Origin of the sequence: Lactococcus lactis (genome assembly GCF_029023865.1) — a bacterium.
Lineage (GTDB): Bacteria > Bacillota > Bacilli > Lactobacillales > Streptococcaceae > Lactococcus > Lactococcus lactis.
This window is the reverse complement of the sequence record NZ_CP118969.1, coordinates 922,558-980,228: the sequence shown is the minus strand read 5'-3', so window position 1 is coordinate 980,228 and position 57,671 is coordinate 922,558. Positions and strand designations below refer to the sequence as shown.

The following is a 57,671-nucleotide window of genomic DNA, read 5'->3' as shown; positions in this document are numbered from 1 at the left end:
CTAATTCACGAAGTCGTTTATCTTTTGTTTTTAGCATCACTGCTCCAACAGCTCCAGTTTGCGCAAACGCTGCAACACTTGCGGCAATTAAAAGCGCGGTTGGTTCTCCTTTTGCTAATGCGATAATTGCAAATGGAACAATTGCCCAATGTAGTCCAAACATGACTAAGACTTGCCAAGCAAATCCTAGCACTAAACCAAAGATAATAGGATTAAATCCTTGTAATGCTAGTAAACCTTTACCTAAAGCATCTGAAGCAAGATTCATTACTGGTCCAATAACTAGGAAGCCTAGAGGAATTGAGATGATTGCCGTAAAGAATGGTGTCAAGAAAAGCTTTACTACATCAGGAATAATTTTCTTTAACTGGTGTTCTAAAAATGCTGCAAATGCTGTAATGGCAATAATTGGCATTACAGAAGACCCGTAGCCAGCAGTTGGTACTGAAAAAGGAATTCCAAAGAGGCTTAATCCACCACTTTCTGCAAATGTTTTTGCAACTGTTCCGTCTACGAAACCTGGGTAAACAAGTGCTGCCGCAATCATCATTCCAACAAATGGTGAGCCATTAAATTTTTTCATTGAAGTATATCCAATGAAAATTGGTAGGAAGAGAAATAGACCATCACCCATTGCATTAAAAACAGCATAGGTTGCAGATGCTTGAAAACTTTGTCCCAAGGCAAAGGATAAAATTGCATTAACCCCTTTAATCATACCCGCTGCTGCTAATGGAGCTAATATTGGTTGGAAAATTCCTGAGATCAATTCCACAAATTGATCGAAAAGGTTTCCTTTTTGTGCAGAGTCTGCTGGTGAGGTATCAAGTACCCCAAGGACAGCATCTACATCTGCACGCACTTCTGGTACATGATTCCCAATAACGACTTGGTATTGGCCGCCAGATTGCATTACTGTAACTACACCATCCATATTTTTCAGGACATCGGTATTTGCTTTTTTCTCATCTCTGAGTTTAAAACGTAACCGTGTAATACAGTTAATCACTGAGATGACATTTTCTTTGCCACCTACATTTGCTACAATGTCTTTTGCAAGAGCTTCATATTTGCCCATTACAAACCTCCAAAATAATATATTTTTTAGAGGTTTCGCCAACTTAATGTCACGATCCAATTGTTACCATAGTTGATGATGACTAAAGTCATCTTAAAAATTAATCTTGTATTTTTTCTAAAATACGTGCTAGATGAACGGTCATATATATTTGTTCATTTTGAGAAACTTCGTACGACCTTGTCTGTTTAAGAAACTCACTGACTTTTTTTGTTCCTATGTATGCTCTTGGGTATTTTCTGGTTATTAGAAGGAATAAGTCTTCATCGGTGCTTTCATCACTTTTTGTATTAGAAAGTATTCTTTCGGTGAAAAATTTAAGGTGAGTAATGAACCTTTGAAAATAAATATCTTGCTCATTAAAGTTTACTTGTAAAGTATACTTTAGAGTTGTTAATATTTCTTCCATTAATTTTGTTAATTCCGTTGCATATTCATGACCACTTCCCAGGGTTCCATTAACAATGTGCATGGCCAGAAAACCTGCTTCATCTTCTGGAAGTGAGATATTAAGTTTTTCTTGAACTTTTTGAAGTGTTTCAAGACAAAGTGCAAATTCTTCTGGAAAAAATCTCTTAATATCCCACAAAAGAAAATTTTTAATAGTTATATTGTCTTTTTCACGAATAATTGCTGCATTTAAATGGTCAGCGAAAGCAACCAATACGGTATCAGAAATTGTTTTATCAAATTTTGTTTTTGCTTTTGCTAAAGTTAAAATCGAAAGTTCTACGATTCCACTTGGAATTTCCGAAAGTAATTCTGAAAAATTCTGTTGCTCAGAAGTTACTTTCAATGCAAAAATTTTTTCAATTTTTTTGTCTTCAACAACTTCACCTGCTTTTTTCCCAAATCCTAAGCCTAAACCCATAAGAATGGTTTCTTCATTATCATTTTGAGCAATGACTACATTATTGTTCAGAACTTTTTTGATTTTCACATTCTTCTCCATTTCACAAAAATAGACCTTATCCCCCTATGACTATAGGTTTGATAAGGTCTAGCTTAACTTAATAATCACTATCCAATTTTTTGTAACCGTTTTATTTAATAAAAGTATACCATTTGTAAAGTGGACTGTCAAGGATATATGGTTTTATTAATTTTTCAATTATCTTAAAAATTGATTGCGTTTTCAATAAATTTAATAACTTCGTTTTCTTTACCTTCATGTAAATCACGAACAATTTTTGAACCAACAATAACTCCTGAGGACACTTTATTAAAACGGTCCACATCAGATAATGTAGAAATTCCAAATCCTGTCAAAACAGGAATATCCGTTAATGAAGACAACGCTTTTAAATGTTGGTCAAGCTGGTTACTATAAGCATTTTCTTTCCCAGTTACTCCATTTATTGCAACGGCATAGATAAATCCTTCAGCATCGGCTACAAGTTCTTTTTGCCGAGAAAGTGGCGTGGTTAATGAGACCAGAGGAACTAAACAGATATCTTTATCATTGATAAAGGGTTTGATATAGTCCTCATGCTCTTTAGGCAAATCAGGAATGATAAGGCCTTTAACTGGTGTTTCTTCAAGAGCTGCAACAAACTTTTCAATTCCAAACTGATAAACGGGATTGAAATAGGTCATAATTACTAGAGGAACTTTTGTATCAATTGTTTTTAAGGTTTCAAGAATACTTGAAAGTGATACATTTCTTGCTAAAGCACGCAAACCTGCTTGTTCGATGACTGGACCATCAGCAACCGGATCTGAAAATGGAACGCCAATTTCAATAGCGGAGCTCCCGGCTTGTTCAAGCAGTTGAATGGTTTCTTTAAGACCTTCTAAGCCTTTTTCATGGTCGCCAGCCATCATATAAGGAATAAAATTATTTTTTTTATTGCTTAAAGTCATTTGTAAAGTTTTCATTTTTTCACCTCTTTTTCTGCTTCAAGTCGTTCTTTAACTTGAACCACATCCTTATCTCCACGTCCTGAAAGACAAACAATCATTGATTTATCTGCTCCTAATTCTTTTGCTAATTTGACTGCATAGGCGATAGCATGAGAACTTTCTAGTGCTGGGATAATTCCTTCAGTTCTAGATAAGATTTTAAAACCTTCAAGTGCTTCTTCATCTGTAATATCAACATATTTTGCTCGTCCAACAGCATTGAAATAAGAGTGTTCTGGTCCGATTCCTGGATAGTCTAAACCGGCTGAAATACTAAAGGCTTCTAAGATTTGACCATTTTCATCTTGAAGGACATCCATGAGTGTTCCGTGAAGAACACCGGGGCGGCCTTTAGTAATTGTTGCCGCATGATGTGGCGTATCAATACCAAGACCAGCAGCTTCGACACCATACATTGCAACTGATTCATCATTAACGAAGGGATAAAAAAGTCCCATCGAATTTGAACCTCCACCGACACAAGCTACTAAAGCATCTGGAAGTTTATTTTCTTTTTCTAAAAATTGGGCACGCGCTTCTTGTCCAATAACAGCTTGATAATCACGCACAATTTGTGGAAATGGATGTGGTCCAAGAACTGAGCCCATTACATAATGCGTATCTTCAACTTGAGCAACCCATGCTCTAAGTGCTGCATTAACCGCATCTTTAAGTACGCGTGAACCATCAGTTACTGAATGAACTTTTGCCCCGAGTAATTCCATGCGAAAGACATTGAGAGATTGTCTTTTAACGTCTTCTTCACCCATATAAATCGTACATTCCATGCCAAAGAGGGCAGCAGCGGTTGCGGTTGCGACACCGTGTTGGCCTGCCCCTGTTTCAGCAATGACTTTATTTTTTCCCATTTTTTTGGCAAGGAGGACTTGTCCGAGGGCATTGTTAATTTTGTGTGCTCCTGTATGGTTTAGGTCTTCTCTTTTAAGATAAATTTTTGCTCCGCCCGCATATTCTGTTAAGCGTTTTGCATAATAGAGTGGGTTTTCTCGTCCAACATAGTCTTTAAGTAATTCTTTAAGTTCTGCTTGAAAGAGAGGGTCTTTTTTACTATCTACGTAGGCTTCTTCTAATTGTTTTACTGCTGTCATTAGTGTCTCAGGTACGAATTGGCCCCCGAATTGGCCGTAAAATCCTTTGTTGTTAGGTTGGTTGTAGGTCATGTTGTTGCTCCTTTGATTTTTTTTATTTATTTTTTTAGTTCTTCTCTTAAAATTCCATATTTTATTGAATCATACCAAGTTTCTTGCCAATATCTAACTTTTCTGATTTGCCCTTCAAGTTTTAGACCACTTTTTTCTCCTAGTCTCATCATTCCTTGATTTCCTGACCAAGTTGTAAATCCTATGTGCTGAATCTTCGGATAAGTTTCAAAAAGGTGCTTCAACCAAAAAGATAAGGCATCCTGTCCAATTCCACGTCCCCACAATTTACTATCATAAATCACTATACCAAACTCAAGCCATTTTTGTAATTTACCGTCTTCCCAATAAGCTGACAGCATTCCAATGATTCGATTTTGAAAGATAATAAGTGCAACATTTGGTTGATTTATTTTAAGAGATATTTTTCTTGAAAATTCTTCCCAACTCAGGATTGGCTCCTCAAAATAGGGAGCGTTGAAAGACATCCAATGTAAATCAGATTTAGGTCCATAACTAATTTGCCAAAGCTCTAATATATCTTCTTTTTGAATTGACTTAATAATGAGACCATTTCGAATCTCTACACCCTCTTCAATAAGATTATCATTCATTGTCATTCCTCTTCTGTTCCTTTATTAACTTATCTAAAATAAAGGAATCTTTTTGCTTCCCTCCTCGCCACTCATCTCGTTTTGCTGCCTGATAGATTTTAAGGGATTGTTCAACATTTGGAAGATGATATTTTTCGCCATTTTCCATTCTTTCTTGTTGAATGGTCAAATAGTCAACCCCGGCATAGTTTTTAAGGGTCTCCACACTTGCAAAGCCAACATTAATGCTAGCTTTTTCAAATTTATGCTCATGTAAGTCAATGAGCTGATAACCTAATTCTTCCATTAAACTTGTTAATTGCTCAAAATTTTCAAAATCAGGCTTTTTGAGTTGAATATCAATGTCATCAGGATTTGTTGGAAAATTGATTATTTGCTCAACTGCTAAACTTCCCATTAAATAAGGGATAATCTTATTTTCATTTAGCTTTTTTGTGATTCTTAAAAATTCTATAAATAATTGCTTTGATGAGGCAAGGCTTGCATTTTGAACAAAGTTTTTTATTTTTGTAAGGTTTTTAATTCCGTCAGTTTCTACTCCAGAAGAAACATCCACACCGTAGGCATTTGGAAAATGTTGAATAGCAGCTGCTACATTTTCTGGATTAAGTCCACCAGCGATGAAAAATTTATTTTTCAGACCGCTGGTCACCAAAGAGTCCCAATCAAATGCTTGACCACTTCCAGCTTGTGGACTATCAAATAATAAAATTACATCTTCGTATTCTTTAAATTCTTGGTCTGGCCTTATTGCTTTAATAACCGAAACATCTAGTTGATTAATGTAATTCATATCTTCATTTCCGTGAAGCTGAACCAGATCAAGTTGAGCAACTTGAATAGCTTTTTTTACAAAATTAATAGGTTCATCAACAAAAACTCCTACTTTTTTGACTGTTTTTGGGACATCGTTTGTGATTTGAAGAATTTTTTCTGGTGCAACTTGGCGTTTTGAGGGACTAAGAATAAAACCGAGATGTGTGACACCAGATTCTACGGCTGTATCAACAGCTTCTTTTGTAGATAAGCCACAGATTTTAATTTTCATTCGTTTTCCTCTTGACTTTTAAATCTTTCAAAGATTTTTCTAGATTTTCTGATTGCATGAGTGCTGTTCCAACCAATATTCCATTGAAAGTATCGGAAACTTTTTGGGCTTCGTTTGCGCTAAAAATGCCTGATTCGGAAATGTAGTTACTGTCTTCTTTAAAGTAGGGTGTCAAATCTACTGAATTTTGTAAGCTCACTTCAAAGGTTTTTAAATTACGATTATTAACTCCAATAATTTTAGCTCCAAGCTGATGAGCAATCTCAAGTTCTGCTTTATTATGTGTTTCAACAAGAACTTCAAGTCCTAGTGAAATTGCGTAGTTGTAGAGGTTTTGGAGTTTGGGGTATTGATTTTCAAAAACTGCGACAATGAGTAAAATAACTGTTGCTCCCGCATTAACTGCCCGATTGATTTGTTTTTTATCGATGATAAAATCCTTGTTCAAGGTGGGGATTTGGACATTTTCTGAAATTTCACGGAGATATTCAATATTTCCTTTAAAAAATACAGGGTCAGTTAAGACGGAAATCATAGCGGCACCGGCTTGTTCGTAATTTTTGGCTTGGTCAACGATATCCACTTCTAAGTTAATATCACCTAGACTGGGCGAAGCTTTTTTGACTTCGGCAATCACTTGAAGCTGGTCGGAATGTTCTTTTAAGTAATCATAAAAATTGTATGTTTGACGAACTTTTCCTACTTGTTCTTCTGGCATTTTAGCAATTTCAAGTCGTTTTTCTGCTAGGATTGTTTCTAGAAATTTTCCTTTTTTTATGTTCATATTTTTCTCTCATTTTCTGCTATTTCAAAATTTGCCATCAAGATTTTTAACCAATTTGTTCTGCTTGTAATTCATGCAACTTGGTAAGAGCTGCTCCTGTACTAATTACTTCTCTTGCAAGGTCAACTCCGGATTTAATGGAATCAACTTTTCCATTGGCATAAAATCCAAGTCCGGCATTTAAAACGGTCGTTTCTAAAAAGGCTGACGGTTGATTTTCAAGGACATTTTTTAAAATTTCAGCATTTTCTGGGGCTTCACCTCCACGAATATCATTGAGTTGAACTTCTGAAATACCAACGTCTGAGGCTCTAAATTCATGCAAAGTCACTTTGTCATTTTCTAAAAGTGCGTAATGATTAAGTCCAAAGGGAGTTGCTTCGTCCATTCCGCCTTCACCTGTGATGACTAATGCTCGCTTACGGCCCAAGCCTTTCAAAACATTTGCTGTTAATTCAAGCAAATCAGGACGTGAAGTCCCGAGCAACTGTGTTTCAAGTGAAATTGGATTGATTAGTGGCCCAGTCAAGTTCATAATTGTTGGAATTTCGAGTTGTCTGCGGACTGGCGTGAAGTATTTCATCGCTGGGTGGAGATTTTGAGCAAAAAGGAAAACTAAACCAACTTTGTCAAAAACTTGAGCTAACTTTTCTGCTGGTAAATAAAGATTGATTCCTAAGGTCTCAAGAACGTCTGCCGAGCCAGATTTACTGGTAATGGAGCGATTTCCGTGTTTTGCCATATTGACTCCACCAGCTGCTAAAACAAAAGCGGCTGTGGTTGAAATATTAAAACTGAATGAGCGGTCGCCTCCTGTTCCACAATTGTCCATCGCATTTGTCAAATTTGTTGGAATGGGAATCGCTGCTTTTTGTAAAGCTCGAGCCAAACCAGTCAATTCGCTTGCTGCTTCACCTTTCATTTTTAATGCTACTAAAAAGCTGGCAATTTGGACCTCGCTTAATTCACCTTGGATAATTGAATTAGCAAGCATATTCATTTCATTTTCGGTCATGTCACGACCTGACATCACTTTTTCAAGTTCATTTTTCATTTGATGACTCCTTGTTTTCATTTACTTGGTTGACAAAATTTTCAATCATGGTCATACCATCCAATGTGCCAATGGATTCTGGGTGAAATTGTAATCCATAAATCTGTTCTTTTTCATTTTCAATAGCCATAATTTCACCATCATCTGTCGCGACTGCTGTGATTGCAAAATCTGGTAAAGCGACTGCCTCATCCATGACAATTGAATGATAGCGCATAACTAGAAATTTTGAGGGAAGATGATTGAAAAGTAAATTTCCTGAGGTCTGACGGACTTGTGAATTCTTGCCATGCATGACTTGATGTGCCAATCGAAGTTTGCCACCAAAAACTTCAACGATAGCTTGAAAACCTAGACATATTCCTAAAATTGGTTTTTGACCTGCAAATTGCTGAATAAGTGTTTCCATTTTTCCAGCATCCGCAGGCCAACCAGGACCTGGTGAGAATATTAAGGCATCTGCTTTTTCTGCCATATTTTCCAAAGAATCATCGTCATTTTTCACAACTGCTACATCAGTCAAAGCACCTACATACTGCACTAAGTTGTAAGTGAAACTATCGTAATTATCTATTATTAAAATCAATTTTGTCTCCTATTTTTAACGACAAGGCCTGTCAGTAATTTTTTATTTTCTGTCAGTAAAAAATTACTGACAAAATTATCTGATGATGTTAAATTTTTTATCTCTACATCTTTTTGGGTCTATTTATTGACCAACTTTCAATAAGCCTTGGGCTTTGTTTAAGGTTTCTTGATATTCATGTTCGCGTACTGAATCGTAAACAATTCCGGCTCCTGCTTGAACATGTGCTTTCTTGTCTTTCAAGACCATTGTCCGAATGGCAATTGCAAAATCACAATTTCCATTTTTCGTTAGATAACCGATAGCTCCTCCATAAATTCCTCGTTTTTGCGTTTCAAATTCATAAATTCTTTGGTAGGCTCGATGCTTCGGTGCTCCTGATAGCGTCCCCGCTGGTAATGTGGCGCGTAAGGCATCCATAGCTGTAAATTCAGGACGAAGCTCGCCGGTCACTTCACTTGTAATATGCATGACGTAGCGATATTTCTCAACTTTCATGAAAACAGGAACTTCGATTGAACCATATTTGGAAATTTTACCAATATCATTTCGTCCTAAATCAACAAGCATTTTGTGTTCAGCGACTTCTTTGGGATCACTTTCTAAATCTTCAATAAGAGCTTGGTCTTCAAATTCATTTTGCCCGCGTTTTCTTGTTCCAGCAATTGGATTGGTTGAAACTTGATTTCCATGAACAGCAACCAAACGCTCTGGTGAGCTGCCAATGACATGAAAATTATCGAATTCCATAAAGTACATATACGATGAAGGATTTTCAACCCGAAGCTTTCTGTAATAATTAAAGGGGTTGTCAGTAAAATCGGCTGTTAAACGTTGTGATAAAACAACTTGGAACATGTCACCATTTCTGATAAGTTCCTTTGCTTTAGTAACTTTTTCTTCAAAAAGTTCTTGAGACATATTGCTGACGAAATTCAGTTTACTTAATTCTGTCAGTTCATTTTCTGCTTCTGTCAGTAAAGATAATGACTCAATATTTGCTGACAGCGCGTTTTGTAACTCTTTTTCTGAACGCTGACTGTAAGTATTGTCTTCAATAAAAATCAGTTTTTCTCGTTTGTGGTCAAAAATTAGAGCTGATTCGTATAACATAAAATACATATCTGGGGTTCCAATCGAATCTTTCAGTTCAGGTTGAATGCCTTCAAAAATACCATAGGTATCAAATCCAGCATATCCAATCGCTCCACTTGTAAAAGGCAAGTCTAAATTTTCGTCAGTACTTTCTGGCTGACAAACTAATTTTTCCAGAAATTCCATTGGATTTTCATCGCTAATGATTTCGTCATTAACGCTTAAAATTCCATCAGTAAATTTGATGAGCTTCACAGGATTTAACGCAATAATTGAAAAACGTGATTGGTCATTTTCTCTGGGAATGGATTCTAAAATTACTTTATTCTTCCCTTTCAGGCGAAGATAAACCGAAATTGGGGTCATGGTGTCTGCTGAAATCTCTTTAATTTTTCTCATGTTTTCTCTCTATCTATAGGTTTGAGGAAGTCTTTTCCATTGATACTGATTAGTTAAAATTTAAGCTTCGCCATCGTTGGTTCATTTTAGAAATCCTTTCAAAAAAATACAAAAAAGCCCGTAGAGTATCAAATACTCTACGGGCGTATGTCACGCGGTGCCACCGTAATTTAAGAGTCCCTAAAAATATTACAAAAATACTAGAAAAACTCTTCTTTTCCTCGTCTAACAACAAGTTGCTTGGTATCGGGAGCATCCGTGATTTTTATTGTTTCAAATCAAATTGCGAAAAACAAATCGTTCTCGACTTTCAAATCAGCCCATTCGCTCTGATGAATTTATCTGCTCGCACAACCGCAGACTTCCTGAAAAAATTCTGATATAGAGTTACTTTTCTGATGTTGAAAATAATTGTAAAACTTTTTATGAGACTTGTCAAGGATTTAAAAATATTTTTTTAAAAAAATGAAGAAATTAGAGCTAAAATGGCTAAATCACCTTGGGTCAAAATAATCTTTTTATTACTGGTCAAAGAGCCATACAAAGCCACTAAAATAATATAAATAAGCAGTAATCTAACAATTTCAAGTGGCGCTGACGAAAAGAATATTGCATAAATTAATCCTAAACCAATCAAACCGTTATAAATCCCTTGATTTTTAAAAAGCGTTTGAACTGAAGAACGTTCTAGCTCCTCTTTTCCCATATTAAACACACGACTGGTTGTTTTTGAGCTTGTAGCAAAGGTCTCTAAATACATAATGTAGAAAAATTCCAAAGCAACCAAAAGCGACAGAATAATTGTTAAAATGGTCAAATTACTTCTCCTTTTTATTTAAAAGTAGTGATTTTATCAGCATTCATGCGGACAGATTCATAACCTTCTTCAACGGCTTTACCAATTGACAAAATCATAACTGGGACAAAACGTTCTTTGTCTAAATCGAAAGCTTCTGCTAATTGATCTTTTTCAAAACCACCAATTGGATTTGTTTCGTAACCATGAGCTCTTGCCACCAACATCAATTGCATTGCTGCCAAACTTGAGTCAATTTTGACAACATCATTCATTTCTTGTTTAGAAAAACTCTTGTAATAAGGAATAATTGCTCCAATTTGTTGATCTCTGACTTCCTGAGGCATTTTTCCTTCAGCAACTGCTTGGTCATAGATTTCTTCACCTAATTCATAATTAAGCATGTCACCAAAAATTAAAATCATGGCTGATGAAGTATCATTTTGCCGGGTGTTAAAGCGAATTAAAGGTTTCAATTTTGCTTTTGATTCTTCGGTTTCAGCAATGATAAAACGCCAAGGTTGCATATTTACTGATGAAGGTGCAGCTGTTGCTTCTTGAATCATTTCAAGCATTTCTTCGTGAGAAATTTTGTAGTTTTCATCATAAAGTCTGACAGATTTTCTACCAAAAGTAATATCTGAGAAATCGTTATTTTTAAAGTTCTTATTCATTTTTTATTCTTTCATTGTGTTAATTTTGTGAGTAGTTCTAAAAGTTGTTCTTCTTCTAAAGCACTGAGCCCAATATTTAATATTTGTTGACTTGCATCTAGAGAATCATCATGTTTTTTTGCACAAAGTGCTAAATCATTTTTAGCTTTATCGGTAATTTCGACAAATACTTCTCGATTATTTTCTTTATTGCGCTCTCTTTTGACAAGATTTTTTTCTTCAAGTAATTTTAAATGTCTTGTTACAGCAGCACTATCAATTTTTAATTCATTTTGTAATTGACTTTGAGAGCAACGACCTTTACATTTTAAAATCATCATCAGTTGATAACGAGTAATACTATAACCCGTTGACTTCTCAAATTTTGCCGTCATTTCTTGATTTACAATTTTGAGCTGATAGAGTAACTGGCTGACTTTTTCAAGCTTCATAATTTATTTCTCCTTTCTTAATTGATTGGTCAATCATTGATTAGTCAATTATAGTATTAAAATAAATAAATTACAACTAAAAGAATTGAGAAATAAAAAAACTAGGATTCAGCCTAGCATTTTTCCCAATATAACAACTCAAATATCACTAATCTTTCCATTTCTCGAATTTCTGTTTCACTAAAAAATAATTGCGTCAAAGCCGCTAATTCTGTATTTGAAAGCTCATCAGAGAAATAATCAGAGAAAAACTGTGAACTTACTTTTTCTGATAAAAAGAATCTAAATTTCTTACTTTTAAATTCCCAGCCTAATTCCTCTAACCATACCTTATAAAGCAACATCTGCGCTTCTTTATTCTGTTCTTGATTAGGCAAATACAATTGTTCGACCTGACTAAAGAGATTATCCTCATCAAAAATCAAACGTAAAATTCCAACATTTCCATTGGCAATCCGATTTAATTCTACTAAGGCTTCTTTTGACTCCAATGCAGGATTCATGGCTGAAAATACAAAATCATAAGTATTTTCTTTTGTATTCTTTAAAAATTTATTTTGTTCTTGATGCGTAAAAGTGATTTTATTTGAATCAGCTGACTTATTCTTGGCAAATTCTAACATTTTTGCTGACAGATCAACAAGATGATAGCTGTCAGTAAAATTTGAAAAGTGTGGAATATATTTGCCTGTCCCACCAGCTAAATCTAAAAATTGACTTGTTGGTAAAAGTTTTTCAGCCACCAAAAATTCCTTTAATTGCTGACCAATATCAACCAAGCTTTCATTTTGAATTTCTTCATATTCTTGAGAAAACTCATCCCAATATTGTTCTAATTCTTTAGTATTATCATCCATTTGTCAGCCTCTTTCTCAATAATTATCAGTCCTATCTATAATTATAACAAAAGCTTTTAACTAAGCCTAAATTCATTAACCTAAAATCCGACCAATAAAATAATGGATAAAAATTGTTAGTAAACCAATAATAATATTTCTAAGAATTGCTTTAATTACCAAGCCATCAGAAAGCTTAGCACTAATCATTCCAGTTAAGGCCATTGCAAGCATTGTTGCAAAAATTGTTGCTGGAAATTGCCAAGCACCCTTAACTAAAATCATGGTTAGTAAAGGAAAAAGTCCACCAATCGTAAATGAAATTATTGATGAACCTGCTGCTTGCCAAGGATTCATATAATGTCCTAAAGCAATATCATATTTTACTGACAGAACAGTTTCCAAAGGTTTTCGAGCAAGTAATTCATTAGCAATTTCTGCTGAAGTTTCCGGACTGATTCCTTTTTCAATATAAAAATCTTTCACTGCTACTTTTTGATTTTTAAAATCTTTTTTCAGTAATATTTTTTCTTCTTGAACCACAACTTTCTCACTATCAGATTGAGAACTGACACTTGCATACTCACCAGAAGCCATTGAAAAAGCACCAGAAATCAAATTTGCCAAACTAGCAATTAGTAAAGCAAAGCTACTTCCAGAAGCTGCGGAAACCGAAAAGAGCACACCAACAACTGTAAGAATTCCATCATTTGAACCCAAGACTCCCGCACGAACACTATTTAATTTTTCATCTATTGTCATTGTTTGTTTTTTCATCACAAACCTCCTTGTTTAAAGAGCAAACCCACTACATAAGTAACAAGCATCGTTAGAATCCCAGCAATAATATTTCTAAAAGTTGCATGTTTTTTATCAGCACCATTTAAATAAGCGGCGGCATAACCTGTAAATCCTAGAGCGATTAGTACGGAAATAAATGTTGCCAAAGCACTCCAACTTTTAGGAATTAAAGAAATGGCTAGCATAGGCAAAAGCGCTCCAGTTGGAAATGAGAGCATTGAGGCAATTGCCGCTCCTTTAGCACTCAATTCTTGTCCAATTGTAAAACCGTGTCTTTCACGAACCGTTGTTGCTAAAGCATCCTTTTTCATCATCTCATCCGTTGCTTTATGAGCTAGTTCATTAGAAATCCCATCTGCTCTATATTTTCGATAAACAAAATCAAATTCATTTTGATAATTAGTAGCAAGTGCTACTTTTTGTTCTTGGATAATTTTTTCCTGAGCATCACGTTGCGAACTGACCGAAACATATTCTCCCATTGCCATACTGACTGTACCTGCTAAAGTTCCGGCAAAACCTGCCAGCAAAATTGTCCCAATATGAGAGGTTGCGCCAGAGACACCAATGACAATCCCTGCAATCGAAATAATCCCATCATTTGCTCCCATAATACTTGCCCTGACAATATTATTTCTTTGAATTAAGTTATTTTTTTCTTTCATTATCTCACCTTTTTAGAATCATTCTAAACTATATTTTAGAATGATTCTAAACAAATGTCAAGTCATTGAAATGATTTTCTGTTGATGATATAATAAAATAAATAATAAAGATAGGAGTGCTGATTTTGGAACAAGACTTAAAAGAACTATTACAATCTCATGGTTTAAAAGCTACACCACAGCGTCTCATTGTCTTAGAATACCTGATAAAACATCAAACTCACCCAACGGCAGAGCAAATTCACGAAGATTTGGAAAATATTAGCTTAGCAACGGTCTATAATACCCTTGATAAATTGGTTGATAGTGAGTTAGTGATTGCTATAAATGACGGTAGTAAAAGAAGATATGACTACTACGGAGAGCCTCATTATCATGTTGTCAATAAATCGACAGGTGAGATTATGAATGTAGATAATTTTGATTTTCGTCCCCTAATGGAGGCCGCTCGAAAAGCTAGTGGTCTTAATATTACTGGTTACAAAGTTGAAATTTATGGAGTTGAAGATTAAAAAGCACTAATCCAATTAATTAGTGCTTTTTTTATTCTTTTATACCATTTCCAGTGAATATTTTACTATGCCCTGTAATTTATATATAATGATTATAGGAGGATAATATATTTAGAAATTGAGGATAAAAATGTCAAAAACAAAAAAACTCAACACATGGTACATATATGACTAAATTTAAAGGAATTATTTACGCTTCTTTGGGAGCCGCCTTTTTTGGGATTAGTAGTATTATTGCTGGACTCCTCTTTAATCGTTGTTCTATTGAGCCAGGTTGGCTAGTTACCACGCGCATGCTCTTTTCAGGCTTGTTGTTACTTGCTTGGTTAGCAATTACTAAGCACAACATTTTTAGTGTCTGGTCTTCTGTAAAATCAAGTCTAAGAATTGTAGCTTTTGGGATTTTCGGAGTACTTTTTGCACAATCTTCTTTTCTATTATCTGTTTATTATGGAAATGCAGCTATTGCAACTATTTTACAATCCCTAGGTCCCTCCATCATTATTATTATTTTAGCTATCAAAAGTAAAGCAATTCCACGTCGTCTTGATATTATTGCCATTTTTCTTTCTTTAATTGGTGTTTTTCTGCTTGTGACCAATGGAAATATTGGAGAACTTAGTTTTTCAGCTTCTGCTCTTGTTTGGGGGCTTTTATCCGCCCTTGGTGTTTGTGCTTACACTCTTATTCCATGTCCACTTATCAAAGAACACTCTCCTTTAAGCCTTGTTGCTTGGGCCTTATTAATTGGTGGTGTCATTTCTAATTTCTTACATCCAGTCACAAATTTACCTAAAAATTTTGATCAGACTGATTTACTTTTGGTCAGCCTCATCGTTGTTGTTGGAACGCTCTTAGCTTACTCTCTTTATATCAATAGTCTAAAATATACAGAACCTCATATTGTTGGTATGCTTGGAATGCTTGAACCTGTCACCGCTATTTTAATTTCCCCTTTATTCCTAGGCGTTTCATTTTTAGGATTCCAACAGTTAGGTATTTTTGTCGTCTTTCTGTCGCTATTTCTCATAAATTTTCCAACTAAGAAAAAATAAAAAAACAAAGCGTAAAAAATATGTTTTGTTTTTTTTATATTATTTGAAAATATCTCTTATCTCTGGTTTAACTTGTGTTGTTCCCGGAATAAAGTGGATACTTTCAGTGCCTGCTTCTGATGCTGTTTGATAGTACCAAATTTTCCATCTTAAAAAGGCCAAATTCATTTCTAAAACTTTAATTTTTTCTTCTAATTGCTCTTCGTGTGTTTTCATAAAATCTAAACGTTCATCAAGTGTTGAATCGCCCTCCATACACCAATCAATAAATTGAGCAATATCTTTTATGGGTATGCCTGATTTTTTTAAACAATCAATGACTTCAATATAGCCAAGATCGTCATCTGTAAATTCTCTTCGACCAGCTTTATTTCTTTTAGCAAAAGGGAGCAAACCTTCCTTATCATAATAACGTACAGCATCGTTAGAAACGTTTAATTTACGTGAAATATCGCCAATTGTATATTTTGTCATTCTTTCTCCTTGACATGGAGTTAACTCCATGTTGTATAATCAGTATATCAAAAAAATACTCTTAAGGAGAAATAAAATGTCTAAACCACTTATTGTTATAACAGGAGCAAGTTCAGGATTTGGTGCTGAAATTGCAAAATTATTTAATGCTGATGGATTCCCAATGTTGCTTTTAGGTCGTCGTACAGATAAAATCAAAGCCTTGCCCCTTGATTTTACGAATGTCCTTGTGGAATCTGTAGATGTCACGGACAAAACATCATTTGAAAATGCAATTACTAAAGCTGAAGAAAAATATGACAAAACTGATCTTCTAGTCAATAATGCAGGTGTCATGTTATTAGGAAATGTTCTTAATCAAAATCCAGCAGAATGGAAACAAATGATGGATACTAATGTTTTGGGTGTCCTTAATGGAATGCAAATTGTTCTTCCACAAATGGTTGAACGCCAAGGAGGAACAGTAATTAACATGTCTTCTCTTGCTGGTAAAAAAACTTTTACCAATCACGCCGCTTATGTCGCTTCAAAATTTGGTGTTCATGGTTTAAGTGAAACTATCAGAGAGGAAGTTTCTGGTAAAAATGTTCGAATTTCACTTGTTGCACCTGGTGCTGCCGAAACAGAATTATTGACACATGTTACTGACGAAAGTGCCCTAAATGATTATAATCTTTGGAAAGAATCAATGGGTGGTATAACACTTGCTCCTGAAAGAGTGGCGCAAACCGTGAAATTCATTTATGATATGCCTCAAACGGTCAACATCAGAGAAATTGATATTGCTGCAACCAATCAAAATGCTTAATATTTAATATCTTAGCTAAAAAAGATACTAGTTAATCGCTAGTATCTTTTTTAGCTATTTATTTCATATTTTATCTAGGAGATAAGCTCTGCCTCCAAAAACTTTTATTTAGAAAATATTTTCTTAAAAAAATTAGGTCCTTTAGATTCTTTGGTTGCTTCAATAATATCAGTTGCCATAAGTTCTGGTCTTATGTGATAACGATTGTAAAGTTCTTCTTTTGGAACAGCATCAATAAACTCAGTATCTGCACCATATACAAGTGTTTTTATCCCTTTACTTGCCAAATAGGTCGCCACTTTTTGACCAAATCCCCCATCTTTAGTGCCATCTTCAATCGTAACAAAGAGTCCATGAGTTTCAGATAATTTGTCTAAAGCAGCTACATCCAAAAGATTTGCAAAGAATGGATTTACAACCGTTGGATTAAATCCTGATTTTTCAAGTTCTTATGCGACATTTTCAGCTTTCTCAAGCATTGCACCAAGTCCTAAGATTGCAACTTTTTCGCCAGACTTAACAACTTCATACTGAGGTTTACTAAAATCAGTAATTTTTGTTGGGCGATTTTCCAAAGTATGCTCTGGCAAGTGTATAAATACTGGATGTTCATGTTGATTATATGCCCAATTAAGCATTGCAAAAAGGTCTTCTTCACTTGTTGCTGCAAGGTCAATTACATTGGGAATATTTGATGTTTGACTATAAACAAAACTTCCTTGATGAGTATCGTTTGTTCCGCCAATTTGACTATTACTGATAATAACAATTGCTGGTTCTTTATTCAGTGCCAAATCATGGTTAAGTTGGTCATAAGCACGTTGTAAGAAAGTTGCATTTTGGAAAATAATAGCTCGAGTTCCTGCTGCTGCGATTGCTCCACCAAGTGTCACTGTATATTGTTCAGCAATTCCTCCATCAACATAATTTTTTGGATGATTCTTAGCAAATTGTGACAGGCCAAAGAACATTGGAATTGCGGCATTAATGGCGATAAGATTGTCACCTTTGGATAACTTTTCTTCCATAAAGTCAAGAAATACATTATTATAGCTGCGAACGATATTGGTTGAGCTATTGACTGGTTGACCTGTAGCAATATCAAAGGGTGCAAAGACTTGGTGCATTCCTTCTTTATTTTCAACTGCTGGTTTATAGCCATGTCCTTTCTCTGTGTGAATATGAAGAACAATTGGACGATTGATATCTTTTACTGATTCAAAAAGGGCAATCAAACTTTGGATATCATTTCCCTCCTCAAGGTAACGGTAATCAAGCCCAAATGATTTAAAAAGATTATTTGCTGAGGTTCCTTTACTTGCTCGCAGATCTGCAAGATGTTGATAGATTCCTCCATGATTTTCGGTGATGGCCATTTCATTATCATTTACAATAATAATAAGCTTCCCGTTAAGTGTACCTGCGCCATCAAGTCCCTCAAATGCAAGTCCTCCTGAGAGCGCGCCATCACCAATGATGGCTACAATATTTTCATTTTTTCCTTGCATATCTCGAGCCAAGGCGTATCCCATAGCTGTTGCAATAGATGTAGATGTATGACCTACTCGTATAAAGTCATGTTCATTTTCTTCAGGGTCTGTATAGCCTGTTGTTCCAGAAAATTTGTCTTTGTCAGTAAAAAATTCTTTACGTCCTGTTAAAACTTTATGCGGATAGCTTTGATGACTAACGTCCCATATTAATTTATCAACAGGTGAGTTAAAGACTTTATGTAAAGCAACAGTCATTTCTACCACACCAAGATTTAGTCCGAGATGGCCCCCTGGATATTGACTGACACGATTAAGAATTGCATCGCGTACATTTGTAGCAAGCTCTTCTAGTTCTAGCGCTGTAAGAGCCTTGATGTCTTTGGGGTCATTTACTTTGTCTAATACTGTCATAATTTTTTCTTCCTAGTTCTATTTAGATTATAAAGCTGCGAGTAAAATTTAATATTATTTAAGTTTAATAAGCTAATATAACATTAACGTTTACGTTTGTAAACGATAAAGAAATTATACTTTTTTATATTTTACTTGTCAAGAAATCTGTCATCTTTTTTAAAGAAAGTCTATAATATTATTTTGAGAAACGCATTGGATTGGACTAAAATAAAAAAAGACTAACGTAATTATTAGTCTTTTTCCTATTATCTTATAAATTGTCATCGATTTTTTCTAAGAGTCTCAAGAATTCAGCTTGTTCTTTCTCGGTCAAGGGTTCAATCAATTTCTTTTCAGATGCTTCAAATATTTGATTAATCTGATTAATAATTTTTAGCCCTTTGGGCAAAATATAGATATTTTTTTGACGTTCATTCTCTTTAGGAATTCGTCTTTCGATATATCCTTTTTTTTCCAAACCTTGGAGCATACTTGTTATACTTGCTCCTCGTCTATTAAATACTTCTGCTAAATCTTTTTGGATGAGACCTTTATCTTGATTTTCTGCAATATATGCGATTACTCTAGCTTGTTGATGATTCACTTCTAAATCTTTCATCATTTGACTAGAGGTCATCATTGATTTTTGTGAAATAGAACGAAATAAATTTGAATAGATTGTATTAGCCATTTGGAGGACTCCTCTTATTTGATTTGCTGTTTCTTATTTCTTAGTATAATGGTCTTTTATTCATTTGTCAATTTATAACAATTAGATATCTAACAGTTAGTTCTTGACATTTTCGTTTATTTGATTTATGATAATTCTTGTTAGTTAGAACTCTAACTATTTTTTGAAAAAGGAGAATCAAATGTCTGAAAATTTAACAAGAGAATGGATTAATTTCTCAGACCAAAAACTGTTTGATAAAAGTTATCTCTCAAAAACATATCACATTCCGGAAGAGTTCTTATCTTATGCAACAGATAAGGACGAGAGTGCTCGAATAGAGATTGACGATGAAACTAAAAGTCTACTCATTATTTTTGATATGCCATTTGAAGATCAAACAGATGTGGCTTATTATTCATCGGGACCTATGAGTTTTATTGTAGCAAAAGAGGTCATCATCACAAATGTAGCGGATAAAAAGATGGCAACAATCTTGAAAAATTCAAAACTGCTTCATCAGTTAAATCCAAAACATAAGACTTCTTTTGTCCTTCATTTCATGCTAGCTATTGCCAAAATTTATGTCGATAAAATTAGAATTCTCAATCGTAAAAGAATATTAATTGAACAAACTTTGGGTAAGGCACCGAAAAATGAAGACTTGATTAATTTGATGAAAATTGAGCGAAGTTTAATTTATTTCATTATGTCCTTGAAATCAAATTCTTTAGTCATTTCTAAAATTAAAAGTGGTAAATATTTAAAACTTTATGATGATGAAAAGGAACTTCTTGATGATTTAATGATTGAAGTTGACCAAGCTTTTGATATGTCTAATATTTCAAATAGGATTTTGAATGAGATGACTGATTCTTATGATTCAATCATTAATAATAATACAAATAGTGTCATGAAATTTTTGACCTCTTATTCAATTATTCTGACTATTCCTACCATCATTTTTAGTTTTTATGGTATGAATGTTCCTCTGCCCTTGACTAATCTCCCAAAAATATCTTGGGAAATCATTTGTTTACTAGCCCTTTTCTTGTCAGTTTTACTGACTCTCTTCTTCGTCAAAAAAGATTATTTTTCTAAACGATAGTTTTGGGTTGACAAAACAAAAAATAATTATTATGATATTCTAATAGTTAGATATCTAACTATTAGAATATCTATCATTTCGATTCAGAAAGAAAAACAATAAAAATGAGTAAAAAATCCAACTCTTATTATCTTAAGGAAGCGCCCATCAGAAAAGCAATTGCTCACTTATCAATCCCCATGATGATTGGCATTTCCGCAACAACAATCTATAACTTAATCAATGCCTACTTTATCGGCCTTGTCCATGACACAAATATGATGTCAACAATCACTCTAGGTTTAACAATAACCATTGTTTTTATGGCCATCGGAAACCTTTTTGGTGTCGGAGGCGGAACCTTTATTACTCGTCTGCTAGGTTCTGGCGATAAAGAAAAAGGAAAGAAAATCGCTGGTTATTCTTTTTATATGAGTTTAATCATTGGTTTGCTTATTGGGCTTGTTTCGCTTTTCTTTTTAAGTCCAATCGCTCATATTTTAGGAGCAGACGCCGCAACTCTTATTTATACTAAAGAATATGCTGGAGTTTTATTAGGTGGTGGTTTTAGTATGATTTTAAACTATGGACTGGAACAATTAGTTCGTGCAGAAGGTGCCTCAAAAGAATCAATGTATGGCATGTTCGTTGGGGTTGCGACTAGTATTGTCTTAGATGCCCTCTTTATCCTAGTTTTAAATCTTCATGTCATTGGGGCTGGACTTTCAATGGTGATTGCAAATCTAGCTTCTACAGCTTATTATGTCTGGTTTTTAGAAAATAAAAGTGAATCGCTTAAAGGATTTTTAAAACATTTTAAAATCAGTTTAAAAGACCAATTTGAAATCTATAAAATTGGGATTGCAGAAGTTTTCAAATCAGTATTTATGATTGTCACAACACTTTTGTTAAATCACTTTTCTGTTCAATATGGTGATAATGTTCTTGCTAGCTTTGGGATTGCCCTTAGAATCACTCAACTGCCTGAATTTTTGACTATGGGACTCTTTTTAGGGGCCATTCCACTCTTTGCCTATAGTTTTGCTTCAAACAATACTCAACGATTAAAAGAAGCACTTAAAGAGTTAACTCTTTGGATTGGCGGAATTTCTATTCTCTTTGCTTTAATTGTCTATCTTTTTAGAGTTCCTGTCATGCAACTCTTTACTGATGATAGTGCAGTAATCAAAGTGGGCTTAATCGTACTAGCCGCACAACTGGTTTCATCTGTCTTCAATGGTTTTTCGGGATTATTTACTGGAATTTTTGAAGCTTCTGATCTAGGTGCACAAACTGGGGTAATGTCTACTATCCAAGGGATTCTTTATATCCCAATCGTCATTATCTTACATCATTTTTACGGATTAACTGGCCTCATCTGGTCAATGACCCTAACAGAAGGAATTGCCTTTGTAGCAGGGCTCATCATGCTTATCCCTTATTTATTAAAATTAAACAATGGTAAACTTATGGAAAATCAACCTGAATTAGCCGTTGCTGAATAATATATTAAAAACGAGGAAATTTAAGGCCTCGTTTTTTTACATATTATTTTCCAGTCCAGACGAATTTATCATAATTTAAGCCTGATAAAGCTTCAATTGTTTGTTTTGTTTTGAGGTCAGCTGACTCTTTAGCATTTTTTACTGCCACTTCTCCCCCAATCGAATCAGCCTTTTGTAGACGTGAAATTTCTTCAACCAAAATAGCATGTGTTTTTGAATTAAGTTTAAAAGTAAAAGCATTCCATAAAGCAATCAGCATCAAGCCTCCAACTAAAAACGTCATCAGCATAGCAATTCCAAAGCCTGCACTTTGAATCTGATGTTCTAATGTAGAACTTGTTACCAAATGGTGAAAAGCTTGTCTGGTCGTCACATGGTGCACTTGTACATAATTTGACATTTTATCTGCCACATTAGAAACATGTTGGTTATAACCAGCAGCTCCCATAACCGCTCCAATGACAACATTAAAGACAATATTAGTGAATTTACGTACAAAAGTCATAGCTCCAGCAAAAACTCCTGCCCGCTGTTCTTTATGAATGATCATATCAATATCAGGAATTAAAGGAAAGACGACCCAAGGAAGGCCCCCAATGATGTTACGACCCACAGTGAAAACACAAGTTGTAAAAATGATGAGTCCCGTAATCTGAGCTTCTGATAAACTTCCTCTTGTGAAATAAACAATACCATAAGTGATACATGATAAAATACCAATGCCAAAACCAATTAGGTAAAGCAGGCGTGGTCCAATTTTGGGGTGATTAAAAAGCCATGCTCCAAATGGTGTATATGCAATTGTCATAATCAATAAGGGTGTCGCTAAAATAAGAGCTGCTTGCGCTGGATCAAGTGTTAGAGTTGGCAAAAACGAAATCGTCGCAAAGATAACAAAAATAGCTGTAAAAGAATCAATAATCCCAAAAGTAGAGAAATAAAGAACTAGATGTTTACGAAAAGTTTTAATCCTTAAGGTTAAAAGTAAATTAGCAATATTTTCCAAGAATAACCTAGCAGGAGTTTTAGCTCGTTTTCTTTCTTCATCTAAATGCCGCAACATAAGTTCTGTCTTTTCTTTAGAAATCAGAATAGGGTCCCAAGAAGAAAAGTAAACAAAGAGTGTAAATATAATTCCAATCACACCCCAAACACAAGCTGTTGCAAATAAGGCCCAGGCGGAAGTTTGCATTCCATGTTCAGCAGGTAAAAGTTTCATAAAGAGAGTCGGGACAAAAGCTATTAAGGGTTGGGCTAAACCTGAAGCCCACATTCTGATTGACCCCATTTTATTACGTTGTGTATAGGTAGAGGTAATTTCTGCAGGGATAGCTTCCCAAGGAATGAGAACTAAATCCAAACAAAAATCAAAAAGTATAAATGACACAAGATAATAAAGCCAAGAAAGGCCACCTGCCATTGGAATCCACATCGCTGCAAAAGCAACCGATGTTGGAATTGCAAAAATTAAAAAGAAGCGTCTACGCCCATATTTTCGGCCGAGTGCAAAGTGATAAAAATTATCTGAAATAACAGCAACGGCAGGAGCCCAGAACATATCTATAACGAGTCGAGCTGAAATTAAAAGTGCAGCTAATCCAGGATTAACCCCACCAAAAGAGGTCAGAAAATATAAGAGCCACGAACCAATAAGGCCACCAGTTCCTCCATTAAACATATCCCATGAACCAATTCCTAAAGCTCGATGAAACCCAATTATTCCTTCTGCTTTGTTTGTTTTGAAACTAAAAAATTCCCTAAAAAATTTATTTTTTCATTGCCAACCATAACTTTCTCCAAATTTAAATATATTTCTTGAAAGTAAAAAGTTACAAGTATATTAGGTTGCAAATTAAAGACTTTTTACTCTTAAATATTGCAAAACATAGTTACACCTAATTAATTTCAAGCAAATCAAGTATAACGCTTTCAAAGCGATAAAATTGATTAATATTACGTAATCTTTTAGGAAATAATGCTATTGAACAATGAGTGCTAGTTTTAAAATTTATTATTAAAATAAAAAAACTGATAACAGATACTGTTATCAGTTTTTTATTCTATTGCCACTCAACAGTTGCTGGTGGTTTGCTCGTAATATCGTAGACGATACGGTTGACGTGGTCCACTTCATTAACGATACGTTTTGAGATTTTTTGGAGAAGATCCCAAGGAAGTTGGGCAAAGTCAGCTGTCATTCCATCGATTGAAGTGATGGCACGAATAGCTAGTGTATAGTCATATGTTCGTTGGTCTCCCATGACACCGACTGATTTCACGTCTGTATTTACTGTGAAATATTGCCAAACATCACGTTCAAGGCCTGCAGCAGCAATTTCTTCACGAAGAATTGCATCTGATTCACGAACAGTTTCTAGTTTTTCTTCTGTTAAATCACCAAGGACACGAATGGCAAGTCCTGGTCCAGGGAAAGGTTGACGCCAAACGATTTCATCAGGCATTCCAAGTTGTGTTCCAAGCGCACGAACTTCATCTTTAAAGAGTGTGTTCAATGGTTCAATCAATTGGAATTGCATATCTTCAGGAAGTCCACCAACGTTATGGTGTGATTTGATTGTTTGAGCTGTATCTGTTCCTGATTCAATGACGTCGGTGTAGAGTGTTCCTTGGGCAAGGAAGTCAACACCTTCTAATTTGTTTGCTTCATCATCAAAAACATAAACAAATTCGTTACCGATAATTTTACGTTTTGTTTCTGGGTCTGAAAGGCCAACAAGTTTGTCCATGAAACGTTTTTGAGCATCTACTTTAATGATATTAAGACCGAATTTTCCGCCCAATGTCTCCATGACTTGGTCAGCTTCGCCTTTACGAAGGAAACCGTGGTCAACAAAGATTGATGTCAATTGGTCACCGATGGCACGTTGTAAAAGTACACCTACAACTGATGAATCAACACCACCTGAAAGGCCAAGAAGAACTTTTTTATCGCCAACTTTTTCACGAATATCTTTGATTTGCATATCAATGAAGTTTTCCATTGACCAGTTCCCTTTTGCTCCACAAATGTTAAGCGCAAAGTTTCTGAGCATTTCTGTCCCGTGAACTGAATGACGAACTTCTGGGTGGAATTGGATACCGTACAAGTTGCGTTCTGTATTTTCAACAGCAGCAAATGGACTGTTTGGTGAAGTTCCGACAACGTGGAAACCTTCAGGAATAGCTGTTACACGGTCACCGTGGCTCATCAAAACATCTTGAACTTCGGGAGTTCCTGCAAACAATGCTGATTTTTCAGTAAGTTGAAGTGGGGCAACACCGTATTCGCGTTCGCCTGCTGCTTCTACCATACCGCCAAGCTTGTAGCTCATCAATTGCATTCCGTAGCAAATACCAAGAACTGGCAAACCAAGTTCAAAGATTTCAGGATCAATATCGAATGACCCTTCATCATAAACTGAATTTGGACCGCCTGAAAGAATAATACCGATTGGATTAATCTCACGAATTTCTTTGGCTGTAACTTTGTGACTCATGAGTTCTGAGAAAACACCGATTTCTCGGATACGACGCGCAATAAGTTGATTGTATTGTGAACCATAGTCGAGTACAATGATTTTTTCAAGTGTAGTGTCGGACAAGGGACCCTCCTCTAATAAGGTGCAAAAGTCCGAATTCCTGTTGGAAAGTTCGAACTTTTGTTCAATTATTTTATTAGATTTATTCTATCATAATTTATTGTTTTTTGCAGAGATATTTGTGAATAAATAAAATAAATTTTAGAAAAATCGTATGATAGTGATTACATTTATTTTTACTGACGAAAACGAAAAATTACTGACAGAGCTGTCAGTAATTTTTTTCATCTAAATCTTTTGCCAAAGCAAAATTTCCAATCGTTGCTGAACCATTATTTGCGACTGACGGAGTCATAATATAATCTGTCAGTAAATAGGGAACGTGGACATAACCTGCCATTAATTTTGTGAATTCCTTGCGCACGCGCTCAATCATGTGCGTTTGGGTCATAACGCCACCACCAAAAACAATTTTCTCAGGTGCAAGTGCTAAGGTTGTATTAACGGCGATTTGTGCAATGTAAAATGCTTGAATATCCCAAACCTTGCTGTCAGCTGGAATATCTTCTCCACGAATTCCTAAGCGGGCTTCAAGGGAAGGACCGGCTGCCACTCCTTCTAGACAATCACCATGAAATGGACAAACGCCTGCAAAATTAAGATCGTCTGGATGACGCTTCACATATTGATGACCCATTTCTGCATGAGAAAATCCTCCAATAAATTTCCCATCTTGTACGGCTCCTCCACCAATTCCTGTTCCAATTGTGAAGTAAACCAATGATTTTCCGCCAGTCACAATCATCTCACCGTAAGCCGAGCTATTGACATCGGTAGTGAAAACCATCGGAATATCAAGTGCGGCTTTGAGTTTTCCTAATAAATCAACATTTGCCCAACCAGCTTTTGGCGTGGTTGTTATATAGCCATAAGTTGCACTTTCAGGCTTGATGTCAATAGGCCCAAAAGAACCAACTGCCAATGATTTAACAGGATTTTCTTTAAAAAATTCAATGGTTCTAGTAATTGTTTCTTCGGGACTAGTCGTTGGAATTTGATTTGTTTTTAAAATGTTAAACTGCTCATCACCAATCGCAAGTACAAATTTTGTTCCGCCTGCTTCGATTGAGCCATAATGATTTGTCATAATTTTTTCCTATAATTTGTTACTTTTTATGTTCTATTTCGTATAGTATTAGTGAAGGAATTTTCTGTCAGTAAAAAATATTACTGATAGAAAACTTCTAGCCTATTTGTCAGTCTTATTTGCGTAAGTTTGTGAAAAATCTACCGCTGCACCAATTAAGTTGGCAGAATTTCTGAATTCACAAGTTACAATTTCTGGCATAAAAGTCGCTACTTCAATAATTTCCATGATTTTTTGAAGTTGTTTTTGTAGTTCTGGAATTAACCATTCAGCTTGGGAAACCCCTCCGCCAATAATCACTAATTCTGGATCAAAAGAATAAGTCAGATTAAAAATCCCTTTTGCGACATTGTATAGAAAAATTTCTTTTTCTTCATTAGCTATTTCATCACCATTAAAGGCTTTTTCAAAAATTTCGATGGCATCAAGAGTTTCACCTGTGCGTTTATTATAGCGCTCAGCCATTCTAATCGTTGTTCCTAATGTTGAAAAAGAATGTTCATCATCCATGAGCATAAAGCCAAATTCACCACCAAAAAGATGTTTCCCATGATGAACTTTCCCATTCATAACTACAGAACCGCCAACACCTGTTCCAAGCACAAGAAGCAAAACATCTGACAAACCTTTTGCCGCACCAAATTTCACTTCGGCAAGCGCTGCACAATTGGCATCATTTTCGATAGAAACAGGTAAACCAAATCGTTTTTCTAGTTCAGCATGAATATCAAAATCATGAATATAAGGGAGAGCACTTGCTCCTTCAATGACACCAGTCGCTTTATTTACTGCTCCTGGAGAACTAATAGCGACACCACAAACATCAGAATTTTCCTTAAATTGTTCAACGACTGCTGCCAATGATTGATAAAATTGATCCAGATTATCAGGAGTTCCGAAAGCACCTTCTTCTCCTAATTTTCCGTCAGCAAATCTTGCATATTTAATGCTTGTTCCACCAATATCTATTGTTAATAATGACATATTTCTCCTCCAAATTTTCTTATATTTTAACAGAAATCATTGATTGTATTTTTCTAAAATCGAATCTGGAACTTGTAAAAGTGATGTGTCTGTTAAATTTTTATACCAATAAGCTGATTTTTTTAAAGTTTTCACTTGAGTATGGATATTCAAACTAATCAAACCATAACGATTTTTGTATGAATTACGCCAACTCCAACAATCAATTGGTGTCCAAACATGGTAACCAAAACAATTGGAGCCTTCTTGAATCGCTTTATGGAGCCAAAAAAGATGTTCTGTTGTAAAAATAATTCGATAATCATCTTGGATTTGTCCATCAGCATTTTTGAAACGTTCTTCATTTTCTACGCCCATCCCATTTTCAGAAATAAACCAAGGAATATTTCCATAATCTTCTTGAATTCGCTTGGCAATTTCGTAAATGGTTTGTGGATGTATCTCCCAACCTCTGTCAGCATTCATCCGCACCCCACGTTTATTGAACGATGCGTAATATTTGTCGGGACGCCAATCTTGAGCCAAACTATCACTAGAATATTCAGGTTCTTGTACTCGACTCGGATGGTAGTAATTTACTCCCAAAAGGTCCACTTTGTTTTCCTTAATCCGTTTCAAATCTTCTGCTTCCGACTGCCACAAGACATTTTCTTCTTGTAAAAGGCTGACTAATTCTTCTGGAAATTCTCCCTTTATTGATGCATCTAAAAAGAGGCGATTTTGCCAAAGGTCTGCCATTTCTGCTGCTTTTAAATCTTCTATTTTTTCAGTTGCTGGATAGGACGGAGTTAAATTTAAAATGATTCCAATTCGTCCTTCAGGATTTTTATTAATTTTTCGGTATTGTTCAATCGCAAGAGATGAGGCGAGTTGCAAATGATAAGCCACTTGAACAGCTTTTTTTCCATCAACAATATCAGGATAATGGAAACCTAATAGATAAGCACACTCAACGACAACCATTGGCTCATTAAAAGTAAACCAATCACTCACTCGGTCGCTGAATTCAGCAAAACATTTTGCTGCAAAACCTGCATATAAATCAACAACATGACGACTTTCCCAGCCTCTATATGTTTTTAAAAGTTCAACTGGTAAATCGAAATGATTTAAATTAATCATCGGACGAATCCCTTGCGCTATAAATTCATTAATTACAGCGTTATAGAAATCAACCGCTTTTTCATTTACCGTATTCTTTTCTAAATCATCTATCAAACGCGACCATTGAATACTTGTCCTTATTGATTTTAGACCAGCAGCTTTCATTAATTTTATGTCTTCTCGAAAGTCATTGAAAAAATTACTGGCTGTATCAGGTCCAATTCCGCCCCAAAAACGTTCTTGATAATGGTCAAAATCATAATCAAAAACATTGTCATGCTGCTTTTTAAAACGTCCTTCAGTTTGTGGGCCACTCGTTGCTGCTCCCCACAAAAAATTTTCTTGGAATTTTAATTCCATTTTCCACCCCTCTCAGTAACTCTTCTTTTTTACTCTGCTAACTGTTCTTCGACTTTCAAACGCCAAGTTTTTGTCACACTTAAAGAATAAACTTGTAAAAGGCCAATCAAACCAAAGAGAATCATGCCTTTAAATTGCCAAGTCAAAACAAAGATAAGGACAATCCCAAATAAAAGTTTTAGATAGGTTTTAAAACTAATAAAATTTGAAATAAAGCTCATTTTTAATAAGTTTCCAAAACTAATTTCAAATTGACTATCAAAAATCATTGTATATTCAAAAGCGGTCATAAGATAAGTTAAACCAAAGAATAGAATGAAATCAATCACCAAGAAAAGTAAACCTTGGATTTGTACTGAAAGATATAAATTATAAGCGAGTAAAAGACTCAAAGACGTATAGAGCCAAAAAATGATATTTGCTCTTAAAAAGTCTCGCTTGAAAATTTGATAAGCCTGTTTCACTGAGATTGACTTATAGTCAAAACCATGTTCCAAATACAACTCTGTTACCACTTTAAAGGCAGGACCAAGTCCTAAAACAAACAGCCCTGTTAGCGATAAGAGCCAAAATATCAAGGTCAATTTAACAACGACCCAAATTCGAATAAAGAATTCTTCTAGTGCTTTTCCAATCATTTTTCTATAACTTTCTAACTTTTATTACTTCATTATAACACTTTCCCAATGAAATGTTAGGGTTTTCATGATAGCCTTTTCTTTGCTTTTATGGCAAACTTTTACAGCCCTTTGTCAGCTATTTTTTTGTCCTAATACTTGTATTTCATATAAACGAACAGCGGTATCTGCTCCTTGTGTTGGTTTAGTGGCTGTAATTCTAACGTAACGCGCTTCTGTCTGTTTGAAAGAATCTTTGGTTTCTCCCAATTTATTTTTCTTAACGTTGACAACTTCTGTCCAATTTTGATTATCCTTTGAAATCTCAATGGTGTAATCAGAAGTATTCATGTCAGGTGATTCTCCTCCTTTTTGAGCATGGTCAATCAGGACTTGATTGATTTTTTCTGATTTTCCAAGGTCAATTATAATATTGTGTTTACCTGGGCCAACGGCACACCATTTGGTATTTAATTTTCCATCAACTGCTTTTGGTCCTGATTCAGATTCATTAGTGAAACTGTCTACTTGAACGGATTGATTTAATGCAAAAATTGTTAATTCTACTGGTTGATCAATTACAGTAATCAGCTCAGTTTGAGTGACTGAATCTTCTTGTCCTTTTTCATTGATGGCCGTTAATTTGACGGAATAACTCCCTGCTTTATCAAAACTTACTTGAGGATTCTTTTCTGTAGAAGTAGCGGGACTTGCACCGTCAATTTCCCATTTATATTTGACGGAAGCTAGATTAGATTGATTCATTAAAGTTACTTTTTCACCAATCGTAACTAGGGTTTTATCTGCTACAAATGCCGCTTTAGCTAATGAATTATCTGGCCATTTCACAGAGGTCGTAACTGAATGTCCAGATTCTCCAGCCTTATTAATTGGGACAATTTCAAATTTTGTTGAATTGATATTTTTGCCGCGTTTTAAGGCATTAACAAAGAAGGCATTGATATTGCTTGCTCCTAAAAATTCTTTATTTCCATCATCATTCAACTGATAGATTTCATAAGTAGAAAGATTATTTTTAGTTGCATCTGATTTCCAAGAAAGTCTAAAACCGCCTACTGTTCCTTCTTCTTCAAAAGCTTCATCAGTTACTTTTGCATCCGAAAGTGCGATTGGAGCGACTTTTTGACCATTGGTCAAAGTCATTTCTCCTAGATTAATGCCTTTAAAATCCATTGCTTGATCAGATTTTATGCTTAAACCGATTTTTTTGATTGTTTGACCTTCAAATTTCTTAACATCAAAACTTATTTCTGACCAATTCTCAGTCAGGCTTTTATCTCCTGCAATGCTAACTTTTTGACCATTTGCTAGTTCTAAGATTGCAGAAACTTTAAGCGCTTGGTCTGAGCGCATACTAACAGAGAATTTTGCTCCCTTATCAATTTTCAAATCACTAGCAAACAATGTGATGTTTGAGCTTTTCCCTGCATCTAAATGTTCAGCCATAAATTTCAGTGAATTTCCACCGTTATAAGCATTTGCAAAGTCGAAGCTTGGACTTATTTTATTTTTTCCTTCGTTGTCAATAATCCAGCGGTAAGATGGTAAAATACCTGCTAAACTGCGGTCGTTCCAATCCATTTCTGAGATTTTTTGACCAGCTTTAAAATAGTTATAACCATTTCCTAAATTAAAATTAGTATTAAATTCATTACCGCTTATTGCTGATTTTTCCAGAACATATTTGGAAAGTCCTGTCCATGATTCATTAACAGAGTGATCAACTTGACGAGGGTCTGCTTTTTGATTGGCCCAGAATGCTGATTCACGATTTTGAAAATCATCCCAATTACTTGCGTTAGTATAGGTAGCGCTTGCTGCATAGAGTCCAATTGATGTTTGAGTGGCTTGATTTCCTTTTTCTAAAAGGTTCCATTTAACTGGAGTTTGGACGTCTTTCGCTTGCACATCTATTCCGGCATAAATATTATAAGGGTCAATATTGTGATTTTTAGCATAGAGATTCGATTTTTCAAGTAATTTTTGGTCGGCCAAATTATTTTGAGTCCACCAGAAATTTAAAAACATCGCGTCTGCTGCTTTATCTTGTACAAATGTCGCATTTTGGTCATTTAACTGATTTTGCCAATCTACTTTTCCATCTTTAGTCATGGCATCATTCCACATGATTTGAAGACTAGAATCTTCTTTTTTCACCTGTTGAATCAAGGCTTTCATGTTAGCTGCATCATCAGCATTTAGCCCTTGGGTTTCTTCATTGATAAACCATCCCTCAAATCCATAAGTCTTGGCAACCTTAACCATTTGACTGGCAAATGGATATTGTCCTTGCTCATCTTTTTTGAGCATTGTTTTGACCCAATCTACTTTTCCACCGTATTCTTTAGGCGGTAAGAAAATTGTTCCAAGTACCGGAACACCATTGCTGTGTGCTTCATCAATAACATCTGCTGATGGAGTTACAATTATTCCTTCACCAGATGAGCCACCCCAATAAACCAGTGTGTCAATGTATTGCCAATAATCAAAAGTATAGCTCTCAAATTTTGTCGTGCCTCGTGAAGGATTCCCAGAAGTTTGTGAGTTCATCATCGACAAGGCGACAATTTTTGTCTTTTTGTTCTGATTTTGATTGGATGGACTTAGTTTATCAGGAGAAATTCTTTTGGTAAGTGGCACTCGGGATTGATTGTAAATTAAATCTTTGTCATTTTGTGCCGACCATTCTAGAAATTTATCAGGCATCCAATAAGATGAAATGGGAGCATTCTTACTTTGATAATCTGGAATTGCTTCTGCTGTCACTTTATAATTAGCTTTCACATGTTTTGCTGAAGTTCCAAAACAAGCTGTCAGTAAAGTTGCAGATGCCAAAATTCCTGTAGAAAGGCATATTCTAATAAAAAATTTTTTCGATTTTTTCATAAAATCCTCCAATAAAATTTATTAATCAAGATTTTTTATTTCTAAAGCAAAAGCTTGCCAAGGTTGAATTTCTATGTCTGTCAGTAAATCTGGAAAGCTGTCATTACTGATGATTTCATTTTTTTTGACAAAAGAACTTTCAAAACGTTGGACTAAATTTGATAAATTGGCGACCACCAGAAAAGTTCTTGTTGTCGTTTTTCTCAAGTATGCAAAGATTTCGTCAGCACTTTCAAGTAATTCAAAATCTGCTTCTATCAGCCAATTTTCTTGGTGACGAAGTTTGATTAACTTTTGATAAGTATAAAATACAGAGTTAGAATCACTGACAGCTTGGTCAGCATTTATTATCTTAGTATTAGGATTGATAGAAAGCCAAGGTTTCCCTTTTGTAAAACCAGCTTTCTCATCACTGGTCCATTGCATTGGCGTCCTAGCATTATCACGACTCATTTCTCGCAAAACTTTGATAATTTCTTCTTCTGACTGTCCTTCTTTTTTTCTGTCAGTAAAATATTCATGTGATTCTACGTCATTTATTGCTGACAGATTTTCAAAAGGAAAATTGGTCATTCCTAATTCTTCGCCTTGATAAATAAAAGGAGTGCCACGCATCAAATGAAAGAGAATTGCAAAAGCTTTGGCTGATTTTTCTCTATATGTCCCCCCATCTCCCCAAAAAGAGACAATGCGTGGCAAATCATGATTGCCTAGAAAAAGAGAATTCCATGCTTCATTTGGCGTCAATTTCTGCCAAGCGGTCATTGCTTCTTTTAGCTTTGGAACATTTAAGGGGAGCTTTTTCCATTTGTCCCCGTTTCCTGCTGATGTCAATAGATGCCAGAAACCAAAAACCATTGAAAGTTCATGACGATTGGGGCCACTATATAACTTTGCTAATTCTGGTGAACTTGACCAAGCTTCACCAACAGTGAGATAGTCCTTTTTACCAAAAGTTGCTAAATTCATCTCTTTTAGGTAATCATGCAGTTTTGGACCATTAACCGTGATTTCTTGTTCTGGTTTTTTTCCAATCAAATCAATGACATCTAATCTAAAACCAAAAATTCCCTTAGCCAACCAAAAATTCATCATCTTATGAATTTCCTTACGCACTTCTTCATTTTCCCAATTCAAGTCAGGCTGCTGTGGACTAAAAAGATGAAAATAATATTGTTGAGTGCTTGAGTCATAAGTCCAATTTTTAATTTCTCCAATCGGTTGATCCCGCCAAATATAAAAATCTCTTCTCGAATTATTTTTAGATTTTTTGGATTCTTTAAACCACAAATGTTGGTCAGAAGTATGATTGACAACCAAGTCCATAATGACACAAATATTAAGTTGCTTTGCTTTTTCTATGAGCGCTTCAAAATCAGCCATTGTTCCAAAAAGTGGGTCAATTTTATAGTAATCACTAATGTCATAACCATTATCAACCATCGGGGATTGATAAATCGGAGATAGCCAAATACCATCCACTCCTAGTTTTTCAAGATAAGTTAATTTCTCTATTATTCCATTGATGTCACCAATTCCGTCATCATTTGAATCCTTAAATGACCGGGGATAAATTTGATAAATGACTGCTTTTTTCCACCAATTATTCATCATTTCCTCCATAAATTTTCATAAATACCGGAAGTACCTTGCTAAGATCGTCTAAAATTTCACTGACAGACTTAGCTGCAGCATTGTCAGCCCAAATCGAAAAGTAAGTTCCTCTGACAGCTTTCATCTCTTCTTGATTTAAATATTGCTGACCAGAAAATTTTTGAATTTTTCCTTCCCTTTCCAGTTTTTCAGCCGTTGGATAAGAATAGCCTGCTTCTTCACCTAAAACATAATAAAGGTCATTATCACAAAAATTTATTAAGGTATAACCCTTAGTTAACCATTCTTTGACTTCTGCCATCCCTTTGTCCCAGTTTGTCCAATAACAAATCTCCACATTTTTATTCAAAGTAACCAATGACTGAAGGTCTTTTCGTAAAAATCCATCATTCCAAATACGAACTTGTTTTCCTTTTTTCTGCAAATGCTCGGTCAATTGATTAACATAGTCATAATAAAACTCTAAACCACTTGCCTTATTTCCATATTTTTCCCGAGTTTTCTCCACTAAATAAGGATATTTTTCAATTTGCCGAAAATCAATAAATTCATCAGCCCCGATATGAAAAGTATCTGAATCTGGGAAAATATCGACTATCTTATCAATTATTCCGATAATCCAATCAATGACTGCTGGATTAGTAACATCTACCGCTTGTTGATTGCTGTCAGGTAGTGCAAATTCAGGATTTTGCTCTAACAAGGAGCCCATGTGACCTGGACTATCAAAATCAGGAATCAAAGTGATTTCGTGTGTTTTTGCAAATTCTTTCAATTCTTTGAGCATATTTTCTGAATATTTTTTACTGACAGGGCTGTCAGTAAAATTTAGCGCAAATCCTTCATTTTCATTGAGATGAAGTTGTAAATGAGTCAGCTTATGCTCTTGAAGTAAAAGAACTAATCTTTTTAACTCTGCTATTGACCAATATTTTCGTCCAATATCAACTAATAATCCTTTTTCCATAATAATTCCAATAAAATAAGACCTCCAAACTAGTTTCAAAATGAATTTAGAAAGGAGATCTTGGATTTGTTTACCTCTTATTTATTTTTTAGATAAGTATCATATTGACTTTGCATTTCTTTTTGAACTTTATCATAACCTGCTTTTTTCAATTCAGCTTTGAGTTTTGGTAAAGTTTGAACTGGGTCAACAGATCCTGTGTTCAATTGATCCAAATATTGACTCATGACATTTGATAAGTTTGAAATTTCAGATTTCACTTTTGATTGGTCAAAAGTAAAGCCAAGCAATGGTGAAACTTTTGCATCTTTAATTGATTGGTCACGTTTAGTAATCATTTCATTGGTAACCGCATCAGTTGTATAAAGAATGGCATTATTTCCTGTATTCCAAGCAGCCATATGTTTTACACCTTCACTGTATGAAGGAAGTAATTTAATTTTCTTATCACCAGTTTTTTCCCATTGTTGTCCTTCAACACCATAAACTAAACCATTTAAAAGTTCAGCGTCACTATTGATGATTCCAAGTGCTTTAACCGCTTCTTCTTTATGTTTAGAGGTATTTGAAACAACGAAGTTAGCCATACGAGCTTGGTCAGTTGTAATCAATGGATTAGTTACTGCTTTAGATACAAGTGTTTGTCCTGCTGCTTGAGTCAAAATAGTATCGCCGTAATCGTAAGGACCTTGTGTTTCGACACGAGCGAACCAGTTATTTGAATTCAAGTCAAATGCAGTATTTGAAGTAGCTGCATCGGCCGGAATTAAACCTTTAGTATAGTAATCATGCATTTTCTTCAAATTATCAATATAGGCAGGAATGTCATAAACATTTTGGATTTTTTTACCATCCCCTGTTGTATCTACAGCAAATGGCAAACCATTTCCAAGGACATAGTCAACATTACCTGGTGTTTTGAAACCTTGACCAATGGCAAAAGCTGCAACATTAGGATCTTTTTTATGGAATTCTTCAATCACTTTTTCAGCAGAGGCAAATGAATCAACGCCGTCAATTGATAAATTATATTTATCCAAATATTGCTTGTTAAAAGTAATCACTTGTTGAGCATAAATATTACCATTTACAGGATATCCATAAAGTTTTCCATTTATTTTATTTCCCTCAATATAAGCAGGATTAAGTTCATTATAAGCTGTCTTGGCATATTTAGGGGCTAAATCAGTTAAATCAGCAAAGGCACCTTTAGCGGCATTTGTTGCATAATCTTGGGCAAAAGCAATGTCATAAGCTTCACCAGATGAAACGATGACGTTCATTTTTTGAGCGTAATCTCCCCAACCAATGTAGCTAATGTCCAATTTCACACCAGCTTTTTTCTCAAGAATTTTATTAGCGTTAGCCATCAATTCTTTGTAATTGTCTGGCTTATCACCAATCTGGTACATGTGTAAAGTTGTTTTACCAGAACTACTTTTTTACTTCGCAGATGAACCACAAGCCACAAGTGTAAAGGCTGCAAGCACTGATACGGTACCGAGTGCAACTTTTTGATAATTTTTCATTAGAGTATGCTCCTTTAGGGTTTCCCCAATTTTTTTAACTTTATTAATGTTTGCGCTTTCTTTAAGCGCCTAAATTTACTCTGCTAAATAAGCAGAGTCTTCTTATTCTTTAACGCCACCAATGGTTAAACCTTTGACAAAATAACGTTGGAAGAATGGATAACTAATTGCAATTGGTAAAGTTGAAATGATAACAATTGCCATACGTGCTGATTCACCAGGGAGAGCCGCTAAACCTCCTGCAATCTGTGAGCCTGCTCCTGCATTTTGTGTTAAGAATTGTAAGTTGTTTTGAACTTTCATCAGCAAATATTGCAATGGAATCAATTTATCATTTGAGATATAAAGAAGAGCATTAAACCAGTCATTCCAATAACCTAAGGCCGCAAAGAGGGAAATGGTTGCAATCCCAGGTACTGCTAAAGGAAGAACAATTTGAGTGAAAATTCTAAGTTCACTTGCTCCGTCAATTCGGGCAGATTCAATAATTGAATCTGGAACTGAACGTTTAAAGAAAGTTCTCATAACAATGATGTTAAATGGCGAGACAGCCATTGGCAAAATCAAAGCCCAAATTGTATCTTTCAATTGTAGAAGATTAGTCATTACCAAGTAATTCGCAATCATCCCAGGTGAGAATAACATTGTGATTAAACAAAAGATAGTGAAGAATCGACGGAAAGGAAAGTTATTTCTAGAAATCGCATAAGCATAAAGTGAAGTTGCTGTAGAATTAATTGCAGTCCCTAGAACCGTAACAAGTACTGTGACAAACAATGATTGCAACATTTTATCTTTCATTTGGTCAAATAAGAATGTATAAGCATAAAAGCTCCATTCTCGTGGCCAAAAGCTATAACCGAATTGTTGCAAAGCCGATTCTTTTGTCAGCGAAATGGCTAAGACAAAGAGGAAAGGTAAGACACAAGAGATTGCAAAAAGTGCAATGACGATATTAAAAACAAAGTTAACTGGACGATTAAATCCTCGAACAGATAATGAGGCTATTTTTTTCTTTTTCATATATTATTAGCTTTCAAGTTTGATAAAAGGCTTGACCTACTAGCTTCCTCCTTTCTTAGAATAATGCTGAATCACTATCAAGTCTACGGGCAAAGAAGTTTGTAATCATTAGAAGAATAAATCCTACTACCGATTGATAAAGCGCTGCTGCCGTTGCCATTCCTAAGTCACCAGTGTTAGCCAATCCATTATAGATATAGGTATCAAGGACTTGCGTTACTGGTGTCAAAGCACCTGATTGTCGTGGAACATTATAGAAAAGACCAAAGTCAGCACGGAAAATATTTCCAACGGCTAAGATTGTCAAAATCGTCATCAGTGGAACAACTTGAGGAATGGTAATATTTTTAATCTGTTGCCATTTTGTTGCTCCATCGACCATTGCTGCTTCATAGTAGGTTGGGTTAATTCCCATTACTGTTGCAAAGTAGATAATCGAATTATAACCAATTCCCTTCCAAACACCAATGAAGAGGATGATGAAGACCCAATATTTTGGTTCTTGATACCAATTGACTGGCATCCCACCATTATGCATAATCATTTGGTTGAAAATCCCTTTGTTTCCTGGTGCCAAGAACGCATAAACAAAGTAAGAAATAACAACCCATGAAAGGAAATAAGGAAGAAGTGACATCGTTTGATACACTTTTACCAACTTTTTATTTCTTAATTCACTCATGATAATTGCAAACGCAATAGAAATAATCAAGTTCAGTGTAATAAACCCAACATTATAAAGAATCGTATTTCTTGTGATATCAAAAGCAGCACCGGAAGAAAAGAGGAATTCAAAGTTTTTAAATCCTACCCAAGGACTATTGGTCAAACTGGCCAAAAATCCATCTGGGTCGATATGAAAATCTTTAAAAGCCACCACATTTGCAAATACTGGAATATAAAAGAAGAATATCATCCAAATTGCACCTGGCAGAGCCATAATTATCAGTGCTTTATAGCGCCAAATATTCCGAAAAAATTTTTTCATTGATTTTTCTCCTTAATCAACAAAGTCCGGATTTCGTGAGCTGCAATTTGTGTTTGTGAGTCTGCTTCAATTTCATCTTCGAGTAAATTAAGTAATTTCGCTTCTTCTTCGAGCGCTAAACTTAATGACTGACCAGACATATTGTAGCCTCGTAAAACTAGACCATTATCTGATTCGCGACGTTTCAATGCCGTGATAGCAAATTTATCAGTATCAATTTCTAATATTTTCCCAGCTGACGGTAAAGTTTTTTCTGCTGACGGATTTGTCAGTTCTACCGTTGAAAATGGAACTTGTGCAACATAAGCATGTTGATAAGTTTCATAACGTTCGTAAGCCGGTCCATGAAATTCTAAACTATAGTTAAAAGTATGACGTCCTAAAGTTTGAGCCTCTGGTGTTGGGAAGTAACCCCAATCACCAAGTTCGCCAACTCCTCTAAGTAAAGTTAATGCAATATTTGCACTGTCAGTAATTTCGTATTCATTTAAACCAAAATTACCAACAGTTAAACCATATTCTTCATTATGAAGATTAACGAAAGCTTGCTGATGCTGTGGATTTGTTGGGTTTTCCCAAGTTTCAGGCATAACATTAGGTCTTGTCACTACTTCATAAATACTGTCAGCTTCGTGATTTTCGCTTGTTAATCCCGCTGGGAATAGTACACGAAGTCTGTGATCTTTCATTTGATTATCAATGCTTGTTTCAAAATCAACTTTTTTTGAATTTTTACGTACAGTGATTTTGCTTGTTACCTCTAAAGGCAAAAGTTTATCAGAACGACCAGCATTACGATAACGGAATTCCAAAACCTTTTTTTGTTCCTCATCCAATAATTCGTCAGCAGATTCAGGAATCATCAGCACTTGTTTAAGCTGAACTTCCGCAATTTCTGCTCTGTCAGTAATAATTGAAAACTCAACAGGGCTGTCAGTAGAAAGAATTGGTTTGGTATTTTTAGGTTGGAAATAGATATATTCATTTCCAATATCACCAGTGTCTTCAAAGACAAGCAAGTCTTTAAAAACTTTATTGAGCGACTTATCAAAAATACTCAATGTTCCATTATGATTAACTGTCAATTTCAAACTTTCATTTTCAATAGTTTGACCAGAAATCATACTTTCATTATTATTGACAGAACTGTCAGCATCGTCAGTAAGTACCAAATCAAAACTTTCCCAAGAAAAAGCACTCATTTCATTTAAAAATAATCTCACTTTCACAAATCGTTTCATGTAAGGAACTCGGAAACGATCTTTCGGTAAATCATAATCAAATAAGACTTCTTCTTCACTGATTTCAGCTGGGACTTCTTGACCTTCACGATTGATTACTTTATAAGTTGCCTTGGGCTGTGCCTTTAGTTCATCATAAAGTTTTTCAGGAATTCCTTCTTTAAATAATTTACGCTCAAGAACTACTTCAACTTCAGCCTCACCTGTTTTAGAATGTCCAGCTGTATTAAAAACTACAAAAGGATGTTGGCCTTCAAAGTCAATCACTTTAGCGAGTTCAAATAATGCATCATCAGCAAGATATTTTCCTACTTCATTCGCTTTTTCAAAACGTGTCATCATTTCACGATGAACTTCGTCAACAGAGCAACCACAGATACTATCATGTGGATGATTTTGCATCAAAGTTTTCCAAGCATAAGTCAATTTGTCGTGCGGATACTCTCCTGTCACCCGATAAACTAAACTGGCGAGAGGTTCTGTAACATTTTCTAACTGACGCTCAACTTTTGTATTCCATTGTTTGAGATAAACTCGACTCGAAGCCGTATTTGCTAAAGTGTACCAGCCATCAGTTTCCTGTGAGGTTAGTTCCCCTGTTACCGTAGATAAGTTTTCAGGCAAATCTGACCTTACAGCTTCTAAATAAGTTGGCCAATTAGAATGAACAAACTCATAATCTGGGAAAAGTTCATTTGCCAAGCGAATCGCTTTGCTCAAATCTTTCTGAACTGGTTGATGATCCACGCCATTCATCATTAAGAGATATGATGTCGAAGCAAATTTTTCAACATCTGCTAATTTTTGATTCCAAAAGTCAAGTGCTGCTGCTTTTTCAGCAGGAATTTCATTTCCATTTGAATACCAATTGGCAAATAGAATTCCAAGAATTTTTGTCCCATCAGGACCTTCCCACCACATTTCTGAAAATTGCGAACTATAGGCTTCCTCTGATTGTTCCAAAACTTGATTATCAAACCCGATTGGCTTCACTCCTCGACCAAAAGCTGCAGCGCTAAGTCCTGCCGCTTTCATCATTTGTGGCGTTTGGCCCATATTCCCAAAAGTATCAGGGAAATACCCCAACTCAACTGGAGCCCCCCAACGCTCCGATTCTTTACGCCCAACAAGCATATTACGAACGTTTGATTCAGAACTAATGAGGAAATCATCTTGTAAGATATAAAATGGACCAATTTTCAATTTTCCAGCTGAAATTGCTGCTTGTACTTCCTCACGACGATCGGGACGTACTTGCAAATAGTCATCTAAAATAATCGTTTGTCCATCCAAATGAAAGCTATCAAACTCAGGATCTTCCTTGAATAAATCAAGTAAATCATCCACTAAATTGACTAAACGCATATGATGTTCTTCATAAGCCATATACCATTCTCGATCCCAATGACTGTGAGAGATGATATGTACCGTTTTCTTTTTCATAAAGCTCTATCTTTCTAAAACTAATCTCATTAACTTATTTTTCAATTCGGATATCAAAATAATCCATGACTAACTCACAAAACATCATATTAGCCCAGCTAAACCATTCTCTAGTGTAATTTTGTGGATTATTGACATCAAATCCTTCATGCATCAAATGTGTTCCAGCGTCTGTTTCGACCAAATGATTTAAGATTCGTTCTTTTTCGCTCTTATCATTTGTAGTCATTCCTTCCATTGCTAAAGCAATTGGCCAGACATAATTTTCTGGTGTATGACTAGAACCAATTCCTCGTGCATATTTTCCTTCATAGTAATAAGGATTTTCTTTACTCAATAAAGTTTGTCGTGTTTTCAAATAAACTTCATCTTCAGCCTGACAAAATCCCAAATATGGAGCTGCAATCAGATTGGGAACATTGCTATCATCCATTAAAGTTTTGTTCCCAAGTCCATCAACATCATAAGCCCAAACTTCTTCGCCTTGTTGATTTTTAGTTTTGGCAAATTTCTCAAGTCCCTCTTGAATTTCATCTCTAAGAATCTTTGCTTCATTTGCAATTTCTTCATTAGATAGAAGCTCAGTAAAAATTTCCTTGATATAATCCAAAATAACGACAGCAAACATATTTGACGGAACCAAATAACCATACTCACAAGCATCATCACTTGGTCTAAATCCTGACCAAGTCATTCCAGTGTAGGCTGTCTTGGCTCCTTTTCCATCTCTTATTAAAGTATCTTCATGTCGCTCAGTATCTCGAACAAAATGGTAGGGAGAATCCTCATGATTTTGTTCTGTTTTAAAAACATTCAAGGTGTTTTTGACAGCTTTGATAAATTCTTCATCAAAATGTTTGGTATAACCTGTGTTTTTATAGACTAAGTAAGCGAGTTGAATAGGATAACAAAGGGAGTCAATCTCATACTTCCTTTCCCAAATCCAGCCTTTGTGTTCATTAAAGTTGGTATGGTCTGTCTGATGCCCAGCAAAGTTTTCACTTTCGTTGAAAGCATTAGCATAAGGATCTAGATTAATATATATCATTTGTTTTTTTACTAAACCAACAATCAAATCACGAATTTCTTCATCTTCACGTGCAAGTACCAAATAAGGTCTCATTTGAGCTGTCGAATCTCGTAACCACATTGCTGGAATATCACCTGTTAAAAGAAAGGTAGTCCTGTCATCATGCACTCTTAAAGTAGTTTCAAGTGTGTTTGAGAAAGAATGATTAAAGTTTACAGCCCACTCTTTATGTTCTTCTCCACAAAGAATTGTTATGTCATTCATAAACTTTTTAACAGATTTTGGAATATTTGCTTTCACTGCATCTCCTTTTAAAATTCATTTGATATATCATTTAAGGTTATTTTAATATGAATTTCTATATTTTGCAAGCGCTTTTTTATTAAAATAAGATTAATTATGTTATCTATTTTTATTTTTTCTGAATTTTATAGAGGTAAAAAGCCTATTTTTATCATTTTCACTTGTAAAAGACTTGTTTTTTTATAAAAAAAGAGTAAAATATGATATATCAAATAAAATACAAAGGGATACTTCTATGAGCTTACCACTCTACCAGCAGATTTCCGATGATTTAAAGCAAAAAATTGTCACTAAAACATTTAAATCAGGAGACCAGCTTCCCACTGAAAAAGAACTCTCAGAGACTTATTCAGTTAGCCGCATTACTGCAAAAAGAGCTCTTACTGAATTAGAACAGCTTGGTCTTGTCAGTAGAACACGAGGAAAAGGAACTTTTGTTCAAGAATTAAATAAAAACCATACCAAACTATTAAAAAGAGTGCTCTTTATTATTCCTTTTGAAGGAATGTCATTTGGAGATTTCACACAAGGTTTGGTTCCTGCTTTAAAAGTTGAAAACACAACCGTATTTATCACTTACGCAAGTTACCTTAAAGAAAATACAGCGGATGATATTAAAGAAAATTTTGATGGATTAATTTACTATCCAATGTATACAGAAGATTATCTAGATATCTTATTAGAACTTTCACTACAAAACTTTCCTGTCGTTCTTTTAGATAAACAAATTTACGACCTCGGATTTCCTTGTGTTTCCTCAGATAACTTTAATGGTGGTGAGCAAGCTGCTCAAGCGCTCTTAAATTTAGGGCATAAACGAATTGCTTTTGTGGCTAGTAATGATACCCACCATCCCCAAACAACAAGAAATCGATACTTAGGATATGTCAAAGTTCTAAAAGAACAAGGGATCAAGTTTCACACTACTCTTGATGACTCACTTTACACCGAAAGTTCTGTTTTGGAACTTATTCATAATGAAAAAGTCACAGGACTTATCTGTGAAAATGACTTAGTCGCTCTTCAAACTATGAAGACTTTGCAAGATAGCCATTTTTCTGTTCCAAATGATATATCAATTATTGGTTTTGATGATATTCAAGCGGCAAGCCTATCAAATCCGCCATTAACAACCATTGCTCAAGATTTTATTGGCATGGGAAGAATCGCTGGCGAACTACTTTTAGACTGGATTAAAAGTGGTCAAACCCCCAAAGATGTCAAAGTTCCAATCAATTTAATTAAAAGAAAAACAACTGAGGAGTTGAAATGAAGATAAACAAAATTGATACCCGTCATGGTACTGCTAACCAATCCACTTTTTCACATGGAAATTGCCTTCCTTACACTGGTTTTCCTTGGGGAATGAATTATTTTGCCCCTTCAACCGGTGCTGCTCGTGGAGCTTGGTGGTTTCATCCAGAAGACCGTACCTTTGAAGGCTACCGAATCACTCACCAACCCAGTCCTTGGATGGGAGATTTCTCACATTTGACAATGACTCATGTTGCAGGTCCTTTGCCTGAAACTTCCTTATGGCACACAGTGAGTTCATACCGTCCAGAAGAATCAACTTTTAATCCAACGCAACTCAAAATTACTCAATTACGTTATCAGATTACATCTCAGTTAATTCCATCAATGTATGGTGGAATTCTATCAATGAATTATCAAAATTTAGGCCTCAAAGATAATGGCTTGATGCTTCATCTCCCCGGTTCTTATGAACTTCAACAACTTGACGATTACAGCTTAGAGTTTTCAATTATTAATTTTGCGGGTTGCGAAGATGAAGATTTTACTTTTTATCTCAAATTTACTGCTGACCAACCTTTTGTTTTAAGTGGAAATTTATCTGATGAAGATTCTTCTGTTCGCTTAGATTTCAAAGCAGCCAAGCAAGTTCAAATACATTTTGCTACCTCTTTTATTTCCAAGGAACAAGCCGCTCTTAATCTGGAGCGTGAACAAGATAATTCAGCAGAAACATATTTGGAAAATGCTGAATCAGCTTGGAATAACCTTTTTTCACGTATCGAAATTGAGCATCATAATCAACAAGAAGTTTCCACTTTCTATCACAATCTTTATCGCTCATTTCTCTTTCCACAAACTTTTTATGAATTTGACCAAGAGCATCAAAAAATCCATTACGATACAAGCTCTAAAACTGTCAAGAAAGGCCCGCTCTATACAAACAATGGCTTCTGGGATACTTTCCGAACAGTCTATCCGCTTTATAGTCTAATAGCCGTTGACGAGTACGGTGATATGCTCGAAGGTTTCCTAAATTCTTATCGTGCGACTGGTTTTCTTCCAAAATGGCTTTCTCCTGATGAACGTGGTCTAATGCCCGGTACCTTGATAGACGCTGTCATTGCTGATGCTGCAAGCAAAAACATTCGTCCTGATTTGATGCCCGAGTTTTTGGAAGCAATGAAAAAAGGAGCCACAAGTCAATCTGAAAACTCTAATTACGGCCGTCGTGGCACAAAAGATTATCTAAAACTTGGTTATGTTCCGCTCACTCACCATGAATCAGTTAATCACACTTTAGATTACGCATTTTCTGATTATTGTATTTCTCAAGTGGCGAAACAAACCGGTGACAAAGAAATTTCAGACTTCTATGCCCATCAAGCAAAAAACTATCAAAATATTTTTGATTCTGAAACTGGTTTTATGCGAGCAAAAGATGCTGACGGAAATTTCAGAGCTGACTTTTTAGATATTCGTTGGGGTCGTGATTATGCAGAAGGTTCTGCTTGGCAGACTTCTTGGTCAGTTCTTCATGATTTTGCTGGATTGATTAAACTACATGGCTCAAGAGAAAATTTTGAAAACAAACTCATCGAGCTTTGCAACCAACGACCAAATTTCAATGTTGAAGGATATGGTTTTGAAATTCACGAAATGAGTGAAATGGCTGCTATCGAATTTGGACAAGTGGCTATCTCAAATCAACCAAGTTTCCATTACCCATACCTTTTTAGCTACATTGGTAAACCTTGGATGGCTACGCCTTTAATCAAAAATTTACTGACAGAAACATTTAATGATAGTCCGAAGGGCTATCCTGGTGACGAAGATAATGGAACAATGGCAGCTTGGTATATTTTTTCAAGTTTAGGATTCTATCCAGTCACAGCTGCTTCTAATCAATATGTATTAGGAATTCCACTCTGGGACAAAGCTAGAATCAACCTTTCCTCTGGTCAGCAACTTACTATTCTTGCAGAACCAAATGCTCCGCAACAAGTTTTCGTCAACCAAATCACATTTACTGACAAAAAAGTCAATGATACTTTTATCAAGCACGAAGAATTGATAAAAGGCGGAACCCTAAAATTTGATTTAGGAATCGTACCAAATCCACTTAAATATACGAACGAACAACTTCCTTATTCACTGACAGAAAATTAATTACTGACAAGACCAGACCTAATCATTCTGTCAGTAAAAAAACACGCTTGATTGATTAAAATCAGCGTGTTTTTTTTATTTTATAAATTTAAGCCTATTTCTTTAAATCAGACCAAACCCATTCAGTAAACTCAGGAATATCAACTCCTTCATTTCTTGTCACTTCAAAGTGTTTAACTAGTGTCCGTTCCATTCGGTCAATGAAAGCTTTCGCTAGACCTTGATTAACTTTTCGGTTGACATAAAGAACTTGCATGGCATCAATCGCTTGGTGGAAACGGTCAAGCTCAGAGTAAACCCGCATATCATAAGTCGTCGTGATGTCACCATCTTCACGGTAACCATGAACAATCAAACCATCGTGTCCTCTTTGATAGAAAATGGATTCGATTAAATCTTCATACCCATGGAATCCAAAAATTACTGGAGTGCCTGAAGGGCCAAAGTATTTTTCAAATTCTTCATCTGAGAGTTCACGTTCTTGATTGAGTGCCCCTTTTTTCTTTTGCAACCGACCCAGTTCAACCACGTTCACATAACGGAATTTTGCCTGTGGGAAAACTTCGTTTATAAGATGTAAAGCTGCCAGGGTTTCAATTGTAGGCTCAGCTCCTGCTGAGGCAAAAACTAAATCTACTGCTTCTCCATCTTTAGCCGTTGAAGCCCAATCAATTGTTGCAATTCCGTCAGTCGCCAATTTTTCAGCTTCTTCTTTAGTAAACCATTGTTGACGAGGTTGTTTAGAGGCTACAATATGATTAATTTTACTTCTATCTTGAAAAGCACGGTCAAATACGGCAAGCAAAGTATTTCCATCAGCTGGCAAATATTGTCTGATAAAATCAGATTTCTTTTCAGCCAAATGAGTCAACATTCCAGGATCTTGATGAGTATAACCGTTATGGTCTTGTTGGAAAACAGTCGAAGTCGAAATAACATTAAGCGAAGGATAATCATGGCGCCATTTTTGGTCTGCAGCTTGACGAATCCATTTGAAATGTTGAGTTAACATTGAATCCACGACTCGCAAGAATGATTCATAACTTGCAAATACTCCTGTGCGTCCGGTTAAAGTATAACCTTCAAGCCAACCTTCTGCTTGGTGTTCTGATAATTGAGAATCAATAATCCGACCCTCAGGTGAGATAAATTCATCATTTGGATTTTTTATGACTTGCATCCATTGACGATTCGTCACCTTAAACATTTCCCAGAAACGATTAGACATGGTTTCATCAGGACCAAACAAACGGAAACGCGTAGGATTAAGTTTGACTATTTCTGCAAAATATTTTGACAAAACATTCATATCCATATTGTCATTTGTATCAGGGAGTAATTTTCCTCGATTATTTTCAGAAATTGGATTTGCAAATTCTTGCCAATCTGGTAAGACCAAATTAGAAGAATCAACTCCCCCATTTGTTACAGGGTTAGAAGCCATTCGCATCTCACCTTTTGGTGCAAAATCACGCAACTCTTCTTTCAAACTTCCATCAGCATTAAATAAAGTTTCCGGTTGATAAGAAGTCATCCATTTTACAAATTCTGGTAAAGTTCCCATATTTTTAGAAGATAACGGAAGTGGAACTTGATGCGCACGGAAACTATGTTCAATCGGCATTCCTCTTCCGTCAAATTTAGGACCTGACCAATCATTATAACGTGGACCACCCCAACCTTTTGGTAAACGTGCGATAACAATTGGCCAAGCTGGAATCTCTCCATTTTGATAACGATTATCTTCACGCGCATCTTTCTGAATTTGATGAATGTCTTCAATCGCTTTATCAAAAACTTCAGCTGCTAATTTATGATAAGCCATGTAATCATGAATATCATCATTTTCAATATAACGAGGTGAGTAACCCAGTCCTTCAAAGAATTTACGAATATCAACATCTGAAGTTCGAGCGAACAAAGTAGGATTTGAAATTTTAAAACCATTTAAATCAAGAATTGGTAAAATCGCCCCATCATTCTTAGGATTAATGAATTTAATAGAGTGCCAACTTGTCATCAACGGTCCAGTTTCAGCTTCTCCATCCCCAACAACAGCAAAAGCAATTTGTTCAGGTTGATCAAGAATAGCCCCTGTTGCATGTGATAGCACATAACCTAACTCACCTCCTTCATGAAGTGAACCAGGGGTTTGCGCCGTCATATGTGACCCTATTCCTCCAGGAAATGAGAAACGTTTAAACAAACGTGACATCCCTTCCAAATCTTGGGTAATCTCTGGATAAACTTCTGTATATGAGCCATCAAGATAAGAAGGAACAACCATGGCTTGTCCACCATGTCCGGGCCCCCCCATGTAAAACATCTTTTGATTATATTTATTGATTAAACGATTGGCATGAGCATAGAGGAAAGTTTGTCCTGATACCGTCCCCCAGTGCCCAATAGGATTGGCTTTAAGGTTTTCTGCTTTAATTGGAGTTCCTGTCACAGAGAACAAAGGATTTTCTTTCAAGAAAATCATTCCTGCTCCAAGATAAGTTGCTGCTCGCCACCATTTATCAAGCTTTTTCAAATAAGATTCTGAATTATATTCTGTCATTTTTTCCTCCTGATTTTCCTTCATTATAGGTCAATTATGCTTAATATTCTAATAATTTGTTCATATATCCACTAGGAAACATTGCTATATATTTTTGTTTATTGAAATTAGCGAATACGAAAAGAGAGAGAATTCTCTCTCAAATTTTTCATCCAAGATTAATATAAGTTAGTCCAAACATTGCACACAAATCACCAATTTGTTCTGAATCAACCACAAAAGATAAAACAGTATGATGTCCCCCTCCTGCTTTTAACCATTGTTCAGCCCCAACTTTTAATCCTTGTTTAGGCGTCCAGAGCTGCTTAGCAACTGGTAAAAACGGAGTTTCTTCTTCTGGTTTATTTCCAGTAACCTCATAAGAAATTAACTTAAATTCATTTCCATAATCTGCCATAGTAATATCAACAGCTTCACCAATCATACCTGTGAATACTAAGCGTGCTGGATCTGACTTACCACCAATATCTAACGGATGGACCTCAACTCGTGGCTTGTCTGATGCTATTGAAGGATCAACTTCAAGCATGTGTGACCCAAGAATTGCTTCGTGTCCTTGACGCAAATCCAAAGTATAATCTTCCATAAAGACTGTTTCTTTATTATGCGCCATAATTTTGAACAGACGGACAAGTGCTGCTGTTTTCCAATCTCCTTCTCCAGCGAATCCATAACCATCAGCCAAAAGTAATTGTGCTGCAAGTCCAGGTAATTGTTCTAAGCCTACCAAGTCTTCAAAGTTAGTAGTAAAGGCACTATAGCCTTTATCGTCCATAAATTTCTTAATTCCTAAATATTCACGTAATTGATATTTAACATTTTTTTCGAATTTTTCCGGACTATTGTTTCCTTCAATATAATCATATTTACTTTGTAAATCTTTATAAAGCTGATTAATATCACTCTCTGCTACAGCATTAACATATTCTACTAAATCACCTACTCCCCAATAATCAACCGTCCAGCCAAATTTAATTTGCGCTTCAACTTTATCTCCGTCCGTAACAGCGACATCTCGCATTTTATCAGCAAATGTAACGATTTTTATTTTATAGGATTCATTGTAAGCCACCGCAACATTCATCCATTTAGCGATTTGTTGTCTAATTTCATCATCTTCCCAATGGCCAAATATAATCTTATTATTTTTTTTCAAACGTGCATTGATAAAAGCATATTCTCGGTCACCATGAGCTGATTGATTTACATTCATATAATCAAAATCAATCGTTTTGTAAGGAATATGGTTCAAAAATTGAGTAGCTAAGTGTAGTAAGGGTTTATTTAAAAGTTGTGTCCCACGAATCCAGTTTTTGGCTGGAGAAAAGGTGTGCATCCATGTAATCACGCCCGCAACTTCATCCTGATAATTTGCTTCCTTCATAATTTGAGTAATATTTTCAGCAGTTGTTGCAACTATTTTAAAAATAATTGGATAAGGGAGGCTACCAGAATAATTCATTTCGTCAACTACTTTTCGAGCATTTTTTTCAACAGTCGCCAAAGCTTCTGGACCATATAAAAATTGAGACCCTGTAACAAACCAAAATTCTTTTTGAGTATTTTCTAACATTTTTCTACCAACTTTCTTCATATTATTTATTTATTTATTTTTTTGTCCATAATAAGCATCTTTACCATGTTTACGTAAGTAATGCTTATCTAAAATTCTTTGAGGTAAATCCGCTGCATAACTGTTAATTTGACGAGCAAAAATATTCATCTTACAAACATTTTCTAAAACTACTGCATTATATACAGCAGCTTCAACATCCCCCCCCCATGTAAAGGGACCATGCCCATGGAGTAAAACAGCTGGTATATCTAAGATATCAATCCCTCTTTCTTCAAAAGTTTCAATAATAAGTTTACCAGTTTCATACTCGTATCCTTTATCAATTTCCTCCTTTGTCAAGTAGCGAGTACAAGGAACCGGACCGTAGAAGGTATCCGCATGAGTTGTACCCATAGCCGAAACATCTACACCTGACTCTGCCCATGCAGTTGCCCAATTCGAATGTGTATGGACAATACCACCTAATTCCGGATATTTTTTGTAGAGTACGGCGTGCGTTGGAGTATCTGACGATGGGTTTAATTCTCCTTCAATAACTTTCCCTTCCAAATCAACCACTACCATGTCAGATGCTTTTAAGCTCCCATAATCTACCCCACTTGGCTTAATGACAAAATAGCCTGTTTCCTTATCAAAAGCACTCGCATTTCCCCAAGTAAATTCAACAAGATGATGTTCAGGAAGTTCAAGATTTGCTTTTAATACCTTTTCTTTTAAGTCTTCTAACATTTTTTTCCTTACTATTTAATTTATTTTTTCAGCAGCTTGACGCTCCAGATCAAGCCCTTCACGATAACGTTTAATGAACAAGTTATAACTTGTTTCGTCTTCAGGATTAGGATTTATTGTAATACTTTTAACAGCTGCAAAAACTTTTTCTTTTAAGAATTCATTTAAATTATTATTTTCACTCGAACTGAATGCCCCAAGACAGCCATTCCCCAAGCACCACCTTCTCCTGCCGTTTCCATAACCGTGACAGGCTTTTGCAGTGCAGCAGCTAAAATCTGCTGCCCAACTTCTGGAGTTTTGAAAATCCCTCCATGTCCTACTAAACCGCTGATTTCGATTTTTTCCTGCTTTAGAAGATCCATACCAATACGCATTGCGCCAAAAGCGCTATAAATATGCGTTCTCATAAAATTCGCTAAGTTAAAATTACCATCGGGTAATCGAACAAATAAAGGACGTCCTGCACTTACCTTTGTTATATTTTCACCAGAAAAATAACCATAACTTAATAGCCCTCCTAGATCATTATCCGCTTCCAAAGCTTTATTAAAAAGTATTGAAAATATTTTCTCACGATTAACAGCAATTCCTAAACTTGTCGTATATTCTTCAAAAAGCTTTATCCAGGCATTGATATCTGAAGTAGAGTTGTTGGCATGAACCATACCAACAAGTTCTCCGTCAGGAGTGGTCACAATATCTATTTCAGGATAGACCTTTGAAAGAGACTTCTCAAGAACAATCATCGCAAATGCTGAAGTCCCAACAGAAACATTTCCCGTGCGAACTTCTATACTATTTGTCGCTACCATCCCGGTTCCTGCATCTCCTTCTGGCGGACAAAGAGGAATTCCAGCTTTAAGAGCTCCGGTAGGATCAATCAAAAATGCTCCTTGCTCTGTTAATGTACCTGCTTTTTCACCTGCTCGTAAAACTTTCGGAAAAATATTTTCTAAACTCGTTGAAGTCTCTTTTTCAAAAAGATTAATAAATTTTTTATTATATGTTTTTGTTGCACTGTCAATCGGGAACATTCCAGAAGCATCACCAATTCCCAAAACTTTTTCCCCTGTCAATTGCCAATGGACATAGCCAGCTAAAGTTGTTAAATATTCAACTTGATTGATATGCTTTTCTCGATTTAGTATCGCTTGATAGTAATGAGCAATAGTCCATCGTTCAGGAATATTAAAATCAAAAAGTTCTGTCAACATTCTTGAGGCTTCTGATGTCGTTGAATTTCTCCAAGTTCTAAAAGGGATTAGAAGTTTATCAGTTTTATCAAAGGCCATATAGCCGTGCATCATTGCGCTAAATCCAATCGAAGCAACCTTTTCAAGTATTAGTCCATATTTTTTATAGACTTCCGTTGCTAGTTCTCTATAGCTCCTTCGCAGCCCTTTCCATACTTCTTCTGTCGAATAAGTCCAGTAACCATCAACTAACTTGTTTTCCCATTCATAGCTTCCAGATGCAATTGTCTGAAATTTGGAATCAATTAATACCGCTTTTATTCGCGTGGACCCAAACTCAATCCCCAAATTTGTGCGGACATCAACAATATCTAACATTTCTCCCGCTCTTAAAGAGACCATTTTTTCTCCTTTTTCTTAATTATTCGCTAATGCGTAGCGCTTACATAATTACATAATTTTATAAGGAGATTTTCAATAGCATGAAAACTAATAAAAAAATTTCTGCTTCTTTTATCTACTTTTTTGGGGCATTTGGCGGAATACTATTCGGTTACGATATAGGAGTTATGACTGGAGCCCTCCCTTTTTTACAAACTAGTTGGGGCTTAACCAACAATGCAACAATTATAGGGTGGATCACTTCATCAGTAATGTTTGGCGCGATCTTTGGTGGTGCAGCAGCTGGACTTTTGTCCGATCGTCTGGGTCGACGAAAAATGATTCTGATTTCCTCACTAATTTTTATGGTAGGTTCGTTACTTTCTTCCATCTCCCCTCATGATGGTCAATATTATTTAATCGTTGTCCGAATTTTATTGGGACTAGCAGTGGGAGCCGCTTCTGCCCTTGTACCATCATATATGTCTGAAATGTCACCCGCTAATATTAGAGGACGGCTGTCAGGTATTAATCAAGTGATGATCGTTTCTGGTATGCTTTTATCTTATATCGCCGATTATTTTCTAAAAAATTTATCCACGGATATTGCTTGGCGTATTATGCTTGGTGCTGCTGCAATTCCAGCATTAATTCTTTTCTTTGGGGTATTAGCTTTGCCAGAGTCCCCTCGATTCCTCATTAAATCTGGAAAAATAAATGAAGCTAAACAAGTTCTTAGCTTCATACGTAAACCTGACGAAATTGAAAACGAAATAAAATCAATCCAAGATACAGCTAAACAAGAATCAGCTGCATTGTCTTCTACCAGCTGGGGAACCCTCTTCAAAAGTCGCTATAGGTATTTAGTAGTAGCTGGCCTAGGTGTTGCTGCTTTTCAACAATTTCAAGGTGCTAATGCAATTTTCTACTACATTCCACTGATTGTAGAAAAAGCAACAGGACACTCTGCTAGTGAAGCATTGATGTGGCCGATTATTCAGGGAATTATCCTCGTGATTGGTGCACTTTTCTTCTTGGTAATTGCTGATCGCTTTGATAGACGTACTCTCCTCCGATTGGGTGGAAGTATCATGGGGCTCTCCTTTATTCTTCCAGCCATCATCAATTTCATCATACCCAATTCGAGTCCTATGATGATTGTTTTCTTTTTGTGTATTTACGTCGCCCTTTATTCATGTACCTGGGCTCCATTAACTTGGGTGCTTGTAGGTGAGGTATTCCCTTTAGCTATTCGAGGACGTGCCTCTGGATTAGCCTCATCCTTTAACTGGATTGGTTCCTTCCTCGTTGGACTTCTATTTCCAATTATGACCGCATCAATGAGCCAAGAAGCTGTTTTTGCTATATTTGGTGTAATTTGTCTATTAGGAGTGCTCTTTGTCCAATTCTTCGTCCCTGAAACCCGTGGCCGTACACTTGAAGAAATTGAAAAACATATAAAAAATTAAATTCCTACATGGAAAATGAAAATAATTGGGTTTAAAAAGGCCAAATTTTAACACCAATAGATTTTTTGAACTTGATGCAACTTCACTACAACTTATATGATATAATATATTACAATAGTAAATATTTGAAGTAGGTTAAAATCTTTAAATATCGCTAAAAAATAAGTAAGAAAGGGGATCTTTCCATGAAACCAAAATACCAAGTAATTGCTGACTCACTTCGAGATAAGATTATTTCTACTGAATATGTCGTTGGTGGAGTCATTCCAACAGAGTTGCAATTGCAAGAAGCATATCATGCTAGTCGATATACCGTAAGACAAGCGGTATCGGTATTAGTAAGTGAAGGATATCTCCGCAAAGAAAAAGGTTCTGGAACCTATGTCAATGAACCCCCAACTTCAACTAGTGAAATATCTCCCAAAAAAACAATTGGCGTAATAACAACTTACATCTCTGATTATATCTTCCCAACAATTATCCGGGGAATTGAAAAAGAACTGAAAGCTGATGGCTATTCTCTTCTTCTTTCGAGCACTAATAATGATTATCTTCAAGAGAAAGAGTGCTTGGATAGAATGATTGAATTTGGTGTAGATGGATTAATCGTTGAGCCAACAAAAAGTAATCAATATAACCCTAATCTGGCAACCTATGTCACTTTACGAGAACATAATATTCCAATCGTTATGATTAATGCAACTTATGAAGAACTAAGTACTCCATCGATCCATGTTGATGATGTTGAAACTGGCTATTTAGCAACAAAGGAACTTATTGATAATAATCACCAACGCCTCTTATTAATAACTAAAATTGACGACTTACAAGGTAAATACCGCATGAAAGGTTTTATAAAGGCATGCGAAGAAAAAGAAATTAAACTTTCTTCAAATTCCATTATTACTTATACTACTGAAAACGAAGTGTCAATCTATGACAAAATAATTTCTCACTTAAAAGAATTTACCGACATCAGTGGAATTGTTTGTTACAATGATAAGATTGCTAAAACGCTAATTGGAAAACTTTCTAGTCTTGGCTATAAAATTCCTGATGATTTTTCAATTGTTGGAAACGATGACTCTACCCTAAGTCAAATGGGAGAAGTTAGTTTAACAACAACTGTCCATACTAAAGAAAAAATGGGAATAGACGCTGCAAAATGGATTGTTAATACCATAAAAAATGGGAAATTTGAGAAAGATATTCTTTACCCACCAAAATTAATTCGTAGAAATTCTGTAAAAAAACTAAAAACTGAAGATTGATACCAAGTTATATAAAAGAACTCCTCGCCTCTTATGCAAGGAGTTCTTTTAAATCTTTTATCCCTCTTCTTCTAAATGATGCACACGATGCAGTAATTCTGCTTCGATTTGTTCGAGTGTTTTGCCTCTTGTTTCAATAACTTTTTTACTAGTAAACCAAATTGAGAGGAAACAACAAGCCGCATAAATCAGGAAAATTTTACCTGTTCCAAAAAATGATAATAATGGTAAGAATGTTAATGACACCACCCAGTTAGCAGCCCAGTTGACAGCAGCACCAAATGAATTTCCTAAGCCACGGATTTTAAGTGGGAAAGATTCACCAATCATCACCCACATTACTGGTCCCCATGTTGCTGAGAAGAAGGCAATATATACCGTTAAAGCGATAACTGCTAAATATTTACCAAAGCCAATATGAGCATTTTCTGCTAAAATCATCCCTACTGACATCAATACTAGAGAAATTCCCATTCCCCAAGCACCAAAATTAAGCATCCACCGACGATTAACTTTATCCATTACTCTCATAGCAATATAAGTTACAATAACATTGAAAATACCAATCCCAATATGAGCAAGTAAAGCTGCGCTTGCCCCAAATCCTACCGCAACAAAAATTGATGGTACAAAGTATAATACTGTATTACAGCCCATAACCTGTTGAAAAATTGCCAGACCAATTGCCATAATTAAAACTGGACGTGACATTTGACCAAATAATTCTTGTAAGCCACCTTGTTTTTCTTCCTTAGCCATCAATTGAATATCAGAAATTTCTGCTTCAATCGAGTTTGGATCATCATTTATCATCCCTAATATTTCACGGGCCCCTGCTTCATTATCATGACGAACAAGAAATCTTGGAGATTCTGGCAAAAAGAGTCCACCGATGAAAAGAAGGGCTGCTGGAACAGTGGCCAAACCAAGCATCCAATGCCAATTTCCTGAAACTCCTTTTAAAGCATAGTTTGAGATATAGGCTAATAAAATCCCAGTCATAATCATCAATTGAAACATAGTTGAAACTCCACCACGAATTTTAGCGGGTGAAAGTTCTGATAAATAAGTCGGCACCAAAGCTGAAGCTGACCCAACAGCCATCCCGAGAATAACCCGAGAAATAATTAGTAACTCAGCGCTATTTGAAAGCCCTGAACCTAAAGCTCCAACAAAAAAGATGACCGCTGACAAAAGTAACAAACGTTTCCGACCAAAACGGTCACTCATTGGTCCAATCACGACCGCGCCAATTACAGCTCCCATTAAGACTGCCGCTGTAATCCATCCTTCCATCCAAGCCCAAGAACTCACCTGCCAGCTCTCTTTTTCAATAAAAAGTAGCGCTCCCGATATGACGCCTGTGTCATATCCAAATAATAAGCCACCTAAAGCACCAAAAAAATAGATGAAAGTGGGAGAAAGTTTTCTCATGATAGTAACTCCTTAATTTTTATTTGCAAGTCTTCTTGCCTTTTTTTACTACCCACAAATGATACCGCTTTCCACACTTACTTTCTTGTAATCCTTGATATTTTAAAATGGAAATGTTGCTCATAATAAAGCTAAAAACTACTCTTATGTAAGAGCAGTTTTAATTAGTTTATTCATTTTTTATTAAGCGTGCCGGATTTCCAGCAATTATGCAGTGGCTAGGAAATGATTTGGTCACCACAGAGCCAGCACCAACGACAACATCATCTCCTAAAGAAACTCCAGGCAAAAGAATCACTGAACCGCCAAGCCAACAATCATTACCAATTACTATTGGCCCATCATATTGCCAGCCTTCACGTCTTAAAAACACATCCCTGGCATGATGATTAGGTGTAAATAATTGACAATTTGGTCCAATAAAACAGTTTTTCCCAATCTTAACCTTACCCGCACTAATAATCTGAAGTCCACTATTAATAAAAGTATTTTCTCCGACTTTAAAACGATTGGGATATTCCAAAGCAATTATTGGAAAATATATTTCTGAACTTTGAGGTAAATTTGGAAGAAAATCCTCCAAGAGTTTTCTTGCTTCATCAATATTTTCTTTTGCCTTATCATTAATTTCAGAAATTTTTTGACTAGAATTTTTGACTATTTTTTGTAGTTCTACTTCTTTGCTATATTGGTACCAATCACCATTATTTATTTTATCAAAAATAGATAGCTTTGCTAAACGTAATTTTTCTGCTTCATCTAACATTCTCATCGACTTTTTCCTTTACTAAAAATCCCTTACTACAAATATGTAGGTAAGGGATTGTAGACTAATCAAATCTTGATTCACTTGCTTTCCAAGTATAAGAACCGTCTGGTAAGACCTTGTCTCCTAATTCTTTATAGTCAAAGT

At 35.5% G+C, this 57,671-nt stretch carries 46 protein-coding genes and 3 pseudogenes (2 of these 49 only partly in view); 9 read left to right on the top strand and 40 right to left on the bottom strand.

What is annotated here, in order from left to right; translation table 11 throughout:
* The 16 genes from PYW37_RS04960 to PYW37_RS04885 form a co-directional block, all read right to left on the bottom strand.
* A protein-coding gene (locus PYW37_RS04960) for a beta-glucoside-specific PTS transporter subunit IIABC (protein WP_044009692.1) crosses the window boundary here: on the bottom strand, nucleotides 1-1,078 show its 5' portion. It extends 833 nt beyond the left edge of the window; only the first 1,078 of its 1,911 coding nucleotides appear in the window; the start codon lies at nucleotides 1,076-1,078; the stop codon falls past the left edge of the window.
* Between the two features lie 100 nt (nucleotides 1,079-1,178).
* The gene (licT, locus tag PYW37_RS04955; RefSeq protein ID WP_021722748.1) at nucleotides 1,179-2,018 is read right to left on the bottom strand and encodes a BglG family transcription antiterminator LicT; all 840 of its coding nucleotides are present in this window, start codon (nucleotides 2,016-2,018) and stop codon (nucleotides 1,179-1,181) included.
* Nucleotides 2,019-2,194: 176 nt separating this feature from the next.
* Complete coding sequence (trpA, locus tag PYW37_RS04950) at nucleotides 2,195-2,956, bottom strand: tryptophan synthase subunit alpha (RefSeq protein ID WP_025016713.1); 762 nt, start codon at nucleotides 2,954-2,956, stop codon at nucleotides 2,195-2,197.
* The gene (trpB, locus tag PYW37_RS04945) at nucleotides 2,953-4,161 is read right to left on the bottom strand and encodes a tryptophan synthase subunit beta (RefSeq protein ID WP_025016712.1); all 1,209 of its coding nucleotides are present in this window, start codon (nucleotides 4,159-4,161) and stop codon (nucleotides 2,953-2,955) included. Before trpB ends, trpA begins: the two co-directional genes overlap by 4 nt.
* Nucleotides 4,162-4,187: 26 nt before the next feature.
* On the bottom strand, nucleotides 4,188-4,754 hold the full coding sequence (locus tag PYW37_RS04940) for a GNAT family N-acetyltransferase (protein ID WP_017864685.1): 567 nt from the start codon (nucleotides 4,752-4,754) through the stop codon (nucleotides 4,188-4,190).
* Nucleotides 4,747-5,802 (bottom strand): phosphoribosylanthranilate isomerase, encoded by a 1,056-nt coding sequence (locus tag PYW37_RS04935; protein ID WP_023188794.1) that lies wholly within the window; start codon nucleotides 5,800-5,802, stop codon nucleotides 4,747-4,749. The genes PYW37_RS04940 and PYW37_RS04935 overlap by 8 nt, the downstream gene beginning before the upstream one ends.
* Nucleotides 5,792-6,586, bottom strand: a complete 795-nt coding sequence (gene trpC / locus PYW37_RS04930) for an indole-3-glycerol phosphate synthase TrpC (protein ID WP_023188793.1) — start codon at nucleotides 6,584-6,586, stop codon at nucleotides 5,792-5,794. Before trpC ends, PYW37_RS04935 begins: the two co-directional genes overlap by 11 nt.
* Before the next feature lie 46 nt (nucleotides 6,587-6,632).
* Entirely contained in the window at nucleotides 6,633-7,640 is a 1,008-nt protein-coding gene (trpD, locus tag PYW37_RS04925) for an anthranilate phosphoribosyltransferase (protein WP_023188792.1), read from the bottom strand.
* Nucleotides 7,630-8,226: an aminodeoxychorismate/anthranilate synthase component II gene (locus PYW37_RS04920; protein WP_012898079.1), complete on the bottom strand. Its 597-nt coding sequence runs from the start codon at nucleotides 8,224-8,226 to the stop codon at nucleotides 7,630-7,632. The genes trpD and PYW37_RS04920 overlap by 11 nt, the downstream gene beginning before the upstream one ends.
* A 123-nt stretch (nucleotides 8,227-8,349) precedes the next feature.
* Nucleotides 8,350-9,720: an anthranilate synthase component I gene (gene trpE / locus PYW37_RS04915; protein WP_023188791.1), complete on the bottom strand. Its 1,371-nt coding sequence runs from the start codon at nucleotides 9,718-9,720 to the stop codon at nucleotides 8,350-8,352.
* A 457-nt stretch (nucleotides 9,721-10,177) separates the two neighbouring features.
* Complete coding sequence (locus PYW37_RS04910) at nucleotides 10,178-10,537, bottom strand: DUF1304 domain-containing protein (RefSeq protein WP_023188790.1); 360 nt, start codon at nucleotides 10,535-10,537, stop codon at nucleotides 10,178-10,180.
* Nucleotides 10,538-10,551: 14 nt separating this feature from the next.
* Nucleotides 10,552-11,190, bottom strand: a complete 639-nt coding sequence (locus PYW37_RS04905; protein WP_025016710.1) for a nitroreductase family protein — start codon at nucleotides 11,188-11,190, stop codon at nucleotides 10,552-10,554.
* An 11-nt stretch (nucleotides 11,191-11,201) separates the two neighbouring features.
* Nucleotides 11,202-11,621 (bottom strand): MarR family winged helix-turn-helix transcriptional regulator, encoded by a 420-nt coding sequence (locus PYW37_RS04900; RefSeq protein WP_017864691.1) that lies wholly within the window; start codon nucleotides 11,619-11,621, stop codon nucleotides 11,202-11,204.
* Nucleotides 11,622-11,734: 113 nt separating this feature from the next.
* Nucleotides 11,735-12,478 (bottom strand): methyltransferase domain-containing protein, encoded by a 744-nt coding sequence (locus tag PYW37_RS04895; RefSeq protein ID WP_017864692.1) that lies wholly within the window; start codon nucleotides 12,476-12,478, stop codon nucleotides 11,735-11,737.
* Between the two features lie 75 nt (nucleotides 12,479-12,553).
* On the bottom strand, nucleotides 12,554-13,234 hold the full coding sequence (locus PYW37_RS04890; RefSeq protein ID WP_025016709.1) for a VIT1/CCC1 transporter family protein: 681 nt from the start codon (nucleotides 13,232-13,234) through the stop codon (nucleotides 12,554-12,556).
* The gene (locus PYW37_RS04885; protein ID WP_023188788.1) at nucleotides 13,234-13,923 is read right to left on the bottom strand and encodes a VIT1/CCC1 transporter family protein; all 690 of its coding nucleotides are present in this window, start codon (nucleotides 13,921-13,923) and stop codon (nucleotides 13,234-13,236) included. The genes PYW37_RS04890 and PYW37_RS04885 overlap by 1 nt, the downstream gene beginning before the upstream one ends.
* A 125-nt stretch (nucleotides 13,924-14,048) precedes the next feature.
* Between PYW37_RS04885 and PYW37_RS04880 the strand changes: the two genes are divergently transcribed.
* Nucleotides 14,049-14,435 carry a Fur family transcriptional regulator gene (locus tag PYW37_RS04880; protein ID WP_012898086.1) on the top strand — a complete coding sequence of 129 codons (387 nt, stop codon included), beginning with the start codon at nucleotides 14,049-14,051 and terminating at the stop codon, nucleotides 14,433-14,435.
* Nucleotides 14,436-14,602: 167 nt separating this feature from the next.
* A complete protein-coding gene (locus tag PYW37_RS04875) occupies nucleotides 14,603-15,490 on the top strand; it encodes a DMT family transporter (RefSeq protein ID WP_025016708.1) in 888 nt (295 codons plus the stop codon).
* 39 nt (nucleotides 15,491-15,529) lie between these two features.
* Here the strand turns inward: PYW37_RS04875 and PYW37_RS04870 are convergent, their stop codons facing one another.
* Complete coding sequence (locus PYW37_RS04870; RefSeq protein ID WP_012898088.1) at nucleotides 15,530-15,964, bottom strand: MerR family transcriptional regulator; 435 nt, start codon at nucleotides 15,962-15,964, stop codon at nucleotides 15,530-15,532.
* Nucleotides 15,965-16,040: 76 nt separating this feature from the next.
* On the opposite strand from PYW37_RS04870, the gene PYW37_RS04865 reads away from it, so the two are divergent.
* Entirely contained in the window at nucleotides 16,041-16,772 is a 732-nt protein-coding gene (locus PYW37_RS04865) for an SDR family oxidoreductase (protein WP_023188785.1), read from the top strand.
* Between the two features lie 104 nt (nucleotides 16,773-16,876).
* Here the strand turns inward: PYW37_RS04865 and PYW37_RS04860 are convergent.
* Nucleotides 16,877-18,676 (bottom strand): annotated as a pseudogene (locus PYW37_RS04860) (1-deoxy-D-xylulose-5-phosphate synthase).
* Nucleotides 18,677-18,929: 253 nt separating this feature from the next.
* Nucleotides 18,930-19,349 (bottom strand): MarR family winged helix-turn-helix transcriptional regulator, encoded by a 420-nt coding sequence (locus PYW37_RS04855; RefSeq protein WP_003130113.1) that lies wholly within the window; start codon nucleotides 19,347-19,349, stop codon nucleotides 18,930-18,932.
* A 181-nt stretch (nucleotides 19,350-19,530) separates the two neighbouring features.
* Here PYW37_RS04855 and PYW37_RS04850 point away from each other — a divergent pair, with 181 nt between their 5' ends.
* Nucleotides 19,531-20,436, top strand: a complete 906-nt coding sequence (locus PYW37_RS04850; RefSeq protein ID WP_025016707.1) for a magnesium transporter CorA family protein — start codon at nucleotides 19,531-19,533, stop codon at nucleotides 20,434-20,436.
* 104 nt (nucleotides 20,437-20,540) lie between these two features.
* The gene (locus tag PYW37_RS04845; RefSeq protein ID WP_044009694.1) at nucleotides 20,541-21,920 is read left to right on the top strand and encodes an MATE family efflux transporter; all 1,380 of its coding nucleotides are present in this window, start codon (nucleotides 20,541-20,543) and stop codon (nucleotides 21,918-21,920) included.
* Between the two features lie 43 nt (nucleotides 21,921-21,963).
* On the opposite strand, the gene PYW37_RS04840 is transcribed toward PYW37_RS04845, so the two are convergent.
* From PYW37_RS04840 to PYW37_RS04775, 14 genes and pseudogenes are all read right to left on the bottom strand, one after another.
* The gene (locus tag PYW37_RS04840; RefSeq protein WP_232238900.1) at nucleotides 21,964-23,598 is read right to left on the bottom strand and encodes an MFS transporter; all 1,635 of its coding nucleotides are present in this window, start codon (nucleotides 23,596-23,598) and stop codon (nucleotides 21,964-21,966) included.
* A 382-nt stretch (nucleotides 23,599-23,980) separates the two neighbouring features.
* On the bottom strand, nucleotides 23,981-25,522 hold the full coding sequence (gene guaA, locus PYW37_RS04835) for a glutamine-hydrolyzing GMP synthase (protein ID WP_017864699.1): 1,542 nt from the start codon (nucleotides 25,520-25,522) through the stop codon (nucleotides 23,981-23,983).
* 208 nt (nucleotides 25,523-25,730) lie between these two features.
* Complete coding sequence (gene scrK, locus PYW37_RS04830; RefSeq protein ID WP_003130103.1) at nucleotides 25,731-26,606, bottom strand: fructokinase ScrK; 876 nt, start codon at nucleotides 26,604-26,606, stop codon at nucleotides 25,731-25,733.
* 102 nt (nucleotides 26,607-26,708) lie between these two features.
* On the bottom strand, nucleotides 26,709-27,590 hold the full coding sequence (locus PYW37_RS04825) for an ROK family protein (protein ID WP_023188780.1): 882 nt from the start codon (nucleotides 27,588-27,590) through the stop codon (nucleotides 26,709-26,711).
* Nucleotides 27,591-27,626: 36 nt separating this feature from the next.
* Nucleotides 27,627-29,054: a glycoside hydrolase family 1 protein gene (locus PYW37_RS04820; RefSeq protein WP_025016705.1), complete on the bottom strand. Its 1,428-nt coding sequence runs from the start codon at nucleotides 29,052-29,054 to the stop codon at nucleotides 27,627-27,629.
* A gap of 29 nt (nucleotides 29,055-29,083) precedes the next feature.
* On the bottom strand, nucleotides 29,084-29,692 hold the full coding sequence (locus tag PYW37_RS04815; protein ID WP_023188778.1) for a YesL family protein: 609 nt from the start codon (nucleotides 29,690-29,692) through the stop codon (nucleotides 29,084-29,086).
* Between the two features lie 114 nt (nucleotides 29,693-29,806).
* Nucleotides 29,807-32,578, bottom strand: a complete 2,772-nt coding sequence (locus PYW37_RS04810; RefSeq protein ID WP_025016704.1) for an endo-beta-N-acetylglucosaminidase — start codon at nucleotides 32,576-32,578, stop codon at nucleotides 29,807-29,809.
* 21 nt (nucleotides 32,579-32,599) lie between these two features.
* A complete protein-coding gene (locus PYW37_RS04805; protein WP_032943319.1) occupies nucleotides 32,600-34,192 on the bottom strand; it encodes a glycoside hydrolase family 13 protein in 1,593 nt (530 codons plus the stop codon).
* Nucleotides 34,182-35,159 (bottom strand): beta-N-acetylhexosaminidase, encoded by a 978-nt coding sequence (locus tag PYW37_RS04800; protein ID WP_044009695.1) that lies wholly within the window; start codon nucleotides 35,157-35,159, stop codon nucleotides 34,182-34,184. Before PYW37_RS04800 ends, PYW37_RS04805 begins: the two co-directional genes overlap by 11 nt.
* A 77-nt stretch (nucleotides 35,160-35,236) precedes the next feature.
* Nucleotides 35,237-36,688: pseudogene (locus PYW37_RS04795) on the bottom strand (ABC transporter substrate-binding protein).
* Between the two features lie 102 nt (nucleotides 36,689-36,790).
* Complete coding sequence (locus PYW37_RS04790; RefSeq protein ID WP_003130090.1) at nucleotides 36,791-37,711, bottom strand: carbohydrate ABC transporter permease; 921 nt, start codon at nucleotides 37,709-37,711, stop codon at nucleotides 36,791-36,793.
* A gap of 55 nt (nucleotides 37,712-37,766) precedes the next feature.
* Nucleotides 37,767-38,699 (bottom strand): ABC transporter permease, encoded by a 933-nt coding sequence (locus PYW37_RS04785; protein WP_023188772.1) that lies wholly within the window; start codon nucleotides 38,697-38,699, stop codon nucleotides 37,767-37,769.
* Nucleotides 38,696-41,383: an alpha-mannosidase gene (locus PYW37_RS04780; RefSeq protein WP_044009696.1), complete on the bottom strand. Its 2,688-nt coding sequence runs from the start codon at nucleotides 41,381-41,383 to the stop codon at nucleotides 38,696-38,698. The genes PYW37_RS04785 and PYW37_RS04780 overlap by 4 nt, the downstream gene beginning before the upstream one ends.
* Nucleotides 41,384-41,417: 34 nt before the next feature.
* Nucleotides 41,418-42,677, bottom strand: coding sequence for a glycoside hydrolase family 125 protein (locus PYW37_RS04775; RefSeq protein WP_043994803.1), 1,260 nt, complete (start codon nucleotides 42,675-42,677; stop codon nucleotides 41,418-41,420).
* A gap of 274 nt (nucleotides 42,678-42,951) precedes the next feature.
* Between PYW37_RS04775 and PYW37_RS04770 the strand changes: the two genes are divergently transcribed.
* The gene (locus PYW37_RS04770; protein ID WP_003130086.1) at nucleotides 42,952-43,989 is read left to right on the top strand and encodes a GntR family transcriptional regulator; all 1,038 of its coding nucleotides are present in this window, start codon (nucleotides 42,952-42,954) and stop codon (nucleotides 43,987-43,989) included.
* A complete protein-coding gene (locus PYW37_RS04765; RefSeq protein ID WP_023188770.1) occupies nucleotides 43,986-46,139 on the top strand; it encodes a GH92 family glycosyl hydrolase in 2,154 nt (717 codons plus the stop codon). Before PYW37_RS04770 ends, PYW37_RS04765 begins: the two co-directional genes overlap by 4 nt.
* A gap of 94 nt (nucleotides 46,140-46,233) precedes the next feature.
* Here the strand turns inward: PYW37_RS04765 and PYW37_RS04760 are convergent, their stop codons facing one another.
* From PYW37_RS04760 to PYW37_RS04745, 4 genes and pseudogenes are all read right to left on the bottom strand, one after another.
* On the bottom strand, nucleotides 46,234-48,702 hold the full coding sequence (locus tag PYW37_RS04760; protein WP_023188769.1) for a phosphoketolase family protein: 2,469 nt from the start codon (nucleotides 48,700-48,702) through the stop codon (nucleotides 46,234-46,236).
* Nucleotides 48,703-48,850: 148 nt separating this feature from the next.
* Nucleotides 48,851-50,275: an L-arabinose isomerase gene (araA, locus tag PYW37_RS04755; RefSeq protein WP_023188768.1), complete on the bottom strand. Its 1,425-nt coding sequence runs from the start codon at nucleotides 50,273-50,275 to the stop codon at nucleotides 48,851-48,853.
* Between the two features lie 30 nt (nucleotides 50,276-50,305).
* Nucleotides 50,306-51,007: an L-ribulose-5-phosphate 4-epimerase gene (locus tag PYW37_RS04750; RefSeq protein WP_023188767.1), complete on the bottom strand. Its 702-nt coding sequence runs from the start codon at nucleotides 51,005-51,007 to the stop codon at nucleotides 50,306-50,308.
* A pseudogene (locus PYW37_RS04745) lies at nucleotides 50,964-52,605 on the bottom strand (xylulokinase). The gene PYW37_RS04750 and the pseudogene PYW37_RS04745 overlap by 44 nt, the downstream one beginning before the upstream one ends.
* 80 nt (nucleotides 52,606-52,685) lie before the next feature.
* On the opposite strand from PYW37_RS04745, the gene PYW37_RS04740 reads away from it, so the two are divergent.
* Both PYW37_RS04740 and PYW37_RS04735 read left to right on the top strand, forming a co-directional pair.
* Nucleotides 52,686-54,053 (top strand): sugar porter family MFS transporter, encoded by a 1,368-nt coding sequence (locus PYW37_RS04740; RefSeq protein WP_025016702.1) that lies wholly within the window; start codon nucleotides 52,686-52,688, stop codon nucleotides 54,051-54,053.
* Nucleotides 54,054-54,238: 185 nt separating this feature from the next.
* On the top strand, nucleotides 54,239-55,324 hold the full coding sequence (locus PYW37_RS04735; protein WP_044009697.1) for a GntR family transcriptional regulator: 1,086 nt from the start codon (nucleotides 54,239-54,241) through the stop codon (nucleotides 55,322-55,324).
* Between the two features lie 57 nt (nucleotides 55,325-55,381).
* On the opposite strand, the gene PYW37_RS04730 is transcribed toward PYW37_RS04735, so the two are convergent.
* The 3 genes from PYW37_RS04730 to PYW37_RS04720 all read right to left on the bottom strand — a co-directional run.
* On the bottom strand, nucleotides 55,382-56,758 hold the full coding sequence (locus tag PYW37_RS04730; RefSeq protein WP_044009698.1) for a sugar porter family MFS transporter: 1,377 nt from the start codon (nucleotides 56,756-56,758) through the stop codon (nucleotides 55,382-55,384).
* Nucleotides 56,759-56,927: 169 nt separating this feature from the next.
* Nucleotides 56,928-57,530, bottom strand: a complete 603-nt coding sequence (locus PYW37_RS04725) for a sugar O-acetyltransferase (protein ID WP_021723019.1) — start codon at nucleotides 57,528-57,530, stop codon at nucleotides 56,928-56,930.
* 58 nt (nucleotides 57,531-57,588) lie between these two features.
* On the bottom strand, nucleotides 57,589-57,671 hold the 3' end of the coding sequence (locus tag PYW37_RS04720; protein ID WP_025016701.1) for a glycoside hydrolase family 43 protein. Its footprint extends 1,597 nt past the window's final position; 83 of the gene's 1,680 nt are visible here — the last part of the coding sequence; its start codon lies off the right edge, out of view; the stop codon is at nucleotides 57,589-57,591.

What these genes read in the sequence shown, in the direction of transcription:
- PYW37_RS04805 (WP_032943319.1), bottom strand. Translation starts at nt 34,192, where the DNA reads ATGATGAATAATTGGTGGAAAAAAGCAGTCATTTATCAAATTTATCCC.
- PYW37_RS04765 (WP_023188770.1), top strand. Translation starts at nt 43,986, where the DNA reads ATGAAGATAAACAAAATTGATACCCGTCATGGTACTGCTAACCAATCC.
- PYW37_RS04905 (WP_025016710.1), bottom strand. Translation starts at nt 11,190, where the DNA reads ATGAATAAGAACTTTAAAAATAACGATTTCTCAGATATTACTTTTGGT.
- PYW37_RS04895 (WP_017864692.1), bottom strand. Translation starts at nt 12,478, where the DNA reads ATGGATGATAATACTAAAGAATTAGAACAATATTGGGATGAGTTTTCT.
- PYW37_RS04900 (WP_017864691.1), bottom strand. Translation starts at nt 11,621, where the DNA reads ATGAAGCTTGAAAAAGTCAGCCAGTTACTCTATCAGCTCAAAATTGTA.
- PYW37_RS04865 (WP_023188785.1), top strand. Translation starts at nt 16,041, where the DNA reads ATGTCTAAACCACTTATTGTTATAACAGGAGCAAGTTCAGGATTTGGT.
- PYW37_RS04775 (WP_043994803.1), bottom strand. Translation starts at nt 42,677, where the DNA reads ATGAATGACATAACAATTCTTTGTGGAGAAGAACATAAAGAGTGGGCT.
- PYW37_RS04890 (WP_025016709.1), bottom strand. Translation starts at nt 13,234, where the DNA reads ATGAAAAAACAAACAATGACAATAGATGAAAAATTAAATAGTGTTCGT.
- PYW37_RS04820 (WP_025016705.1), bottom strand. Translation starts at nt 29,054, where the DNA reads ATGGAATTAAAATTCCAAGAAAATTTTTTGTGGGGAGCAGCAACGAGT.
- PYW37_RS04850 (WP_025016707.1), top strand. Translation starts at nt 19,531, where the DNA reads ATGTCTGAAAATTTAACAAGAGAATGGATTAATTTCTCAGACCAAAAA.
- PYW37_RS04780 (WP_044009696.1), bottom strand. Translation starts at nt 41,383, where the DNA reads ATGAAAAAGAAAACGGTACATATCATCTCTCACAGTCATTGGGATCGA.
- PYW37_RS04875 (WP_025016708.1), top strand. Translation starts at nt 14,603, where the DNA reads ATGACTAAATTTAAAGGAATTATTTACGCTTCTTTGGGAGCCGCCTTT.
- PYW37_RS04855 (WP_003130113.1), bottom strand. Translation starts at nt 19,349, where the DNA reads ATGGCTAATACAATCTATTCAAATTTATTTCGTTCTATTTCACAAAAA.
- PYW37_RS04785 (WP_023188772.1), bottom strand. Translation starts at nt 38,699, where the DNA reads ATGAAAAAATTTTTTCGGAATATTTGGCGCTATAAAGCACTGATAATT.
- PYW37_RS04760 (WP_023188769.1), bottom strand. Translation starts at nt 48,702, where the DNA reads ATGACAGAATATAATTCAGAATCTTATTTGAAAAAGCTTGATAAATGG.
- trpD (WP_023188792.1), bottom strand. Translation starts at nt 7,640, where the DNA reads ATGAAAAATGAACTTGAAAAAGTGATGTCAGGTCGTGACATGACCGAA.
- PYW37_RS04790 (WP_003130090.1), bottom strand. Translation starts at nt 37,711, where the DNA reads ATGAAAAAGAAAAAAATAGCCTCATTATCTGTTCGAGGATTTAATCGT.
- PYW37_RS04885 (WP_023188788.1), bottom strand. Translation starts at nt 13,923, where the DNA reads ATGAAAGAAAAAAATAACTTAATTCAAAGAAATAATATTGTCAGGGCA.
- PYW37_RS04840 (WP_232238900.1), bottom strand. Translation starts at nt 23,598, where the DNA reads ATGTTTAATGGAGGAACTGGTGGCCTTATTGGTTCGTGGCTCTTATAT.
- PYW37_RS04810 (WP_025016704.1), bottom strand. Translation starts at nt 32,578, where the DNA reads ATGAAAAAATCGAAAAAATTTTTTATTAGAATATGCCTTTCTACAGGA.
- PYW37_RS04800 (WP_044009695.1), bottom strand. Translation starts at nt 35,159, where the DNA reads ATGGAAAAAGGATTATTAGTTGATATTGGACGAAAATATTGGTCAATA.
- PYW37_RS04735 (WP_044009697.1), top strand. Translation starts at nt 54,239, where the DNA reads ATGAAACCAAAATACCAAGTAATTGCTGACTCACTTCGAGATAAGATT.
- trpB (WP_025016712.1), bottom strand. Translation starts at nt 4,161, where the DNA reads ATGACCTACAACCAACCTAACAACAAAGGATTTTACGGCCAATTCGGG.
- PYW37_RS04770 (WP_003130086.1), top strand. Translation starts at nt 42,952, where the DNA reads ATGAGCTTACCACTCTACCAGCAGATTTCCGATGATTTAAAGCAAAAA.
- PYW37_RS04845 (WP_044009694.1), top strand. Translation starts at nt 20,541, where the DNA reads ATGAGTAAAAAATCCAACTCTTATTATCTTAAGGAAGCGCCCATCAGA.
- PYW37_RS04730 (WP_044009698.1), bottom strand. Translation starts at nt 56,758, where the DNA reads ATGAGAAAACTTTCTCCCACTTTCATCTATTTTTTTGGTGCTTTAGGT.
- trpA (WP_025016713.1), bottom strand. Translation starts at nt 2,956, where the DNA reads ATGAAAACTTTACAAATGACTTTAAGCAATAAAAAAAATAATTTTATT.
- PYW37_RS04740 (WP_025016702.1), top strand. Translation starts at nt 52,686, where the DNA reads ATGAAAACTAATAAAAAAATTTCTGCTTCTTTTATCTACTTTTTTGGG.
- PYW37_RS04935 (WP_023188794.1), bottom strand. Translation starts at nt 5,802, where the DNA reads ATGAAAATTAAAATCTGTGGCTTATCTACAAAAGAAGCTGTTGATACA.
- trpE (WP_023188791.1), bottom strand. Translation starts at nt 9,720, where the DNA reads ATGAGAAAAATTAAAGAGATTTCAGCAGACACCATGACCCCAATTTCG.
- PYW37_RS04815 (WP_023188778.1), bottom strand. Translation starts at nt 29,692, where the DNA reads ATGATTGGAAAAGCACTAGAAGAATTCTTTATTCGAATTTGGGTCGTT.
- PYW37_RS04940 (WP_017864685.1), bottom strand. Translation starts at nt 4,754, where the DNA reads ATGAATGATAATCTTATTGAAGAGGGTGTAGAGATTCGAAATGGTCTC.
- PYW37_RS04825 (WP_023188780.1), bottom strand. Translation starts at nt 27,590, where the DNA reads ATGTCATTATTAACAATAGATATTGGTGGAACAAGCATTAAATATGCA.
- araA (WP_023188768.1), bottom strand. Translation starts at nt 50,275, where the DNA reads ATGTTAGAAAATACTCAAAAAGAATTTTGGTTTGTTACAGGGTCTCAA.
- PYW37_RS04725 (WP_021723019.1), bottom strand. Translation starts at nt 57,530, where the DNA reads ATGAGAATGTTAGATGAAGCAGAAAAATTACGTTTAGCAAAGCTATCT.
- trpC (WP_023188793.1), bottom strand. Translation starts at nt 6,586, where the DNA reads ATGAACATAAAAAAAGGAAAATTTCTAGAAACAATCCTAGCAGAAAAA.
- PYW37_RS04750 (WP_023188767.1), bottom strand. Translation starts at nt 51,007, where the DNA reads ATGTTAGAAGACTTAAAAGAAAAGGTATTAAAAGCAAATCTTGAACTT.
- scrK (WP_003130103.1), bottom strand. Translation starts at nt 26,606, where the DNA reads ATGACAAATCATTATGGCTCAATCGAAGCAGGCGGAACAAAATTTGTA.
- PYW37_RS04870 (WP_012898088.1), bottom strand. Translation starts at nt 15,964, where the DNA reads ATGACAAAATATACAATTGGCGATATTTCACGTAAATTAAACGTTTCT.